At 32.1% G+C, this 57,671-nt stretch carries 58 protein-coding genes (1 of these 58 running past the window's edge); 48 read left to right on the forward strand and 10 right to left on the reverse strand.

The genetic code is table 11. The annotated features are described in order from the left end of the window. Nucleotides 1-310 precede the first annotated feature (310 nt). Nucleotides 311-454, reverse strand: coding sequence for a hypothetical protein (locus N5D03_RS06630; RefSeq protein WP_185144204.1), 144 nt, complete (start codon nt 452-454; stop codon nt 311-313). A 1,433-nt stretch (nt 455-1,887) separates the two neighbouring features. Here N5D03_RS06630 and N5D03_RS06635 point away from each other — a divergent pair. The 19 genes from N5D03_RS06635 (at nt 1,888) to N5D03_RS06725 (ending at nt 22,109) form a co-directional block, all read left to right on the forward strand. Continuing rightward, a complete protein-coding gene (locus N5D03_RS06635; protein WP_115000332.1) occupies nt 1,888-3,045 on the forward strand; it encodes a homogentisate 1,2-dioxygenase in 1,158 nt (385 codons plus the stop codon). A 213-nt stretch (nt 3,046-3,258) separates the two neighbouring features. Further along, the gene (gene hppD / locus N5D03_RS06640) at nt 3,259-4,389 is read left to right on the forward strand and encodes a 4-hydroxyphenylpyruvate dioxygenase (RefSeq protein WP_125350265.1); all 1,131 of its coding nucleotides are present in this window, start codon (nt 3,259-3,261) and stop codon (nt 4,387-4,389) included. Between the two features lie 144 nt (nt 4,390-4,533). Further along, complete coding sequence (locus N5D03_RS06645) at nt 4,534-5,322, forward strand: phosphatase PAP2 family protein (protein ID WP_260392444.1); 789 nt, start codon at nt 4,534-4,536, stop codon at nt 5,320-5,322. Nucleotides 5,323-5,624: 302 nt separating this feature from the next. Continuing rightward, nucleotides 5,625-6,884: a dihydrolipoamide acetyltransferase family protein gene (locus N5D03_RS06650; protein ID WP_115000323.1), complete on the forward strand. Its 1,260-nt coding sequence runs from the start codon at nt 5,625-5,627 to the stop codon at nt 6,882-6,884. A 5-nt stretch (nt 6,885-6,889) separates the two neighbouring features. Beyond that, nucleotides 6,890-8,944 (forward strand): alpha-ketoacid dehydrogenase subunit alpha/beta, encoded by a 2,055-nt coding sequence (locus N5D03_RS06655; protein WP_280051233.1) that lies wholly within the window; start codon nt 6,890-6,892, stop codon nt 8,942-8,944. Between the two features lie 116 nt (nt 8,945-9,060). Further along, the gene (locus N5D03_RS06660; RefSeq protein WP_221855025.1) at nt 9,061-10,398 is read left to right on the forward strand and encodes a phenylacetate--CoA ligase; all 1,338 of its coding nucleotides are present in this window, start codon (nt 9,061-9,063) and stop codon (nt 10,396-10,398) included. 4 nt (nt 10,399-10,402) lie between these two features. Beyond that, nucleotides 10,403-10,975, forward strand: coding sequence for a TetR/AcrR family transcriptional regulator (locus N5D03_RS06665; RefSeq protein ID WP_038335706.1), 573 nt, complete (start codon nt 10,403-10,405; stop codon nt 10,973-10,975). Nucleotide 10,976: 1 nt separating this feature from the next. After that, nucleotides 10,977-12,059, forward strand: a complete 1,083-nt coding sequence (gene paaE, locus N5D03_RS06670) for a 1,2-phenylacetyl-CoA epoxidase subunit PaaE (RefSeq protein ID WP_038335707.1) — start codon at nt 10,977-10,979, stop codon at nt 12,057-12,059. A gap of 22 nt (nt 12,060-12,081) precedes the next feature. Beyond that, nucleotides 12,082-13,047 carry a 1,2-phenylacetyl-CoA epoxidase subunit PaaA gene (gene paaA, locus N5D03_RS06675; RefSeq protein WP_038335708.1) on the forward strand — a complete coding sequence of 322 codons (966 nt, stop codon included), beginning with the start codon at nt 12,082-12,084 and terminating at the stop codon, nt 13,045-13,047. 4 nt (nt 13,048-13,051) lie between these two features. Further along, the gene (paaB, locus tag N5D03_RS06680; RefSeq protein ID WP_038335709.1) at nt 13,052-13,339 is read left to right on the forward strand and encodes a 1,2-phenylacetyl-CoA epoxidase subunit PaaB; all 288 of its coding nucleotides are present in this window, start codon (nt 13,052-13,054) and stop codon (nt 13,337-13,339) included. 3 nt (nt 13,340-13,342) lie between these two features. Then, nucleotides 13,343-14,119: a 1,2-phenylacetyl-CoA epoxidase subunit PaaC gene (gene paaC / locus N5D03_RS06685; protein WP_280051234.1), complete on the forward strand. Its 777-nt coding sequence runs from the start codon at nt 13,343-13,345 to the stop codon at nt 14,117-14,119. Beyond that, nucleotides 14,113-14,601 (forward strand): 1,2-phenylacetyl-CoA epoxidase subunit PaaD, encoded by a 489-nt coding sequence (gene paaD / locus N5D03_RS06690; RefSeq protein WP_180906688.1) that lies wholly within the window; start codon nt 14,113-14,115, stop codon nt 14,599-14,601. Before paaC ends, paaD begins: the two co-directional genes overlap by 7 nt. 6 nt (nt 14,602-14,607) lie before the next feature. Continuing rightward, nucleotides 14,608-15,393, forward strand: a complete 786-nt coding sequence (locus N5D03_RS06695) for an enoyl-CoA hydratase-related protein (RefSeq protein ID WP_038335712.1) — start codon at nt 14,608-14,610, stop codon at nt 15,391-15,393. 3 nt (nt 15,394-15,396) lie between these two features. Further along, nucleotides 15,397-16,554: a 3-hydroxyacyl-CoA dehydrogenase NAD-binding domain-containing protein gene (locus N5D03_RS06700; protein WP_038335714.1), complete on the forward strand. Its 1,158-nt coding sequence runs from the start codon at nt 15,397-15,399 to the stop codon at nt 16,552-16,554. A 14-nt stretch (nt 16,555-16,568) separates the two neighbouring features. Continuing rightward, nucleotides 16,569-16,982 carry a hydroxyphenylacetyl-CoA thioesterase PaaI gene (gene paaI / locus N5D03_RS06705; protein ID WP_038335715.1) on the forward strand — a complete coding sequence of 138 codons (414 nt, stop codon included), beginning with the start codon at nt 16,569-16,571 and terminating at the stop codon, nt 16,980-16,982. A gap of 78 nt (nt 16,983-17,060) precedes the next feature. Further along, complete coding sequence (gene pcaF, locus N5D03_RS06710) at nt 17,061-18,266, forward strand: 3-oxoadipyl-CoA thiolase (RefSeq protein WP_115000310.1); 1,206 nt, start codon at nt 17,061-17,063, stop codon at nt 18,264-18,266. 81 nt (nt 18,267-18,347) lie between these two features. Continuing rightward, a complete protein-coding gene (locus N5D03_RS06715) occupies nt 18,348-18,941 on the forward strand; it encodes a transferase hexapeptide repeat family protein (protein WP_280051235.1) in 594 nt (197 codons plus the stop codon). 152 nt (nt 18,942-19,093) lie between these two features. Continuing rightward, nucleotides 19,094-21,145: a phenylacetic acid degradation bifunctional protein PaaZ gene (gene paaZ / locus N5D03_RS06720; protein ID WP_280051236.1), complete on the forward strand. Its 2,052-nt coding sequence runs from the start codon at nt 19,094-19,096 to the stop codon at nt 21,143-21,145. A 208-nt stretch (nt 21,146-21,353) separates the two neighbouring features. Further along, nucleotides 21,354-22,109 carry an enoyl-CoA hydratase/isomerase family protein gene (locus N5D03_RS06725; RefSeq protein WP_280037666.1) on the forward strand — a complete coding sequence of 252 codons (756 nt, stop codon included), beginning with the start codon at nt 21,354-21,356 and terminating at the stop codon, nt 22,107-22,109. A gap of 52 nt (nt 22,110-22,161) precedes the next feature. Here the strand turns inward: N5D03_RS06725 and N5D03_RS06730 are convergent, their stop codons facing one another. Next, nucleotides 22,162-23,058, reverse strand: coding sequence for a hypothetical protein (locus N5D03_RS06730; RefSeq protein ID WP_280051237.1), 897 nt, complete (start codon nt 23,056-23,058; stop codon nt 22,162-22,164). Between the two features lie 87 nt (nt 23,059-23,145). Here N5D03_RS06730 and N5D03_RS06735 point away from each other — a divergent pair, with 87 nt between their 5' ends. Beyond that, nucleotides 23,146-23,580, forward strand: a complete 435-nt coding sequence (locus tag N5D03_RS06735; RefSeq protein WP_125350278.1) for an FKBP-type peptidyl-prolyl cis-trans isomerase — start codon at nt 23,146-23,148, stop codon at nt 23,578-23,580. Nucleotides 23,581-23,626: 46 nt separating this feature from the next. Here N5D03_RS06735 and N5D03_RS06740 read toward each other — a convergent pair whose 3' ends face one another. The 4 genes from N5D03_RS06740 to N5D03_RS06755 all read right to left on the reverse strand — a co-directional run bounded on the left by N5D03_RS06740 (nt 23,627) and on the right by N5D03_RS06755 (nt 27,594). Further along, the gene (locus tag N5D03_RS06740; RefSeq protein ID WP_257468234.1) at nt 23,627-23,758 is read right to left on the reverse strand and encodes a hypothetical protein; all 132 of its coding nucleotides are present in this window, start codon (nt 23,756-23,758) and stop codon (nt 23,627-23,629) included. Between the two features lie 84 nt (nt 23,759-23,842). Then, nucleotides 23,843-26,128 carry a GH92 family glycosyl hydrolase gene (locus tag N5D03_RS06745; protein WP_280051238.1) on the reverse strand — a complete coding sequence of 762 codons (2,286 nt, stop codon included), beginning with the start codon at nt 26,126-26,128 and terminating at the stop codon, nt 23,843-23,845. 89 nt (nt 26,129-26,217) lie between these two features. Then, nucleotides 26,218-26,874: a 3-oxoacid CoA-transferase subunit B gene (locus tag N5D03_RS06750; protein WP_038331514.1), complete on the reverse strand. Its 657-nt coding sequence runs from the start codon at nt 26,872-26,874 to the stop codon at nt 26,218-26,220. 6 nt (nt 26,875-26,880) lie between these two features. Continuing rightward, complete coding sequence (locus tag N5D03_RS06755; protein WP_038331757.1) at nt 26,881-27,594, reverse strand: CoA transferase subunit A; 714 nt, start codon at nt 27,592-27,594, stop codon at nt 26,881-26,883. A gap of 149 nt (nt 27,595-27,743) precedes the next feature. On the opposite strand from N5D03_RS06755, the gene N5D03_RS06760 reads away from it, so the two are divergent. From N5D03_RS06760 to N5D03_RS06790, 7 genes are read left to right on the forward strand one after another with little or no spacing between them, the layout of a single operon-like run. Next, nucleotides 27,744-28,379 (forward strand): hypothetical protein, encoded by a 636-nt coding sequence (locus tag N5D03_RS06760; RefSeq protein WP_125350282.1) that lies wholly within the window; start codon nt 27,744-27,746, stop codon nt 28,377-28,379. Nucleotides 28,380-28,399: 20 nt separating this feature from the next. Further along, nucleotides 28,400-29,188, forward strand: coding sequence for an intradiol ring-cleavage dioxygenase (locus N5D03_RS06765; RefSeq protein WP_084106837.1), 789 nt, complete (start codon nt 28,400-28,402; stop codon nt 29,186-29,188). Beyond that, nucleotides 29,175-29,687, forward strand: coding sequence for a hypothetical protein (locus N5D03_RS06770; protein WP_280051239.1), 513 nt, complete (start codon nt 29,175-29,177; stop codon nt 29,685-29,687). Before N5D03_RS06765 ends, N5D03_RS06770 begins: the two co-directional genes overlap by 14 nt. After that, nucleotides 29,680-30,720, forward strand: a complete 1,041-nt coding sequence (locus N5D03_RS06775) for a sensor histidine kinase (RefSeq protein WP_280051240.1) — start codon at nt 29,680-29,682, stop codon at nt 30,718-30,720. Before N5D03_RS06770 ends, N5D03_RS06775 begins: the two co-directional genes overlap by 8 nt. After that, the gene (locus tag N5D03_RS06780; RefSeq protein ID WP_280051241.1) at nt 30,713-31,399 is read left to right on the forward strand and encodes a LytTR family DNA-binding domain-containing protein; all 687 of its coding nucleotides are present in this window, start codon (nt 30,713-30,715) and stop codon (nt 31,397-31,399) included. Before N5D03_RS06775 ends, N5D03_RS06780 begins: the two co-directional genes overlap by 8 nt. Nucleotides 31,400-31,411: 12 nt before the next feature. Next, nucleotides 31,412-32,323 (forward strand): hypothetical protein, encoded by a 912-nt coding sequence (locus N5D03_RS06785; protein WP_280051242.1) that lies wholly within the window; start codon nt 31,412-31,414, stop codon nt 32,321-32,323. Further along, nucleotides 32,323-32,931 carry a class I SAM-dependent methyltransferase gene (locus N5D03_RS06790; protein WP_219035107.1) on the forward strand — a complete coding sequence of 203 codons (609 nt, stop codon included), beginning with the start codon at nt 32,323-32,325 and terminating at the stop codon, nt 32,929-32,931. The genes N5D03_RS06785 and N5D03_RS06790 overlap by 1 nt, the downstream gene beginning before the upstream one ends. A 34-nt stretch (nt 32,932-32,965) precedes the next feature. On the opposite strand, the gene N5D03_RS06795 is transcribed toward N5D03_RS06790, so the two are convergent. Then, entirely contained in the window at nt 32,966-33,793 is an 828-nt protein-coding gene (locus N5D03_RS06795) for an acyl-CoA desaturase (protein ID WP_313567136.1), read from the reverse strand. A gap of 637 nt (nt 33,794-34,430) precedes the next feature. On the opposite strand from N5D03_RS06795, the gene N5D03_RS06800 reads away from it, so the two are divergent. The 19 genes from N5D03_RS06800 (at nt 34,431) to N5D03_RS06890 (ending at nt 53,126) form a co-directional block, all read left to right on the forward strand. Then, nucleotides 34,431-35,048, forward strand: coding sequence for a TerD family protein (locus N5D03_RS06800; RefSeq protein ID WP_038331541.1), 618 nt, complete (start codon nt 34,431-34,433; stop codon nt 35,046-35,048). A 5-nt stretch (nt 35,049-35,053) separates the two neighbouring features. After that, nucleotides 35,054-35,719, forward strand: a complete 666-nt coding sequence (locus N5D03_RS06805; RefSeq protein WP_038331543.1) for a TerD family protein — start codon at nt 35,054-35,056, stop codon at nt 35,717-35,719. Nucleotides 35,720-35,733: 14 nt separating this feature from the next. After that, nucleotides 35,734-36,399: an HAD family hydrolase gene (locus N5D03_RS06810; protein WP_147280002.1), complete on the forward strand. Its 666-nt coding sequence runs from the start codon at nt 35,734-35,736 to the stop codon at nt 36,397-36,399. Nucleotides 36,400-36,401: 2 nt separating this feature from the next. Continuing rightward, nucleotides 36,402-37,277 (forward strand): phosphoribosyltransferase family protein, encoded by an 876-nt coding sequence (locus N5D03_RS06815; protein ID WP_038331769.1) that lies wholly within the window; start codon nt 36,402-36,404, stop codon nt 37,275-37,277. Next, complete coding sequence (locus N5D03_RS06820) at nt 37,211-37,765, forward strand: TerD family protein (RefSeq protein ID WP_038331544.1); 555 nt, start codon at nt 37,211-37,213, stop codon at nt 37,763-37,765. Before N5D03_RS06815 ends, N5D03_RS06820 begins: the two co-directional genes overlap by 67 nt. A 22-nt stretch (nt 37,766-37,787) precedes the next feature. Further along, entirely contained in the window at nt 37,788-38,864 is a 1,077-nt protein-coding gene (locus N5D03_RS06825) for a toxic anion resistance protein (protein WP_038331547.1), read from the forward strand. A gap of 7 nt (nt 38,865-38,871) precedes the next feature. Next, nucleotides 38,872-39,840 carry a hypothetical protein gene (locus N5D03_RS06830; RefSeq protein WP_038331551.1) on the forward strand — a complete coding sequence of 323 codons (969 nt, stop codon included), beginning with the start codon at nt 38,872-38,874 and terminating at the stop codon, nt 39,838-39,840. A 1-nt stretch (nt 39,841) separates the two neighbouring features. Then, entirely contained in the window at nt 39,842-40,453 is a 612-nt protein-coding gene (locus N5D03_RS06835) for a TerD family protein (RefSeq protein WP_038331554.1), read from the forward strand. A 29-nt stretch (nt 40,454-40,482) separates the two neighbouring features. Beyond that, complete coding sequence (locus N5D03_RS06840; protein ID WP_038331556.1) at nt 40,483-41,163, forward strand: TerD family protein; 681 nt, start codon at nt 40,483-40,485, stop codon at nt 41,161-41,163. 11 nt (nt 41,164-41,174) lie between these two features. Then, a complete protein-coding gene (locus N5D03_RS06845) occupies nt 41,175-41,813 on the forward strand; it encodes a VWA domain-containing protein (RefSeq protein ID WP_038331559.1) in 639 nt (212 codons plus the stop codon). 3 nt (nt 41,814-41,816) lie between these two features. Next, entirely contained in the window at nt 41,817-42,455 is a 639-nt protein-coding gene (locus N5D03_RS06850; protein WP_038331562.1) for a VWA domain-containing protein, read from the forward strand. Between the two features lie 12 nt (nt 42,456-42,467). Further along, nucleotides 42,468-43,010, forward strand: coding sequence for a hypothetical protein (locus N5D03_RS06855; protein WP_115000700.1), 543 nt, complete (start codon nt 42,468-42,470; stop codon nt 43,008-43,010). 15 nt (nt 43,011-43,025) lie between these two features. Beyond that, nucleotides 43,026-44,069: a TerY-C metal binding domain-containing protein gene (locus tag N5D03_RS06860; protein WP_115000698.1), complete on the forward strand. Its 1,044-nt coding sequence runs from the start codon at nt 43,026-43,028 to the stop codon at nt 44,067-44,069. Nucleotides 44,070-44,072: 3 nt separating this feature from the next. Then, the gene (locus N5D03_RS06865) at nt 44,073-45,557 is read left to right on the forward strand and encodes a PP2C family serine/threonine-protein phosphatase (RefSeq protein WP_181816312.1); all 1,485 of its coding nucleotides are present in this window, start codon (nt 44,073-44,075) and stop codon (nt 45,555-45,557) included. Between the two features lie 4 nt (nt 45,558-45,561). After that, nucleotides 45,562-47,073: a kinase gene (locus N5D03_RS06870; RefSeq protein WP_115000697.1), complete on the forward strand. Its 1,512-nt coding sequence runs from the start codon at nt 45,562-45,564 to the stop codon at nt 47,071-47,073. Between the two features lie 9 nt (nt 47,074-47,082). Then, a complete protein-coding gene (locus tag N5D03_RS06875; protein ID WP_115000695.1) occupies nt 47,083-48,114 on the forward strand; it encodes a TerC family protein in 1,032 nt (343 codons plus the stop codon). 104 nt (nt 48,115-48,218) lie between these two features. Next, a complete protein-coding gene (locus tag N5D03_RS06880) occupies nt 48,219-49,664 on the forward strand; it encodes a tellurite resistance TerB C-terminal domain-containing protein (RefSeq protein ID WP_280051243.1) in 1,446 nt (481 codons plus the stop codon). Further along, a complete protein-coding gene (locus N5D03_RS06885; RefSeq protein ID WP_280051244.1) occupies nt 49,657-50,973 on the forward strand; it encodes an ATP-binding protein in 1,317 nt (438 codons plus the stop codon). The genes N5D03_RS06880 and N5D03_RS06885 overlap by 8 nt, the downstream gene beginning before the upstream one ends. Then, a complete protein-coding gene (locus tag N5D03_RS06890) occupies nt 50,970-53,126 on the forward strand; it encodes a DEAD/DEAH box helicase (RefSeq protein ID WP_280051245.1) in 2,157 nt (718 codons plus the stop codon). Before N5D03_RS06885 ends, N5D03_RS06890 begins: the two co-directional genes overlap by 4 nt. Nucleotides 53,127-53,140: 14 nt before the next feature. Here N5D03_RS06890 and N5D03_RS06895 read toward each other — a convergent pair whose 3' ends face one another. Continuing rightward, nucleotides 53,141-54,019, reverse strand: a complete 879-nt coding sequence (locus N5D03_RS06895) for a hypothetical protein (RefSeq protein ID WP_280051246.1) — start codon at nt 54,017-54,019, stop codon at nt 53,141-53,143. A gap of 42 nt (nt 54,020-54,061) precedes the next feature. Next, a complete protein-coding gene (locus tag N5D03_RS06900) occupies nt 54,062-54,661 on the reverse strand; it encodes a hypothetical protein (RefSeq protein WP_314543407.1) in 600 nt (199 codons plus the stop codon). A 390-nt stretch (nt 54,662-55,051) separates the two neighbouring features. Here N5D03_RS06900 and N5D03_RS06905 point away from each other — a divergent pair, with 390 nt between their 5' ends. Further along, nucleotides 55,052-55,507 (forward strand): DUF4442 domain-containing protein, encoded by a 456-nt coding sequence (locus tag N5D03_RS06905; RefSeq protein WP_280051248.1) that lies wholly within the window; start codon nt 55,052-55,054, stop codon nt 55,505-55,507. A gap of 353 nt (nt 55,508-55,860) precedes the next feature. Here N5D03_RS06905 and N5D03_RS06910 read toward each other — a convergent pair whose 3' ends face one another. Next, nucleotides 55,861-57,342 (reverse strand): PLP-dependent aminotransferase family protein, encoded by a 1,482-nt coding sequence (locus tag N5D03_RS06910; protein ID WP_280051249.1) that lies wholly within the window; start codon nt 57,340-57,342, stop codon nt 55,861-55,863. Nucleotides 57,343-57,429: 87 nt separating this feature from the next. Here N5D03_RS06910 and N5D03_RS06915 point away from each other — a divergent pair, with 87 nt between their 5' ends. Then, nucleotides 57,430-57,671 carry the 5' end (the start) of a TonB-dependent receptor gene (locus tag N5D03_RS06915; RefSeq protein WP_280051250.1) on the forward strand. Its footprint extends 1,618 nt past the window's final position, so only the first 242 of its 1,860 coding nucleotides appear in the window; the start codon lies at nt 57,430-57,432; its stop codon lies beyond the right edge, outside the window.

Consider the following 57,671-nt stretch of genomic DNA (forward strand, 5'->3'; position numbering starts at 1 on the left):
TAGAAAAGTAATATTTTATGTCATAGAAAAAAAAACTATAAAAAATGATTACTTTTTCTTATTGCAAAATTTCAAGTACTTTCTTCTAAAGTTGTAATAAATATAGAAAATTCTAAAGCTACATCAGATATTAATCCTTCTTATAATGATAATAAAACAATTGATAGAGTAATTGTTCAACGATTAAAGTAAGAAGAATTATGATCAAAAATAGTCTATATTAAAAATAGTAATAAGTAGCAATTTTATATATTATAGCCCCTTATTAAGCAAAAGTTGGAAAAATAATTAACGTTATAAAAAAATATCTCTAAAGTTTATCTGTTAGATTAAGCTCCTTTTTAAGTGCTTTTGGTAGAATTCGGATAATATACTTTTCACGCCAGTTGACACCAATCACTGTTCCTACTTTTCCTGAGAATCCGCTAAGTATTCCTATTTTTATTTCGGCCATAATCTTAATTTTTTTATATTATTTAACAGTGAGTTAGTGGGGTAATATATTGGTTTTGAGGTTTTAAGATGCGATAGCTAGTATATGCCATTAATAACCGCTATTGTCCATTTTTGTCCAGTATGAAGGAGAGTAGAAAAAAGATGAAAAACATAACTTTCCTTTATTAGAGAGGGTTTGAAGCAAAAATGATAAGATTAGAAATAGTGTTTGTTCGAGTGTGCTTCGATAAAGGTTCGGAAAAATTGGGTGTTTTGTCGAATAATGGTCGAATGAATTTTGAACAAAATAGGGGTAAAGTAAAAAAAATAAATAGATTTTTATATGAAAGAGCAGTTGTTTTCTGATACTGTTGTTTTGGGATTATTTTTGTCTTTTGTGTAAAACCTTTATTTTTTTACTAGATAGCTATAGTGTATTTCAGTTTGATTTTCAAAATATGGATTTATATAAATTTTGATGTAATTATTTTACTTATTAAATAAAATAGTCATTATGAAAATCATAATAACTCATGAATAAAAAATGAATGAAATATAGTTTTGAAAAACGAGAATAATCTTTCTATCACTTTTTTATGAGCAAAAAAGTAATCAAAAAACTCTTGGCTGTAAATCTCTCTACTAAAAATGTTCTCATTTCACTAAAGATTTTAAAAACCCTACGGGCTAAAACCTTTTTTACGTTTTATTCAATCATTTTCTTAACGTGTGAGTTTTAATGCCAGTTTCTTAATTCTTTTTCAATATTCAAATTCATTTTAACAATGAATTTTAAAACCGTCATTGCTGAAGAGTCGAGCGTCAATTCGGCGTAGTGAGCGTTAACAATGATTTATGTTCGCATTTCTTATGCGAATGTTCTAAAGCATTTAGTGAGTAGTCGTTATTGACCGACTTGTAGGCACGGACTTGATTTTTTTGGTTCGCTTTGGATCAAGCCAAAATGAATATATAATCTTTTCTCACCACAATAGAAGCATAGATTTTTGCTACATTCTAAGCTTGATGTAATACGTTTTCTTATAACAGCGAATTTTAGTTAGAATAAAGGTTTTAACAACCATTCAGCATCTCAATAAATTTCTTTTCAATAGAAACATAAAATAATCTCAAAATTAATCTAGTTCAATAATGCCCTACGGGTTATATGTAGTTTTTTAAAAATATTGAAAATAATTGTTGTAAAGCATTTTTTAGTAAGGTATTTTGTACAATCAAAAAATGTTTCTATCTTTGAGATAGCCACAGAAAAGAAATGCAAACAATTAAAGAAAATATTAAACCTTTATTTGTTGGAATGAATAAGCAAACTTCTGCTTTACTTTCCAAAATTGTATTTGCTCAATATTCACACTAGAATATTGCAGATTATTTGTTGACGAATTTCGTCATCTATATCCCTTTTCATCAAAATAACAAACAAAATACGATATGCCACTTTATCATCATTTGGGAGAATTCCCACAAAAGCGACATACGGTATTCCGAAAACCAAATGGAGAATTATATGCAGAAGAATTAGTTTCTACGCATGGATTTTCGAGTACGTATTCCAATGTTTACCACTGTTATCCACCAACTTTGGTAAAAGCGATTAGCGAACCTTATTCGGTAGAACCTAAAATTGCTCGCGCAAAACATTTAAAACATACATCTTTAAAAGGTTTCAAAGTAAAACCAACGAAAGATTATTTAGAATCTCGTGTGCCAGTTTTGGTTAACAATGATTTGCATATTTCATTGGCTGCGCCACAAGAATCGATGACTGATTATTTCTACAAAAATTCGATGGCGGATGAAGTAATTTTTATCCACGAAGGTTCTGGAATTTTGAAAACTGGATATGGACAAATTGAATTTGAATATGGAGATTATTTAGTGATTCCACGCGGAATTATTTATCAGCTTCATTTTAATGATTCAAATAACCGATTGTTTATTACAGAATCATTTAGTCCAGTTGAAACGCCTCGTCGTTATCGTAACCATTTTGGACAATTAATGGAACATTCACCTTTTTGTGAGCGTGATATAAAACGTCCTCAAAATCTTGAAACCAATGATGAACATGGAGATTTCAAGATTATGATCAAAAAAGAAGGTTTGATTTATCCATATGTTTATGGAACTCATCCTTTTGATTTTGTAGGTTGGGATGGTTATCATTATCCATGGGCTTTTTCTATCCATAATTTCGAGCCAATTACAGGACGTATTCATCAACCGCCACCTGTTCATCAAACTTTTGAAGGTGCAGGTTTTGTGATTTGTAGTTTTGTTCCGCGTCTTTTCGATTATCATCCAAATGCGATTCCAGCGCCTTATAATCATAGTAATGTAGATTCTGATGAGATTTTATATTATGTTGATGGAGATTTTATGTCGAGAAAATCGGTTGAGAAAGGGCAAATTACATTACATCCGGCAGGAATTCCGCATGGTCCACATCCAGGTACAGTTGAAAAATCAATTGGAGCGAAAGAAACACACGAATTAGCGGTGATGATTGATCCTTTCAGACCATTGATGTTAACTGAACAAGCGTTAGAAATAGAAGATCCAGATTATTATAAATCTTGGCTTTATTAAAAGTTATGAGTTATGAGTTATGAGTTATGAGTTGCGCGATTTGTCATCGTGAACTTGTTTCAATATCTCATAAGTTAATTTGAAGAAAAGCTGGAATAAATTAAGCTTGGCGTAACTGTCATTCTGAGCTTGTCGAAGAATCTAAATAATTATAGTAAAACTTAATACATTTTACTTTTTACTGAATACAATAAAATAAAAAACACAATAAAAATGAGTACACAAACATTTGCTGAAAAAATAGCATTAGCACAAGACTTTCTTCCAATTAATGGAACCGATTATATCGAGTTTTATGTTGGTAATGCAAAACAATCTGCACATTATTACAAAACAGCTTTTGGATTTCAGGAAGTTGCGTATGCAGGACCAGAAACAGGAGTGAGAGATAGAGCTTCTTATGTTTTACAACAAGGGAAAATACGTTTAGTTTTAACTTCAGGTTTAAAATCAGACTCACCAATTTGTCAACATGCAATGAAACATGGTGATGGAGTTAAAATTTTAGCACTTTGGGTGGATGATGCGTACGATGCTTTTGAGCAAACAACAAAACGTGGAGGAAAACCTTATATGGAGCCAACTACTATTACAGATGAGTTTGGTGAAGTAAAAATGTCTGGAATTTACACATATGGTGAAACGATTCATATGTTTATTGAGCGTAAAAATTATGAAGGTCCTTTTATGCCAGGTTATGTAAAATCTGAATCAACATATCAACCAACAGATTGTGGTTTATTATATGTGGATCATTGCGTTGGTAATGTGGGTTGGAATCGTATGAACGAAGCGGTTGCTTGGTACCAAGATGTAATGGGATTTGTAAATATTTTATCGTTTGATGATAAACAAATCAATACGGAATATTCAGCATTAATGTCGAAAGTGATGAGTAACGGAAATGGTTATTCAAAATTCCCTATCAATGAGCCTGCAGAAGGTCAAAAGAAATCTCAAGTAGAAGAATATTTAGATTTTTACGAAGGAGAAGGAGTGCAGCATATTGCAGTTGCAACTAAGGATATTGTAAAAACTGTGACAGAGCTTAAATCTCGCGGAGTTGAGTTTTTATCTGCACCACCAGAGGCTTATTACGATATGATTCCAGAGCGTGTTGGTGAAATTGATGAGGATATTAAGAAGTTACAAGATTTAGGAATTTTGGTTGATTGTGATGAAGAAGGTTATTTGTTACAAATTTTTACAAAACCAGTCGAAGATCGTCCAACATTATTCTACGAAATTATCGAGCGTCATGGAGCGCAATCGTTTGGAGCAGGGAATTTCAAAGCATTGTTCGAAGCCTTAGAAAGAGAGCAAGAACGTCGAGGAAATTTATAAATAGATATTTTTTTAAAGCCATTGGATTATTTCTAATGGCTTTTTTCTTAATCAAATCTTAAGTTTTGTGTAAGGAGGTTTCAAATACATTTGTTCAATAAAATGAATGTGAAAATGAACCAAATTAAAACAAAAACGATATTAATGAATTGTGTATTACTTTCAATATTTTCGATAAAAGGGAATGCACAAGATACGATACAGCAAACTAAAACGGATTCTATTCAACTTGATTCTATTTCAAAACAGACATTTAATCCAGAAGATAAAGTTTATCATTTTAACGCCAAAAAGTTGATTATTCCTGCGACTTTAATTACGTACGGAAGTTTGAGTTTGGCAATTCCAGCGTTGGATAATTTGAATAAATCGACTCAAAAAGAGATTTTGGAAGATAAAACCAAAGGAAATCGATTTGATAATTATACACAATATTTGCCTGCGGTAGCGGTTTATGGATTAAACTTAGCAGGTGTTCAAGGAAAGCATAATTTACGAGATCGAACGATAATTTTAGCAACTTCTCAAATCATCAATACTGGTTTGGTGATGGGGTTAAAACACACTGTACAAGAGGAAAGACCTGATGGTACAAACAATCTTTCTTTTCCTTCAGGACATACGGCGAATGCGTTTTCTACGGCTCAATTTATGTTTCGAGAATACCAAGATTCTAATTTTTGGTTGAGTTTGGCTGGATATCCTTTGGCTGCTTTTACGGGTGTTTATCGTGTTATCAATAATCGCCATTGGGTAGGAGATGTTGTTGCTGGAGCGGGAATAGGAATTTTATCGACGGAATTGGCGTATTGGTTATTTCCTACAATTAACAATTGGTTTTCTCCCAAAAATAAAGAATCTAAAGTCGCAACAATGGTTTTTCCTGTTTATCAAAATAATCAAGCGGGAGTTGGTTTGGTGATGAGGTTTTAGTTATTTATAACCATATTTCGACCTTTTAAATAATATAAAATAGAACCTAAATATGGAATTAATACTACAACAAAAATCCATAGAAATTTTGTTTTTAAATTTCTAAACTGATGTGTAATAATATGTATTAAACACATTATTGGTAAAAAGGCCATTGTTAATGCAAAAAGAAACCATATCCCAACAAAAATATCTTCCATTGTTTAATTAATTTGCATAAAACTAATGAATATTTCAACTAACATTCATTAGTTTTTATAAAAAATCATTATCTTCAACGCTCAAAACTGCAAACAAATAAAATGAAGAATATAGAACTAACGATTCCAAAATTGGGAGAAAGTGTTGAGTCTGTACAATTGGTTCGTTTTACAAAAAACGTTGGTGATTTCATTCAAGAGGATGAGGTAATTGCCGAAGTTTCGACGGATAAAGTAGATTCTGATGTGCCTTCTACAACTGCTGGAAAAATTATTGAGTTTAGATTTAATGAAGGAGATGAAATAAAAATCGGAGAAGTTTTTGCTTTAATTGAGCCATCAGAAAATCAACAACAATTAGCTCAAAAAACTGAAAATGTTGAAGAAAAAAAGATTGAAACTGCTACAACTTCACAAACTATAAATTCAATCGATACAAATCAATTTTTATCACCTTTGGTAAAAAGTATTATTCAAAAAGAAAATCTTCAATCAACTGATATTTCACAAATAAAAGGTTCTGGTCGTGATGGGAGAATTTCGAAGAATGATGTGTTGAATTATATTAAAAATAAATCATTTACAACTAATAATTCAAGTAATGCTTTAAGTGAAAATAATGTAGTTTCAAGTTCTTCTTTTGGAGCGAAAGATGAAATCATTGAGATGGATAAAATGCGTCAATTGATTTCGAAACACATGAAAAAGAGTAAACAAACTTCGCCTCATGTGACTGCTTATGTTGAACCTGATGTGACGAATTTTGTGAAATGGCGCGAAGAAAATAAAGCTGCTTTTGAAGCAAAATACAAACAGAAATTAACGTTTACGCCGTTAATTGTAGATTGTGTTGTTCGGGCAATTAAAGATTTTCCAATGGTTAATGTATCAGTTGATGAAACTGAGACTAAAATAATCAAACACAATGAGATAAATATTGGAATTGCAACTGCTTTACCAAACAATAATTTGATTGTTCCTGTTATTCATCAAGCCAATGAATTGAATTTAGAAGGTTTAGCAAAAGGTGTAAATTCAATTGTAGATAAAGCGAGAAACAACAAACTTTCGCCAGATGATGTTCGTGGAGGAACGTTTACAATAAGTAATGTAGGAACTTTTGGTAATTTAATGGGAACGCCAATTATCAATCAACCCGAAGTGGCAATTTTGGCGACTGGTGTAATCAAGAAAAAACCAGCGGTTTTGGAAACTGAATTTGGAGATATTATTGTGGCGAGGCAATTTATGTATTTGTCACTTTCGTTTGATCATCGTGTGATAGACGGATCTTTGGGAGGCGTTTTCTTGAAACGAATTTCAGATTACATGGAGAATTGGGATGTTAACACGCAAATTTAATCAGAATGGAAACCACATTATCAACAACAACATTACTTAAACAAGCATACGAATTATTGGTTACTGCAAAATCTTTAACCGAATTATACGAAGAAAATAAAGCTGTAACAAGCAAATATGTACATGCAACAGCGCGTGGACATGAAGCAATTCAAATTGCAACAGGATTACAATTATTACCGCAAGATTATTTAAGTGCATATTACCGAGACGATGCAATGTTACTATCAATCGGAATTACTCCTTACGAATTGATGTTGCAATTATTGGCAAAACGCGACGATATTTTTTCTGGAGGAAGAACCTATTATTCTCATCCAAGTTTGCGCCGTGATAATATGCCGAAAATTCCGCATCAAAGTAGTGCAACAGGAATGCAAGCGATTCCAACAACGGGAATTGCGATGGGAATGCAGTACAAAGAATTAGAAGGTCTTTGCAATGAAGAAGTAAAACCAATTGCAGTTTGTTCGTTAGGAGATGCGTCTTGTACGGAAGGCGAGGTGGCAGAAGCTTTCCAAATGGCAGCGTTGAAACAATTACCAATTTTATATTTGGTTCAAGATAATGAATGGGATATTTCGGCTTCGGCAGATGAAATTCGTGCACAAGATATTGCCCATTATGCAAAAGGTTTCAATGGTTTGGAAGTTTTTGTGGTTGATGGAACGGATTTTTTAGCTTCTTATGAAACGATTCAACGTGCAATTGAAATTATTCGTACAGAACGTCGTCCGATTTTGGTTCATGCAAAAGTTCCTTTATTGAATCATCATACATCTGGCGTTCGCAAAGAATGGTACAGAGATGATTTGGAGGAGGCGCAATCTCGTGATCCTTATGATAAATTAAAGAATACATTATTAAATGATGGTTTCGATGAAAATGATTTAATCGAAATTGAGAATAAGATAAAAGAACAAGTTCAGGCAGAATATCAAGAAGCATTAAAAGCAGAAGATCCACGTTCTGAAGATTTATATACGCATGTTTTTGCATCAACACCGATTAACGAAGAAAAAGGAAATCGTTCTCCAGAAGGAAAAGATAAAACAGTAATGGTAGATTCTGCATTATTTGCGATTCGTGAATTAATGGCAAAACATCCAGAAGCTTTATTATATGGACAAGATGTAGGATTGCGTTTAGGTGGAGTTTTTCGTGAAGCGGCAACTTTAGCAAAACAATATGGTAAAAATCGTGTATTTAATACACCAATTCAAGAAGCGTTTATAATCGGATCTACGGTTGGAATGTCTGCAGTAGGCTTAAAACCAATTGTTGAGGTGCAATTTGCCGACTATATTTGGCCAGGATTGAATCAGTTGTTTACAGAAGTGGCACGTTCTAATTATTTATCAAACGGTAAATGGCCAGTTTCCATGATTTTACGTGTACCAATTGGTGCGTATGGAAGCGGAGGACCTTATCATTCAAGTTCTGTAGAAAGTGTTTTGACGAATATTAAAGGAATTAAAATTGCGTATCCATCTACTGGAGCGGATTTGAAAGGTTTGATGAAAGCAGCTTATTACGATCCAAATCCTGTGGTAATGCTAGAGCACAAAGGGTTGTATTGGAGTAAAATAAAAGGAACAGAAGATGCTGCGACAGTTGAGCCGGACGAAGATTATGTATTGCCTTTTGGTAAAGCACGTGAAGTTTTAACGGCTGAATCTTCTCAAAATCATAATTCTGTTTCGATTATTACATACGGAATGGGAGTGTATTGGGCAAAACAAGCTGCGAAAGATTTTCCTAATCAAGTCGAAATAATCGATTTACGAACATTAGTTCCGTTAGATGAAGAAACTATCTTTAATAGTGTAAAAAAACATAATCGTTGTATTGTTTTGACAGAAGAAGTGAAGCAAAACTCTTTTGCACAGAGCATTTCAGGCTTAATTAATGAAGAGTGTTTTGAGTATTTAGATGCACCAATTCGTGTGTTAGGAGCGCAAGATATGCCAGCAATTCCATTAAATTCGACTTTGGAAGCAGAGATGTTACCCAATGCTGAAAAATTAAAAACATTGATTAATAGTGTTTTATCTTATTAAAAAGGCAATAATTAATAAGAATTGTATTTTTTACACTAAAAAAACTAACAAACGTTAGTTTTTTTAGTTTTTTTGATTAAATTTGTTATTATCAAAAATCAAAATCTGCAAAAATTATGATATTTAATCCCGAGATAGAACAAATGCCAATTGAAAAATTGCGCGTTCTTCAAAACGAAAGACTTCAAAACATGTTACAAAAAGTGTACAACAATGTACCTTTTTACAAAGAAGCATTTGATGCGGCTGGAATAAAACCAGAAGACATCAAAGGTGTTGAAGATCTACACAAATTACCTTTCACCAAAAAAACACATTTAAGAGAGAACTATCCGTTCGGATTATTTGCAGAACCAAAGAGCAACGTAATCCGTTTACATTGTTCAAGCGGCACAACAGGAAAACCAACTGTTGTAGGTTATACCAAAAATGACATCGAATTATTTTCAGAAGTAGTAGCGCGTTCTTTAGCAGCTTCTGGATGCGAACCAGGAATGACATTACAAAATGCCTATGGTTATGGTTTGTTTACAGGAGGTTTGGGATTACATTATGGAGCAGAAAAATTAGGAATGACAGTTGTTCCTATTTCTGGTGGAAATACTGAAAAACAAATCATGTTGTTGAAAGATTTTCAGGCTGATGCGATTTGTGCAACACCATCGTATGCATTAACAGTAGCTGAGGAAATCAAGAAAAGAGGCGAATCATTAGAAAGCTTAAATCTTAAGTTTGCTATTTTAGGATCAGAACCATGGTCAGAAGCATTACGCCAAGAAGTAGAAGGAAGTTTAAACATCAAAGCTTCTAATATCTATGGATTGAGCGAAATTATCGGACCTGGTGTATCTAATGAAGATTATGAAGAGCAAGGAACAGGATCTTACATTTGGGAAGACCACTTCTTTCCAGAGATTGTAGACGAGAAAACAGGTGAGCCTGTGCCTTATGGACAACCTGGAGTTTTAGTGATTACAACGTTAACAAAAGAAGCTTTACCATTGGTGCGTTATTGGACGGGAGATATCACAACCCTTACGTACGAATATTCTAAGAAAAGAACGCATATCAAAATGGGACCAATTATTGGTCGTGCAGATGATATGATGATTATTAGAGGTGTAAATTTCTTTCACACACAAATCGCTGATTTTATTCCAGAATTTCCAGAATTATCGCCAAATTATCAAGTAGTTTTAACAAAACCTAAAAATATGGATGCTGTAGAAGTTGGATTTGAAATTAATCCTGACTATTTTGCAAGCCAAGGTTTCACTTGTGATAATTTGAACGATGAATCTAATCATGCATGTTGCAAATTAATCTCTAATATTCACAAAAAAATTAGAGACAATATTGGATTAGGAATGAATGTTAAATTGTATCAAGTTGATGAACTTCCGAAAAGTGAAGGAGGAAAATTAAACCGAATCATCGATAACAGACATTTATAAATATATGCCTAAACAAAGTAAAAAAGAACTGATTATTCAAGAAGCTGCCTTAATCTTTAAACAAAAAGGTTATTCGGCAACATCAATGCGCGAACTGGCTGAAAAGGTTGGAATGGAAGCCGCAAGTTTATACAATCACATTCGTTCGAAAGACGAAATTTTAGAAGAGATTTGTTTTAAAGTTGCTAATCAATATGTTTCTCACATTAGCTCGATCGAAGATACAAACGAATCAAATGTTCAGAAATTGAGAGATTTAATTCAATTGCATGTCAGAATGATTATTGATGAGCCAAACGAAGTTTCTGTTGCAAATAATGATTGGAAAAATCTTTCGGATACGAAAAAGGATTTGTATAAAACAATTCGAAAAGGATACGAAAAAAGAATCGCTAATCTTATCAAAGCAGGAATTGCAGCAGGCGAATTTAAAGACTTGAATGTTTCGGTTGCTTTATTTACTTTATTATCATCATTACGTTGGATAGAATTGTGGTACAAACCTGGACGAGATATCTCACCAGAGCAATTAGAAAATGACTTAATGACACTATTAATTAACGGATTTCAAAAATAATATGGCTATAAATTTTCACCAATTACGCGTTAAAAATGTAAAAAAGGAAACACCAGATTGTGTATCCGTTACATTTGAAGTGCCAGAAGAATTAAACCAAGAATTCAAATTCAAACATGGTCAATATTTAACGTTTAAGAATTTTCACAATAACGAAGAAATTAGACGTTCTTACTCAATTTGTTCAAGTCCTTTGGATAATGAATTAAGAGTTGCTGTAAAGAAAATTGAGGATGGAATTTTCTCGACATTTGTTAACGATACAATCAAAGTTGGCGATGTTCTTGATGTAATGACTCCACAAGGAAATTTCTTTACAGAAGTACACGAAGACAACAAAAAATTATATGTAGGAATTGTGGCGGGATCTGGAATTACACCAGTACTTTCTATCATCAAAACAGTTCTACAAACAGAACCTAACAGTCAATTTGTACTGTTATATGGAAACAGAAACAAAGGTTCGATTATTTTTAAAGAAGAAATCGAAGCATTAAAAAATAGATACATGGAACGCATTAGCGTTTACAATATCTTGAGTCGTGAAACGGCTGATGCTGAGATTTTGAGTGGTCGTATTGATAAAGCAAAAATTGAATATTTCTTGCAAAATATCATCGATCCAAAAGAAGTAAGCGAAGTTTTCCTTTGTGGTCCAGAAGAAATGATTTTAAGCGGTCGTGACGCTTTTGTAGAAGCAGGAGTTGATGCAAAACATTTGCATTTCGAATTATTCTATAGTGCATCTGCAGAAGCGAAAAAGGTAGAGCGTCAAAAAGCTGTAAAACAATCAGATGATACAATGAGTAAAGTAACCATCAAATTAGATGCAACAGCTTTACAGATTGATTTGGGTTACAATGGCGATACAATCTTAGATGCGGCTTTACAAAACGGAGCTGATTTACCTTATGCTTGTAAAGGTGGTGTTTGCGCAACTTGTAAGTGTAAAGTAGAGAAGGGTGAGGTAGAAATGGACATCAACTACTCACTTGAGCCAGATGAATTAGAAAGAGGATTTGTATTAGCGTGTCAAGCGCACCCTCGTTCTGCAGAAGTCGTGGTAGATTTTGATGCCAAATAATCAACTTTAAAAACGTTTAGAAATGAGTGCAAAAGAAATTGATTTTCAAGAAATCTTCGATAATAAGATTGAAAATGAAGTTCGTATCGAACCAAAAGACTGGATGCCAGATGCATACCGTAAAACATTAATCAGACAAATCTCTCAACATGCTCACTCAGAAATTGTTGGAATGTTACCAGAAGCAAACTGGATTACAAGAGCGCCTTCGTTAAATAGAAAGAAAATTTTGTTAGCGAAAGTTCAAGACGAAGCTGGTCACGGATTATATTTATACTGTGCTGCTGAAACGTTAGGTGTTTCTCGTATTCAAACATTAAATGACTTACATTCAGGTAAAGCAAAATATTCATCAATCTTCAATTATCCAACCCTTACTTGGGCAGATATCGGAATGATTGGTTGGTTGGTAGATGGAGCTGCGATTCTGAATCAAGTTCCATTATGTAGAACTTCTTACGGACCTTATGCTCGTGCAATGGTGCGTGTTTGTAAAGAAGAATCTTTCCACCAAAGACAAGGTTATGAAGCATTAGTGGTATTATCAAAAGGAACACCAGAACAAAAAGCGATGTTGCAAGATGCAATGAATCGTTGGTGGTGGCCTACATTAATGATGTTTGGACCAAAAGACGAAGAATCATCAAACTCAGAATTATCAATGAAATGGAGAATCAAACGTTTCTCGAATGACGAATTACGTCAACGTTTCGTAGATATTTCTATTCCTCAAGCCGAATATTTAGGATTAACTATTCCAGATCCAGATCTAAAATTCAACGAAGAAACAGGGCACTACGAATTCGGAGAAATTGATTGGGAAGAATTCTGGAATGTTGTGAAAGGAAACGGTAAATGTAACAAACAACGTTTGGATGCTCGCCGTAACGCACACAACGAAGGAGCTTGGGTTCGTGATGCTGCAACAGCTTACCACGAAAAAAGAAAACAAAGAGAATTAGAAAAAGAACAACGCAAAAACGCATAAAAAGATGGAAAATAGAGATTGGCCTTTATGGGAAGTATTCATTAGAAGTAAACAAGGGTTAGACCATAAACACGTTGGAAGCTTACATGCTGCTGATGCTACAATGGCACTAGAAAATGCACGTGATGTATATACACGCCGTTTAGAAGGTGTAAGTATTTGGGTGGTAGAATCTGCTAATATCCATGCTTCTAATCCTGATGAAGCGGAACAATTTTTTGATCCTGCAGAAGACAAAGTTTACCGTCATCCAACTTTTTATGATGTACCAGAAGAAATTAAAAACATGTAATTTATGACAAGTACAGTTTATCAAAACAATCAAAATTACATCGATTTTATCTTGCATTTAGCGGATACAAATCTAATTTTGGCGCAACGTTTATGCGAATGGTGTGGTCATGGTCCAATTTTAGAACAAGATATTGCAATGTCTAATATGGCGTTGGATTTATTAGGTCAAACTTCTAATTATTATGACTATGCTGCGGAAATGATCGGGAATGGAGCAACAGAAGATACGTTAGCAATGTTACGCGAAGAGCGTGAATACAAAAACTTATTGTTAGTTGAATTACCAAACGGACATTTCGGAGATACGGTTGCACGTCAGTTCTTTTACGATTCTTACCACGCGTTATTGTTAGAGCAATTCTTGAAAGTAAAAGATCTTAAATTACAAGCCATTGCTGAAAAATCATTGAAAGAGGTAAAATATCACTTAAAATGGTCATCAGAATGGATGATTCGTTTAGGAGACGGAACACAAGAATCTCACGATAAAATTCAGGAAGCTGTAAACAATATTTTACCTTATGTAAAAGAATCATTTTTATTAGCGCCTTACCAAAAAGCTTTAGTTGAAGAAGGATTAATTTCAAGTCCAGAAGAATTTCAAACAACTTGGTTCGCAAATGTAAAAGCAATTTTAGACGAAGCTACAATCGAAGCTGATGTAGAAAATGCATTTGTACAAAAAGGAGGTAAAGAAGGTGTTCATACAGAGCATTTAGGATTTATCTTAACAGATTTACAATATTTACAAAGAACTTATCCTAATTCGCAATGGTAACCGAAAAAGAAATTTGGCAATACATGGAGGAAGTCGCTGATCCAGAAATTCCTGTGATTAGTGTAATCGATCTTGGTGTTGTGCGTAAAATTGAATTAATTGACGAACAAAGTGTCAATGTTACAATTACGCCAACATATTCAGGATGTCCTGCTATGAGTGCAATTTCAATTTCTGTTCGTTTAAAATTAATCGAAAAAGGATTCAAAAATATCAATGTCATTAATCAGTTGAGCCCTTCATGGTCAACTGATTGGATGACAGAAGAAGGAAAGCAAAAAATGAAGGCTTATGGAATTGCACCGCCAACCAAAAATCCTTCGTCTGATGCGCTTTTTTCGGATGAACAAAATGTAGAATGTCCACAATGTGGCTCTACAGATACCAGACTTATCAGTCAATTTGGTTCTACGGCCTGCAAAGCTATGTATCAATGCAATAGCTGCCACGAACCGTTTGATTATTTCAAATGTCATCACTAAAAAATTATGGAAAATTCAACATCAATCCTATACACACAAGAGGGAGGAATTGCTACGATTACGTTGAATCGTCCTTCTGTTTTTAACAGTTTTAATCAGGAAATGATTAAATCTCTTCAACATCACTTGGATGTTGCAGCTCAAGATGTTTCTGTTCGTGCAGTGGTTTTAACTGGAACGGGGAAAGCATTCTGCGCTGGTCAAGATTTAGGCGAAGTTTTAGAAGAAAAAGAAATTGACTTCAATAAAATCGTTCAAGAAAATTACAATCCATTGGTTCTTAAAATTAGAAATATGGACAAACCAGTTGTTGCTGCTGTAAACGGTGTTGCTGCCGGTGCGGGAGCAAATTTAGCTTTGGCTTGTGACATTGTTGTTGCGAAAGAATCGACAAATTTCATTCAAGCTTTTTCTAAAATTGGTTTAATCCCAGATTGTGGAGGAACTTATTTCTTACCTCGTTTAATTGGACTTCAAAAAGCAACTGCTTTAATGATGCTTGCAGATAAAGTTTCGGCGGCTCAAGCAAAAGAAATCGGAATGATTTATGAGTTTTTCGCTGACGATATTTTCGATGCTGAAGTTGCAAAGATTGCTGATAAATTAGCCAATCTTCCAACAAAAGGTTTGGCTTATACAAAGAAATTATTGAATCAAACATTTAATAATTCAATCGAAGAACAATTAATTCAAGAAGGATTATTTCAAGCTAAATCAGGGAATACATCAGATTATCAAGAAGGTGTAGACGCATTTATCGAGAAAAGAAATCCTGTTTTTAAAGGCGAGTAAGAAATGAAAAAAATAGGAATTATTGGTGGAGGAGCAATGGGGTCTGGAATTGCACAAGTTTTTGCTCAATCTGGTCATCCAGTTGTTTTATATGACACAAATAAAGAAGCTTTAGATCGTTCAAAACAAAACTTAGCGAAGACATTCGAGAAGTTAGTGGCGAAAGAAAAATATACTGCTGAAAAAGCACAAGAAATTCAAAACAATATCGAATATGCAGATAGCTTAACCGCTTTTGCATCGATTGATTTAATGATTGAAGCAATTATTGAAAATTTAGATATTAAAAAATCAGTTTTCAAACAAGTGGAAGAACTCGTTTCTGACGAATGTATTTTAGCTTCAAACACTTCTTCATTATCAATCGCATCAATTGCATCTGCGTGTTCAAAACCAGAACGTGTTATTGGAATTCACTTTTTTAATCCTGCGCCTTTAATGGCTTTGGTAGAGATTATTCCAGCCGTACAAACGCGAGAAGGTTTAGCAGAAGAAGTAAAAGCCTTGATTCAATCTGTTGGTAAATTACCTGTAATTACGAAAGATACGCCAGGATTTATTGTAAATCGTGTAGCTCGTCCATTTTATAGCGAATCAATTCGTTTATTAGAAGAAGGAGTTGCAGATGCAGAAACAATAGACTTTGCGATGACTTCTGTTGGAGGTTTCCGTATGGGACCATTCGAATTAATGGATTTTATTGGTCATGATGTGAATTATCGTGTAACCGAATCGGTTTTCGAATCATTCTTTTATGATCCAAGATTTAAACCATCTTTCTCTCAAAAACGCTTATTCGAAGCTGGATATTACGGACGTAAATCTGGTCGTGGATTTTACAATTATGCAGAAGGAGTGGAGAAAAAAGTACCATCTCAAGATCAAGCTTTATTAGAAAAAATATACAAACGTGTTTTGGTGATGTTAATCAACGAAGCAGCTGATGCTTTATTTTTAAACATTGCAAACCGTGAGGATTTAGATACGGCGATGACAAAAGGTGTAAATTATCCAAAAGGATTATTGAAATGGGCGGATGAATATGGACTGGAAAATGTACAAAATGATTTAGATAAATTGTACAATTATTACCATGAAGATCGTTACCGTTTAAGTCCAATTATCAGAAATTTCGTCAAAGAAAATAAAACATTCTACTAAAAATTATCAAAAAAATGGAACCACAAAAGTTATTAAATAGAATGCTTGACCACGATAAATTTAGTGAATGGTTAGGTTTAGAAGTAATCGAAGTTAGAGAAGGATATGCAAAATTACAAGCAGCAATTCGTCCAGAAATGATGAACGGAGTAGGGTCTGTTCACGGAGGCGTAACGTTTGCGATGGCAGATTCTGCGTTTGCTTTTTCGTGCAATATGTACAATAATATTTCTGTAGCCTTAGATGTTCACATTTCGTTTACGAAAGCTGGACGCGAGGGAGATGTATTTACCATTGAATCTCAAGAAGTTTCGACAACGAAAAAAACAGGTATTTACGATATCAAAGTTACAAATCAAAACAACGAATTAATTGCTTTATTTAAAGGAACTTGTTTCAGAACAGGTAAACCTTTAATTGAAGAGTAAAATGTTATAAGTTCTACGTTATAAGTTCTAAGTTTTTTGAACGTTAAACGTAAAACGTATCACGTAAAACGTATAAAAATGAACCAAACATATATAATAGATGGAGTTAGAACTCCAATTGGTAAATTAAAAGGTGGATTATCTGCTGTTCGTCCAGACGATATGGGGGCAATGGTAATCGCCGAATTATTAAAAAGAAATCCATCAATTGATCCTGCTGCATTCTACGATGTAATTTTAGGTAATGCAAATCAAGCAGGAGAGGATAACCGTAATATAGCTCGTATGTCGGCTTTATTATCTGGATTACCTTACACAGTTCCAGGTGAAACAGTGAATCGTTTATGTGCTTCTGGCTTATCAGCTGCAATTGCAGCATCGAGAGCAATTCAGGTTGGTGATGCACAATTAATGATTTCTGGTGGAGCAGAATCGATGACACGTGCACCTTTAGTAATTTCTAAATCGGCTTCTCCATTTGGTGGTGATGCACAAATTTATGACTCAACTTTTGGTTGGCGTTTTATCAACCCTAAAATGAAAGAAATGTGGGGTGTTGATGGAATGGGAAATACAGCTGAAAACTTAGCAGAGCGTGATAATATTTCGCGTGAAGATCAAGATTTATTTGCGGTTTGGTCTCAACAAAAAACGGCTGCTGCCCAAGTGAATGGACGTTTAGCGAAAGAGATTATTCCTGTTGTTATTCCACAACGTAAAGGTGATGCAATCATTTTTGATACTGATGAATTCCCAAAGAATAATACAACAATGGAGATTTTATCAAAGTTACGCCCAGCTTTCAAAGCAGATGGAACGGTAACTGCGGGTAATGCTTCTGGACTTAATGATGGTGCGGCAGCGAATATTTTAGCTTCTGAACAAGCGATTAAAGATTTTGGTTTAACACCAATGGCACGTATTGTTTCTTCTGGTGTTGCAGGTGTTGAGCCTCGCATTATGGGAATTGGACCAGTGAATGCAACGAAAATTGCATTAGAAAAAGCTGGTTTAACAATGAATGATATTGATGTAATTGAATTAAATGAAGCTTTTGCAGCGCAATCTTTAGCATGTACGCGTGCATTAGGTTTAGTAGATAACGATTCTCGTATCAATCCAAATGGTGGAGCTATCGCTTTAGGACATCCACTTGGAATGTCAGGAGCGCGTATCTTAAATTCTGCGGCTTACGAATTACAAGCTACAGGAAAACGTTATGCATTGGTTACAATGTGTATCGGTTTAGGACAAGGTTACGCTGTAATTATTGAAAGAGCATAAAATAGTTATTCGAAATTCGAAGTTAGTTTTTCGAGTAATACTAAGTTCGAATTTCGTCAAACGAAAAACTATATTAGAAAAATGATTTACGAATTCAAAGGATATAAACCCGTTGTTCATCCAACAGCATTTATTCATCCGCAAGCTGTGGTGACAGGAAATGTGATTATTGGGAAAGATGTTTACATTGGTCCAGGTTGTGCGTTACGTGGTGATTGGGGACAAATTATTATCGAAGATAATTGCAATGTACAAGAAAATTGTACGATTCATATGTTTCCTGGAACTACGGTTCGATTAAAAGAAAAAGCGCATATTGGTCACGGAGCAATTATTCACGGAGCAACAATTGGTCGCAATTGTATGGTTGGGATGAATGCAGTTGTTATGGATAATGTTGTGGTAGAAGACGAATGTATTGTTGGTGCTTTAGCTTTTGTAAAGGCTGATACACATATTCCGACAAGAAGTGTTGTGGTTGGAAATCCTGCAAAAATCGTAAAACAAGTTTCGGATCAAATGATCGAATGGAAAGATCAAGGTACTCAACAATATATGCAATTACCAAGTGATTGTCATGATAGTTTAAAACCTTGTGAACCATTAACAGAAGTTCCAGATTATTATTACGAGTCAATGGCTTCGAATTATAAAACGTGGAATGAAAGTAAGTAAAATGTAAAAAGTATTATGTAAAATGTCATACTGAACTTGTTTCAGTATCACACTTAAATTTAATGAGATTCTGAGATGAACTCAGAATGACAAAAACTTATAACTTAATACTTACGACTTATAACTAAAAAAATACACAAACAACATAAAAAATGGCTAAACAATTAGAAAATTATGCTTTAGGACAATGGACAAAAGGTTCGTCTGAAGGGCAAATGTTATATAACGCCATCAATGGCGAAGAAATAGGAACTGCATCATCAGCTGGATTAGATTTCAGTGCGATGATGGATTATGCACGTACAGTTGGTGGACCAGTTTTACGTAAAATGACGTTCCAAGAAAGAGGTTTAATGTTGAAAAAATTAGCCTTATACTTAATGGATCGTAAAGAAGAATTTTACACGGTTTCTTGGGCAACAGGTGCGACTCGTGCAGATTCTTGGGTTGATATTGAAGGAGGAATTGGAAACTTATTTGCCAATGCATCTTTACGACGTCAATTCGGAGATCAACCATTTTATGTTGAAGGAGAAACGCATAAAATCTCTAAAAACGGAACATTCTTAGGTACACATATTTTAACACCAAAACGAGGTGTTGCAATTCATATCAATGCATTCAATTTCCCAGTTTGGGGAATGTTAGAAAAAGTTGCGGTTAATTTATTGGCTGGAGTTCCAGCTATTGTAAAACCTGCGACAATTACTTCTTTCTTAACGGAAACTGTTGTTCGTGCAATCATTGAATCTGGAATTTTACCTGACGGTGCTTTACAATTAATCACAGGTTCAGCAAACGGAATTTTAGATAATGTAGAGTCAGAAGATGTTGTAACATTTACAGGTTCTGCTTGGACAGGACAAATGTTAAAAGCACATCCAAGAATTACTTCAGAAGGTGTTCCATTCAACTTAGAAGCAGATTCTTTAAACGCTTGTGTTTTAGGAGAAGATGTACAAGTTGGCTCACCAGAATTTGATATTTTCATTAAAGAGGTTACACGTGAAATGACAACTAAAGCAGGACAAAAATGTACAGCGGTTCGTCGTGCATTGGTGCCAGCTCATTTGGTTGAGGATGTTCAAATCGCTTTAGGACAACGTTTAGCAACGACTACAATTGGAGATCCAAATGTGGAAGGTGTTCGTATGGGAGCTTTAGCGGGAGCAGCGCAAGTAAAAGAAGTTCGTGAGAAAGTAGAAGAATTAGCTAAAACACAAGAAATTATTTTTGGAAACTTAGATAATTTCGAAGTAAAAGGTGCTGATAAAAACAAAGGTTCTTTTATTTCTCCAATTTTATTCTTCAACAACGATCCATTCAATAAAACGGACGTTCACAATATCGAAGCTTTTGGACCAGTTTCTACGATTATTCCTTACAACGGAACTGCCGAAGCAATTGAGTTAGTTCGTATGGGGAAAGGATCGTTAGTTTGTTCGATTGTTACTGCGGATAATGATATCGCAACAGAATTTGTATTGAATGCAGGTTCTTTACACGGACGTATCGTTATTTTGGATGCAGAATGTATCAAAGAGTCTACAGGTCACGGATCACCACTTCCATTATTAGTACACGGAGGTCCAGGTCGTGCAGGTGGAGGAGAAGAAATGGGAGGTAAGCGTGGTGTATTACACTATATGCAACGTACAGCAATCCAGGGTTCTCCAAATAAACTAACAGCTGTTACTCAACAATACCAATATGGAGCAAATTATATCGAAGAAGATAAACATCCATTCGCGAAGCATTTCGAAGAAGTTAAAGTTGGTGATACATTAATCACAGCAAAACATACGATTCAACAATCAGATATTAATGCATTTGCAGATTTATCTGGGGATAATTTCTATGCACATGTTGACGCAACTTCTTTAGAAGGAACTATTTTTGAGCGTAATGTTGCTCACGGATACTATTTATTGTCTAAAGCGGCAGGTTTATTTGTTTTAGCGAAAAAAGGTCCAGTTTTATTAAACTATGGTTTAGATGAATGTCGTTTTGTGAAGCCTGTATATCCAGGTTCTACAATTGGAGTGCGTTTTACGTGTAAAGAAAAAATCGATCAAGAGAAAAAAGATGAAAACGATGTGGCAAAAGGAATTGTTCGTTGGTTGGTTGATATTTACGACGAAACGGGAGAAACAGTTGGTATTGCAACAATTTTAACAATGGTTAAAAAATTAAATCAAGATTAATATAATGTGAGAATGTGGTAATTTGTTAATGAGAAGATGATTTAGAATCATTTTCAAATTGAAAAATTACGTGAAATATTTGTCATGCTGAGCATGTCGAAGCATCTCAAATTATTAATTGTTTTGATTCAAACAATTAAACATATAATGAATAATTTATTAGTTAAATTTGCTCATTACCACATTAAAAAAAATTATCAAATTAGATATGGAAGCATACGTAAAATCAGATATACAAAATGGAATTGGTACAATTGAATTCTTTCACCCGCAAAGTAATTCAATGCCAGGTTCTCAATTAAGAAATTTAGCAACAGAAATTGAAAAATTAGGAAACGATGACGAAGTAAAAGTTATTGTTTTAAAAAGTGCTGGAGATAGAACATTCTGTGCTGGTGCATCTTTTGACGAATTAATTTCAATCAAAGATCGTGAAACTGGTCTAGAATTTTTCTCAGGATTTGCACATGTTATCAACGCAATTCGCAAAGCACCAAAATTTGTTTTAGCACGTATTCAAGGTAAAGCAGTCGGAGGTGGAGTTGGAATTGCTTCGGCAGCAGATTATACTTTTGCAACAGAATTTGCGTCTGTAAAGTTATCAGAATTAGCAGTTGGTATCGGACCGTTTGTAGTTGGACCTGCTGTAGAACGTAAAGTTGGAAATTCTGCTTTTACACAAATGGCGATTAATGCAACTGAATTTCAGTCGGCTGAATGGGCGAAAGAAAAAGGTTTGTATGCAGAAGTTTATGCAAATGCAGTTGAAATGGATGAAGGCATCGATATTTTAGCTAAAAAATTAGCTAATTCAAATCCAGAAGCAATGAAACATTTGAAACGTGTTTCTTGGGAAGGAACAGAAAATTGGGATGAGTTATTAATCGAGCGTGCAAAAATTTCGGGTGAATTAGTTTTATCAGAATTTACGATTAACGCGATTAACAAATTCAAAGCAAAATAAGAATACAATATAGTTTATAAAAAAATCCACTTCAAAATGAAGTGGATTTTTTTTATAATTTAAAATACTCGTCTTTATAATATTTACTTTTCTTTACATATAAAATATCTTTTTCTGGATTGAGAATTAGATTGAAACGTTTAATCAAATCGCCACCCATAATATTTTTGTGTTGAATTTTTATTGTACTATCAAAAAATGACATTGGTACATTTTTGAATGTTTGATTTGCCAATTCGAAATTAGGTAAAATTGATTTTTTGGAAAGTATTACATTACCAGCAGCATCATTTAGTTTTGATTCTCCAATAATTTCAAATTTTTCTAATAATTTATATTCTTTTACAAAATCATCTGAAATCATCAATGCACCAGAAAAACCTGTGTGAATCATAAATTCTGTTTCAATCGGTTTTTTGTCAATAAATGGAAAAGCTTTTATATACAGTGTTTCTTGAGAATATCTCGAATTTAATTTTGTATACTTTTTTAGTTTGGTAGGAGCTTTATCATAGACATATAACTTGTTTTCATCAAAATTGATTTCGAAATATTTTCCTTCAAAAAATTTCAAACCAATTTTTCCATCACTCTCATGTCCAGATTGTTTGTCAATAAAAATTGGAATTTTGCTGAACTCTTCATTACCAAATTTAATTACATTGCTTTGACTCATTTTCATATCCGAATATCCAGCCCAAGATGTCACATTGTTTAAGGTATCAGAAATCGAAATAGATTTCATTTTTTTATACGAATCTTCAATAATTGTAATATAATCAGAGCCTGTATGTAACATCAATTGCACCGTATCTTTTTGATTGATAATAACTGGTACTAAAATATTGTTGTATTTTGTTAATCGAAATGGAATCTCTTTTACGATATTCTGCCCGAAAATAGTAATTGAAATAATAGTAAAAAGTAAAGTGAAAATTGTCTTTTTCATTTAGTTGTATTGTTTTATTAAAAGTAAACTAATTTGTAGAAATCATTAATATACTATAATTAAAAATATTCCTTTTAAATTTGCGGTATGGGAGTAGCTGAATTATTACTAAAACGCAAACAAGAATTGATTGAAAAGAATAAAACTGAAGGTTTAGCTTTTCGAGAAGAATATAAATTGAAAGAAGGTGTAACCGAAACTGAAAGTGGATTATTGTACGAAATAATCACATTGGGCGAAGGAGTGAAGCCAACTTTATCCGATACCGTTTTGTGTCATTATCATGGAACAAATATCAAAGGTGAAGTTTTTGATAGCTCGGTTCAACGTAAGAAGCCAGCCGCTTTTCCTTTGGAAAATGTAATAAAAGGTTGGGCGGAAGGAGTACAATTAATGCCAGTTGGAAGTAAATTTAGATTTGTTGTAAAACCAGAAATTGGTTATAAAGATCGCGAAATTTCAAAAGAATTAGGACCATATTCTACCATGATTTTTGAAGTAGAATTGATGGGAATTTTATAAAATATTAAAAAGCAAAAACCTCCAAATTTTGGAGGTTTTTTTATGCTTAATTTTTTGCGTTATTGCGACGTTTTTTCTTTAAACGATTCGTTTGAACTAATTGTTTATGTTTTGGATCTTTTAATTTATCCACTAAAACTTGTAAATGATTTTCTTCTTTTTTTGCCTTTTTAGCCATTTTTTAGGTTTTTAATTTGATTCAAATTAATCATTATTCTTCAAGTAGTCAAACTTATTTATTTAATTATAAAATATTTAACGTTTATTTTTTAGGTTTGTCACTCATATAAAAAATGATTTTTCCACCATTCACAATATCAAAATGATTTAAATTGAACGAAGAGTAAGACTTTCCATTAAGTTCTATTTTTTGGATGTAAACATTCTTCTTCGATTGATTTTTCACTTCAATTTCAAATTGTTTTCCATTCTCTAAATTCAATATAGCATGATCTACCAAAGGACTCCCAATTGCGTAATCTGTCGATCCTTGCTGAACAGGATAAAAACCTAAAGCACTAAAAATATACCATGCACTCATTTGTCCAGTATCATCATTTCCACCCAAACCATCAGGCGTTGGCTTGTATTGCATATCCAAAATCATTCTGATTTTTTCTTGTGTTTTCCACGCTTGTCCCGCCCAATTATACAAATACGCAACGTGGTGTGCCGGCTCATTTCCATGAACATAACCTCCAATTATTCCTTCACGCGTAATGTCTTCTGTTTCCGCAAAATATTCGTCAGGCAAATGCATCGTAAATAATTTGTCCAATTTTGCTCCAAACTTCTTTTTTCCACCCATTGCTTCAATTAATCCATTTGGATTTTGAGGAACAAAAAAGCTAAAATTCCACGAATTTCCTTCAATAAAACCTTGTCCATGTGTATTCAATGGATCAAATTCTTTCTTGAAACTTCCATCCGCTAAACGAGGACGCATAAATCCAACCGAAGAATCGTAATTGTTTTTCCAATTCTCAGAACGCTTCATAAATGTTTCATATACATCCATTCGATTCAATTTTTTTGCAGCTTGCGCAATCGACCAATCATCGAAAGCATATTCTAACGTATTCGAAATTGATGTACCATTTTTCTCAGCTGGAATATAACCTTTGTCGATATAATCGCCAATTCCTTCATAATCACGTTTATTTGCCGTAACAATACACGCGTCCAAAGCAGCATTTGCATCTTCGTTATAAACACCTTTTACAATCGCATCTGCAACAACTGTAACCGAATGATAACCGCTCATACACCAGTTTTCGTTGGCATAATGCGACCAAATTGGCAACATTTTGATTGGATTTTGCTCATAATGTTTCATCATCGATTTTACCATATCATTGTTGCGTTTTGGCTGAATGATATTGAACAACGGATGCAATGCACGATAGGTATCCCAAAGCGAAAAAGTGGTGTAATTTGTAAAATCTTTGGCTTGATGAATTTCTTGATCCAAACCTTTGTACTGCCCATTCACATCCATATAAGTTGTCGGATTGATGAAGGTATGATACATCGCTGTATAGAAATTTATTTTATCATTTTCTGAAGCTTTAATCTGAATTCGATTCAATTCCTTGTTCCAATTTTCTTTTGCTTCGTTACGCACTTGTTCAAAATTCCAATGTGGAATTTCTGTTGTCAGATTTTCTAACGCATTGGTTTGACTGACTGGAGAAATCGCAAATTTGATTTTTACTTTTTCATCTTTTTCTGTATCAAAATCGAAATACATTTTGATCTTTTTTCCTTCGATTAATGGAAAATTCTGAGTTTCGTTCCATTTACGCCAAAAACCTTTGTAATCAACTTGTCCGTCTTCATTTTTCTGTCCATAATTTTTAAATGGTTTTGAAAAAGTCATCGCAAAATAAACCGTTCTATTTCTTGCCCAACCTCGTGTTTGTCTATAACCCGTAATCAATGTGTCATTCACCACGCGAACATACGTCCATGTATTTTTGTCATCATAATTATAAATTCCAGCATTCAAATCCAAAATAATATGCGAATCAATCGATTTTGGAAATGTATATTGATGAAAACCAACTCGAGTAGAAGCGGTCATTTCTGCCCAAATATTATAATCATCCAATTTGACTTTGTAATATCCAGTTTCGGCAGTTTCGTTTTGATGCGAAAATCGAGAACGATAACCGCTATCAGGATTTTGAGCAGTTCCGGGATTTAATTTTAATTTTCCAACGGTTGGCATAATTAAGAAATCACCCAAATCAGAATGTCCTGTTCCATTAAAATGTGTATGACTAAATCCTGTTATTGTTTTATCTTCAAAACGATAACCCGCACAATAATTATAAACTTTTGGATTGTATTTGTGGTTGATAGCATAAGGAATAGAATCTGTTTCTGGGCTTAATTGAACAGCGCCAAAAGGAACAGTTGCGCCAGGGAAAGTATGTCCCATTTTTTCTGTTCCAATCATGGGATTGACATATTTTACTAAATTCTGTTGCTGCGCAAAAGCAAGAGAATTGAGTGAAAGTAGAGCGATTACTAATTTTGTTTGCATCGATTTTTAAGTATTAATTTGAATAAAGTTAAACAAATCGAGCATAAAAAAAGGAAAGCTTTTTAACTTTCCTTTCGAATCTTTATTTTTTATAAAATCATTTCGGGAATTTCTCCTTCAATAATTAATTTTCCTTCAGTTGCATTTTTGATGTCTTCCACAGAAATTCCTGGTGCTCGCTCTAATAATTTGAAACCACCTTCTGGTAAAACTTCTAAAACAGCTAATTCAGTCACGATTTTTTTGACACATTTTATTCCAGTCAAAGGAAGTGTACATTCTTTCAGAAGTTTAGATTCTCCAGCTTTGTTCACATGTTGCATCGCTACAATAATATTATCAGCCGAAGCAACCAAATCCATTGCGCCTCCCATTCCTTTCACCATTTTTCCAGGAATTTTCCAGTTGGCAATATCACCATTTTCCGAAACTTCCATTGCACCAAGAATTGTTAAATTGATTTTTCGTGCGCGAATCATTCCAAAACTCATTGCCGAATCAAAGAAAACTGAACCTGGTAAAGTTGTAATCGTTTGTTTACCCGCATTGATAAAATCAGGATCCTCTTCACCTTCGATAGGGAAAGGTCCCATTCCTAACAATCCATTTTCTGATTGTAAAACAACATTTACATTTTCGGGAATATAATTGGCAACCAACGTCGGAATTCCAATCCCTAAATTCACATAAAATCCGTCTTGTACTTCTTTTGCAATACGTTTTGCAATTCCATTTTTATCTAACATTTTTTCTTATGATTTAGGTTGAACAGTTCTATTTTCGATACGTTTCTCGTATTTCGCACCTTGAATAATTCGATTGACATAAACGCCAGGCGTATGAATTTGATTTGGATCTAATTCTCCAATTTCTACCAATTCTTCCACTTCGGCAATCGTAATTTTTCCACACATAGCAGCTGGATGATTGAAATTTGCTGTTGCACCACGGAAAACTAAATTCCCCGCTGTATCACCTTTCCACGCTTTTACAATTGCAAAATCAGGCTCGAAAGCATATTCTAACAAATATTCTTTTTCGATTCCGTGAAAGGTAAATTTTCTGATTTCTTTTCCTTCAGCGACTTCAGTTCCAACTCCAGCAGGCGTAAAAATTGCAGGCATTCCATAACCAGCAGCCATTAAGCGAGTAGCTAAAGTTCCTTGCGGAATCAATTCAACCTCTAATTCACCTGAAAGCATTTGACGTTCAAATTCTGCATTTTCTCCAACATAAGAAGAAATCATTTTTTTGATTTGTCGTCCTTGTAATAATAATCCCAAACCAAAATCATCTACACCAGCATTATTACTGATACACGTAAGATTATTGATTTTTTTGTCCACTAAACCTTGAATAAGATTTTCAGGAATTCCAGAAAGTCCAAAGCCTCCAACAGCCAGCGTCATTCCGCTTTCTACACCTTGCAGTGCTTCTTCGATGCTGTTTACTTTTTTGTTTATCATTTTTATTGTGTTTGATCGTATAAATTCTATTGCTAAAGATAAATAAAATCGAATCATAATTCAATTAACCTACAAAAATCTTGGGTTAACCTCTAAAATTTAGTCGAATTAAGATGATAAATTATATTTGTTTCAAGATAATATGAAGTATGATAAAGTTGTGTAAAGCTGAGAATCGAAATTTATTTGAGAATAAATATATCAGAATTAATGCGTTAAATGATGATAATTCTATTTCTGATTTTGCTTTTATTGATGATGTTGCTGTGAATGGTCAAGGTACTTATCAAAAAGTAATCAAGGAAAGTGGTTATTTGATTTTGTTGCCTTTGATGAATAATATTCGTTTGAACATGAATGGTTTTAATTGGAAAATTGAAGTCAATCAATCGTTTATTTATTATTTAGACAAAGGAACCATTATCGATGTCGAAGGTGAATACAGCAACGATTATTCGTATTTCTATTCGTTATTTTTGGTAAAAGAAAAACAGCAAATTGCTAAAATGATTGTTCCAATTGATTTGGATAGAGAGAATCGTTTAGAGAAAATTATTCGCCATGATTTGTTTAATGTTTTTTTAGGAAAATTTGATTTGAGAAGAGAATCAGAAATACCAATGAAAAAAGTTGAAAGAAATTGGTTAATTATTTCGTTAACAGGAATTTTTGAGATTCATAATCGTTTAATCGAATCCAGAGATTTATTGGAAATTAAGTCAGATGAACACGTAGAATTTGAATCGTTGAGCGAAAATTCTTTGTTAATGGTGATTGATTACTAATACTAAAAATACATTACAAAATGGAAAGAAAAGATTTTATAAAAAATAGTTTGGGTTTATTGGGCGCAAGTTTAATTGTTCCAAAAGTGTTGATGAGTTGCAAAGACTCTAATGTTGTAAATGATTGTGAACTATGGGCCTCTGAAACAGAAGGTCCATTTCCTACAAAAAAGCCAGAAGATTTTTTATCTAAAAATATAAAAGGTGATCGAACAGGAGTAGAGGTGACAATCAAAATTAATGTAACCAATGTTGATGAAAGTTGTCAACCCTTAATAGGCGCGATTGTTGATATTTGGCATTGTGATAAAGATGGAAATTATTCACAATATGGCGGAATGCGTATGCAACCAATCGATTATAAATCGTATAAATTTTTGAGAGGTAGACAAGTAACTGATGAAAATGGAAATGTTGAATTCAATTCTATTTTCCCAGGTTGGTACGAAAGTCGTGCAACGCATATCCATGTGCACATTTACAATGCAAATGGCGTTTCGATAAAAGTAACGCAAATTGCTTTTCCAGAAGGTGAAAATTCTGTTGTAGAAATTGTAAATTCAGCCAAAAAATATGGTTATACAAAAGGTTTGACAGGTTATACGTACAATGCGAATGACAATGTCTTTTCGGATGATACAGACGGAAATCAATTGGCAAAAGTGAGCGGAAGTTTAGAAAAAGGATATACAATTGAAGCAAATATTGTAATTTCTACAGAAAATATAGAGGAAGCAAAAGAGCCAATGGGCGGAGGGCTAGGAATGCCACCACCTTTTGATAGAAAACCAAAAGATGAAAACAATTAAAAAAGTTCAGTTTGCTTATCGTTTAGTGATTGATGCTTCGACAACGTCAATTTGGGAGAAATATGTTTTTGATGCGACGTACAAAGAGTATTATTTGCAAGAACAACTTTTTCAGCAAGAAACGTATAAGGTAGAAACTTTTCGAGAATTGTTGCGTCAAAATAAAAAAGCAACGCAATTGCATTATTTGGTGGGAATGGCGGCGATCCCATATATCGAACAATTGGAAGGAAATTTGTATCAAATCACAGATAATTTGAACAAAACCTATCTTAACTTTGTAGATTTCGAGTTGGATGTTATAAATTCATCTAATCAAAATCATGCAAATCACAAGGTTGCGCTTACATTTTACACCAAACAATATTTCTATTTTGGAGAAGTGAACAATCATTATTTAATTTCTTCGGATGAAGAATTAAACGTAAATATTAAAACGTTGATGATTCCAAATAGACAGCATTTTTCTATTGTTTCAATTGAATTAGAAGATGAATAAAGTAAAAATTACAAAGAGAGAAATCGTTATTTTCAGCATAGTTTCAATCATTTTTATGTTGATTCCGTTTATAGCTGCGCCAAATTTTTCGAGTGATCAATCCATTTTCAAAACAGGTTTTTTCAAGCGAATGCTTTTTGAAAATATCTTATTGTTAGTGTTCTTTTTGGTGAATTATTTTGTGTTAATTCCAAAATTATATTTTCAGAAACGTTATTTTTTCTATATCGTTATTCTCATCATTTTCTTTTTTGTGGTGTATAAAGTTCCAGAATTTGCGTTTCATTTTAACAAAGTTCCTCCAAAAGCTCCGCCTTTTAATCGTTTTGAGCCTCGAAAACCACCTCGCGATTTTATGATGTGGAGTCCGAAAATTATTATGTTCTTGATGATGGCGATTGTTTCGCTTTTTATTCGACAAAATAAACGTTTTCAGGAAATGAAAAATGAGAAACAATTGTCGGAAATTGCTTATTTGAGAGCGCAAATTAATCCTCATTTTTTGTTCAATACGTTGAATAATATTTATGCTTTAACGCTTCAAAAATCGGATTCTGCTTCGGATGCGGTGATGAAATTATCTAAAATGATGCGATTTGTGGTTTCAGATTCTTCCAAAGATTTTGTGCCTTTGCAACAAGATTTAGATTATATCAAGAATTATATTGAGTTGCAAAAATTGAGATTAACGCACAAAGAATCTGTTATTTTTGAAGTTGAAGGAAATCCTGCCGATTTAAGAATTTCTCCATTAATTTTAATTAATTTTATCGAAAATGCATTCAAATATGGTGTGATTGATGAAGCCTCGCAACCTGTTATTATTTCGATAAAAGTTGAGCAACAAACATTGTTTTTAAACGTTGAAAATACCATTTCGAAAGAGGTGAATCCTGAAACTGAAAAAAGTGAAATTGGTTTGAAGAATACGAAAAAGAGATTAGATTTTTTTTATACAAATCATTATAAATTAACGATTAATGATGATTTATCTAAATTTATTGTTGAACTAAAAATTTTCTTGAATGATTAGAGTAATTGCGATAGATGATGAGCCGTTGGCATTGATGGTAATAGAAAATTATTGTTCTAGAAATGAAAATCTGGAGTTAGTAAAAACCTTCTCCAATTTGAAAGATGCACAGAAATATATCAATCAATTTCCAATCGATTTGATGTTTTTGGATATTCAAATTTCGCGTACAAATGGAATGGAATTTTACAAAAATATGGACAAGAAAATTCCTGTTATTTTTACCACAGCTTTTGCCGAATATGCGGTTGATGGTTTCAATGTTGCGGCGATTGATTATTTGTTGAAGCCGATAGATTACGATAGATTTGAGGAAGCGGTGAATAAAGCGGTGTTGATTTTAGTGGATAAAAAACTGAATGAAGACAAAGAATTTTTGACGATACGAGCTGATTACAAATTGAATAAAATCGCCTACGACGAAATTGATTTTATTGAAGGTTTGGACGATTATGTAAAAATTCACCTCGAAAATGGCAAAAGAATTACGGCTCGAATATCGATGAAATCTATTTTAGAAAAACTGCCCGATCAACTTTTTGTGCGTGTTCATCGATCTTATATTGTTTCGATAAAAAAAGTGAAATCAATTCAAAATAAAGTCTTATATTTGAATGAAGAAGAAATTCCGATTGGCGAAACCTATAAAAATGTCATTCTAGAGTTTTTCAAAGTTTAAGTTGTTAGGAAAATGGAAAAAAAAGTGATTAGTCGATTTATCGTAAACATTTTTTTTTCCAATTTTTTTTTAATTCTACTTTCTATTGCGCTCAATATCGAGACGAATATCAAAATTGGTTTACCATTTAATTCGATTGCGTATTATGCTTTTATTAGCACCATTACGGTATTGTTTTATTTGTACGCCTACAGAATTCCAAAAACACTAAAATCTTCCAGTAATCCCAGAACTCAGTTTTACATTACGCATCGTAAATCTGTTCATATTTACACTGCTATTTTAGCTGTAATTGCATTAATTTCTGGAATTATTTTAGCGATAAATTGTTTACCGAATTACGAAATATTAACTTGGAAATGGTTGACTGTCTTATCTTTTACAACAATTTTATCCTTTGGTTATTATGATTTCAAATTAGGTATTTCGTTGCGTAAAACGATGTTGTTAAAGCCATTTTTAATTGGCTGGACTTGGGCAATTACAACCGTTTTTTTACCTGTTTTATTTTTGATGTTGAAGAATGAAACGCATTATGTGATTGATGCAAAATTCTATTTTCTATTTTCTCAAACCTTTATGTATTGCGTTGTGAATGCGATTTTGTTTGATTTGAAAGATTATGAAGATGACAGTAATCGAAATTTAAAAACATTTGTTGTCAAATATGGTTATCATTTTACGTTAAACCGCATTATTTTACCCTTAATATTCTTAGGGTTTTTGAGTTTTGTAATTTTTGGAATATGGTATGGATTGCCGTTTCATCGCATTTTGTTCATGTTAATTCCAATTGTTTGTTTAGCTATTTTTGCATTTAAACTCAATCGTCCAAAAGCAATTTTATATTATTTAATTGCGATAGATGGAATGATTTTGTTGAAAGCAATTTGTGGAATTTTAAGCGTAATTTTATTCGAATAATGAATTACAATTTTATTGCGCCATATTATCATTCGTTGAGCCAGTTGATTTTTTTGAATCGTCAACATCAAGCTCATTTTGTGATTTTAAAACATTTGAAAGAGAATGATAAAATCTTGTGGGTTGGAGGAGGAGCGGGAAAATTTATCGCTGAAATAGAAAAGTTAAATCTAAAATTGGATATAGATTATGTTGATTTTTCTTCGAAAATGATTGATTTAGCGAAAAAAGAAAAAACGTCGAACTTAAATATAAATTTTATTGTTGCGGATATTTTTGATTTCGAAACGGATAAAAAATATGATGTTGTGATGACTACTTTTTTGTTTGATCATTTTAATCAATCCAAAGCAGAAGAATTATTTAGTCAATTAAATTCGTATTTGAAAGTAGGAGGTTTGTGGTTTTATGTTGATTTTGTACAAAATCAGAAAGGTTGGCAAAAAAGTGTAACGAATGTGATGTTGAGCTTTTTTAGAATTGTTATTGGTTTGGATATTTCTCAATTACCACAAATGAAGCAAAGTTTTATGTCGTATTTTAAAATCGTCGAACAAAAACTCTTTTTCAAGAAATATATAGAGAGTATTGTTTATCAGAAGAAATAAAAAAAGCGATTCAATTTATTGAATCGCTTTCATTTTACATATAATCGGTGTCTAATTTACCTTTTTTGAACTGAATGATATTCAGTTTATTCATTGCCCAAATGCATGGATACATTGGATCGAATTCCCATTTCTTAACTGCGAAATTAGGACGTCCACCAAATTTATGGTGATTATTATGTAAACATTCTCCCCACATTAACCAGTCAATCGGCATTAAGTTTGTCGAAGTATCTCCAACATCATAATTACGGTAACCTAATTTGTGTGAAAACCAGTTGATGATTACACCATGTAGTGGACTCATTAAAACTTGCATTGGAATGAATACAAAATACGTCCAAAGTGGAGCATCAACAGCAACATAAATTAATATGTAAATGATTACCCAAGCCATACGTACTGCATTATTTCCTGCAAATCTATCCCAAGAACGCCAAGAAGGAACGCCTTTTTTGAATTTTTCTAAAACTTGTGTTTTATCGTGGTCAATTTCGTTATAAACAATACGAGTTCTCCACATCATCGCAAAGAAATTTGGATCATATTGTGGCGAATGTGGATCTTTTTCTGTGTCTGCATACGCATGGTGATGTCTGTGCATTACCCCGTATGTGTAGGGACTTAGATAAGATGAACCTTGAAAAATCCACGCTAAAACGTGAAAGATTTTTTCCCAAGCTCTTGACATCGTAAACATTGCATGTGATGCATATCGGTGATGAAAAAAAGTTTGGAAAAATAAAGAAGCATACCAATGTATAACAAAGATAATGATTACTGCTGTCATTACTAATTTTAAATTTTTACAAATATAATCGTTAGGATTGTGAATTCCACTAATTAAAATCATAGAACTCATAAAATTATTGATTATTTATAATGAAAAAATTTAATTTTTAATAGACTTTAATCAAATAAATTATCCATTTGTTAGTAAGGTTTTTACGTGTAAATGTTTAATACTAAATGCATTGATTAAATAAATGTTAAAGTTACACACCTAAATAAGCAATTATTTCTCTTGCAATTGCTGCACCAGCTCTATTTGCACCCATTGAATGGGCAAGCCTTCTCTCACACGTTTATCTACAATTGCTACGGCTTCTTGTCCTAATTCTTCGGTGAATTTGTTATTTCTAAAATCGAATGATCTTCTTTTTACCTATGTTGTATAGGTAGCTTTTGAGATTTCGTCTAATAATTGAACGGCTTCTAATCACAACGATATCAACTTTGTAAAATAGTTCTGAATGATTCATTTTATAAAGCTAATTAAAACTATTTGTAAATTTATGTGAAGAAATGGTTTTATTTGGTTTTACAATTGTTTTTTTTAATTCAACTTAAAATTTTAAAAGTTGATAATAGAGAATATATATTTTTTCTTTAATTTAATACTGCTTTACGGTTTTACGTATTTTTCAAATAAAAGATTTATATATATTTACTTTTTTTAAAATTTAAAATAGATTTTTAATAAATAAACTAAAAAAATTATGGCAATTAATTTACAAAAGGGACAAAAGATTGATATTGGTTTAACTAGAATGACAATCGGTTTAGGATGGGATCCTAATGAAGGTACTGGTTATGATTTTGATTTAGATGCTTCTGCTATAATGATTGATTCTTCAAGACAATTAGTAAGTGATAATCATTTTATTTTTTATAATAATTATTGTAGTAATGGGCATGGTAGAGAAAATCCTTGCCCTAAAGGATGTACTGGAAAATATGGACTAATTCACACGGGTGATGATCCGGATGGAAAAAGTAGTGACGGGGATGATGATGAAGCAATTATTGTTGATTTAAGTAAAGTAGATTCTAGAGTAGAAGAAATTCTTTTTGTTGTAACTATAGAGGATTTTGTAAATAGAAAACAAAACTTTGGACAAGTTAGAAATTCTTATATACGCATTGTTGATAATGCTTCAGGTGAGGAAATTGCTAAATATGAATTAGATGAAGACTTCTCAATTGAAACAGGTGTTGAATTTGGGCGTTTATATAAAAGAAATGGAGCGTGGAAATTTGAAGCATCTGGTATTGGATATAAAGCAGATTTAGGATTTTTTCTTGAAAAATACTATAATGGTCAAATCATTAAATAAGCTGTATGGCAATTAATTTACAAAAAGTAACAATTGAGAAATCTGGTGATACACATTCGATTGACTTAACAAAAAGAGATCATTCTACTAAGGAAATTGTTATTAACTTGAATTGGTCTCAAGAGAAAAAAACGAAGAATGGAGGTTTTTTATCAGGTCTTTTTGGAGGTAATAAAGATATCGACTTAGATCTTGGTGTTTTCTATGAATTGACTGATGGAAGTAAAAATTGTATTGATGGTTTGCAATTTTCTAAAGGTCAAGGAGGTCCAAGAGATAGAAAAACAAGACAAGGTTGTTATACATATGAACCTTGGATTTGGCATACAGGTGATGATCGTGGTGCATCAGCAGGTTCTGGCGAGAATGTAATTGTAAATCCTCAGGCTTTAGATAAAATTAAACGTATTATAGTTTATTGTTTTATTTATGATGGTGTTGCAAGATGGGCGGAGACAAATGCTGTTGTAACTATAAAAGTTCCTGGGAATCCAGATATCGAAGTGCAGATGGGACAACAAAACGATCATAAAAAGTTTTGCGCTATTGCAGAAATTTTAATTTCACCAACTGCTATGCAAGTAAAGAAATTAATAAGTTTCCATAATTCACATGGAGATTGTGATAGAATGTACAATTGGGGAATGAAATGGGCGGCAGGCTCTAAGTAAAATATAATAAATAAGTGATAGAAATTGATAATTTTGAGCATTTTTCGTTTGATTTATGGATGACGGTTATTAAGTCAAACCCAAATTTTAAACCTCAAAGAACTGAATTACTCAAAGAACATTTTTCATTAAATAAAACCACATATGAAATTGATTCTGTGATTAGATATTACGATAATTTATTTAATATAATATCTGAAAAAACAGGAAATCATATCGAACGAGAAGAGGTGTTTATGTTAATTTTGGATAAACTAGGGAAGGATATCCAAAATATTTCAATTGATGATTTAAAATTGTTTTTTGAAAAATCAGATGAACTTTTTGTCGAAAATGTACCTTTTATTATTTGGGAAGATATTCATGATTTTTTAAGTGAAATTAAAGCAAAAGGAAAAACTGCAAGTATTCTTAGTAATACAGCTTTTATTCATGGCGATTCTATTCGGAAAGTCTTGAAAAAACTAGACCTTGATGCTTATTTTTCGTTTATGATTTTTTCGGATGAAGTAGGGATTTCTAAACCTAATCTTGAAATATTTGAATATCTTTACAAAAACACTCAGGAAATAAAAATTATAACCAAATCACAAATTATTCATATCGGAGATAATCCTATAGCAGATTATCAAGGAGCTAAAACATATGGGTTTGCAGCAGATTTGGTGAAATTTAATTAATGATGAATAAAAGATACAGTTTACATAAAATTCATAACGAATCATCTTGTCCATTTGATGAATCAGCATATAGTAAGTTTAAATTTGGAGATACAGAAGTTGCACATATTTTTGCAGAAGACTTATTTAATGGATTTATAAAAGAATTTGGAGAAGAAATTATAGATCAGAAAGAGATTATTCTTTTTCCAAGTCCATATCATTCTATTCCTACAGCTTCCAACTTTTTGTGCGCATATTTCAAAGAACATCTTAATTATTTTCTTTTCGAGCACGGAAAATCAGCTTGTGTAGAAGGTAAAATCCATAGAAAGCAAACATATGTCCAAGATTATGGAAATATGAGTTTCGAAGAAAGAATGACTTTGATTTCTAATGATACATACTATATCGATAAAAGTTTTGTGGATGGTAAGTTTTGCATTTTTATAGATGATATAAAAATTACAGGAAGCCATGAAAAAACGGTTGACAAAATATTGAAAGAATATGATGTAAATGGTGAATTTATATTTGTGTATTTTGCTGAATTAATGAATAATGAGATTCATCCAAAAATAGAAAATCATTATAATTACTTTAAAATAAAATCAGCTAAAGATTTGGTAGATGTAATGAATTCAGATCATTTTAGCTTTAATACAAGAATAACAAAGTATATTCTGTTGATGGAAGAACAAGATTTTGATTTTATTTATCAAAATCTTTCAAAACAAATGTTAAAACAAATGTTGCTTTTAGCAATCAGTAATAACTATCATCAAGTGGATGAGTACAAACAAAATATTATTAAATTAAAAGATAACTTACAATGGCAATTAACTTACAAAAAGGACAAAGACAAAATATTAACGCACCAAAATTCACAATCGGTTTAGGTTGGGATGCAAATAATTCTTCAACTGGAGGAGCTTTTGATTTGGACGCTTCTGTTTTTGTTTTAAACGAAAACAAAAAACTTATTTCTGACGATTTTTTCGTTTTTTATAATAATTTACAAACTCCAGATAAATCTGTTACACATACAGGTGATAATCTTACAGGAGATGGTGACGGAGATGATGAGCAAATAAAAATAGATTTGACAGGAATAGATTCTCGAGTTAAAGAAATTATTGTTGTAGTAACTATTCATGAAGCAGATTCAAGAAGCCAAAATTTTGGACAAGTTCGTAATTCATTTATCAGAGTTTTCAATACTGATACAAATGAAGAAATATTGAAATACGAATTAGATGAAGATTTTTCAATTGAAACTGCAGTTGAATTTGGTAGAATCTACGAGCGTAATGGAGAATGGAAATTCGAAGCTGTTGGAAACGGACAAAGAGAAGGACTTGCTAAATATGTAAGTTTATACCAATAATATAACATTTATATTGATTAAAATGGAATTAGAAATTACAAACAAAGCTATTGATAAAAACGGCAATGTAGACTTAGCTCAAATTAATACTTTGGATGCTCAGAAGTATGATGGAATGGTAAATTCTATTGATGAGCAGAATCCTAATTCAATCATAAACTTTGGTTCAGAACTTCAAAATTCTTTAGCTAATCAAAGTGATTCTTTCTTAAATAATGTAAGAAAATCTAATTCAGGAGAAGTTGGGGAGTTAATTAATAAGCTTCTTGTAGAGCTTAATTATGTTGATGTAGATGAATTGGAAGGGAATTCGATGAAGAAATTCTTGAAGAAAATTCCTTTTCTAAAAAACATGGTGACTTCTGTCGAAACTCTATTTGTGAAATATGATAAAATAGTCAATAATATTTCTGATATTTCCAATAAAGTAAATGCTGGGATTATAAGTTCTACAAAAGATAATGCGGTTCTTCAAACTATTTTTACAAGCAATATTGAGTCTGTAAAACAAATTGAAGATTACATTATTGCTGGAACAATAAAACATCAGAAGTCTACAGAAGAATTAGCATTGATGGAAGCTAATCCTGCAAATTATCAAGACTATCAGATTTCGGATAAGCGTGATTTTGTCAATAGATTAGATAGAAGATTAGCTGATTTAAAAGTTGTAAGGTTTATCATTTTGCAATCTTTACCTCAGATTCGTTTAATCCAGAATAATAACGTTTCTATTGCAGAAAAGGCACAAACAATTCTTACGACGACACTTCCTGTTTGGAAGAATCAGTTAACATTGGCAGTTGCCATGTACAGACAACAACAAAATATTGAAGTTCAGAAAAAAGTATCATCAACAACTGAAGAAATTCTGAGAAAGAATGCACAAAGACTTCAGCAAAATACCATTGATGTTGCCAAAGCAAACGAGCAAACCATTGTTTCTATAGATACATTAAGAGAAACGACGAGCTCATTAATCAATACTTTGAATGAAGTTAAACAAATTCAGCAGCAAGGTAGTCAATCTAGACAACAATTAGATGTTGAGTTGAAAAATCTTGAAGATACTTTGAAAAAACAAATTCAAAATTCTTAATTAAAAATTGGATCAAGATAAAGAGATATTAAAAAAAAGTAAAAAAAGAGTACAAAAATTAAAACTTCTAAGTAAATTTTTTGATAAAGTAGATCTTATCAATATTATTATTAAAACTGAACTCATTCAATCTTATTTTGATATCAATTCTCCAAATGAATTGGATATTAATAAATTAGAGTTGTTTCATCTTCAGTATACTGATAGCTTGATAGTCTTACTAGAAAAGATCAAAAAACAAAAAGAAGCAAATATTCTTGCGCTATATAAAGAAATTGAAGCGAATGAAAATTATATTGAAAGCTATTCAGTTTCAAATAAAAATGTAAAAAATTTTGCGTTAGACAAAAAATATCAAAATGCCCTTATGTCAGATTATTTGAGGGCATTTTATTATAATTTAACGGATAAAAGAGTTGATTTGAAGATAAACTCAATTCGTCAATTGGCAAATGATTACGCAATGGAATATTATAGAAAGATTTCTAAAATAGAATACTTACTTAGTCTTCCTGATACCAAGTACTATGAATATGAAAATAATGACATTGAACGAAAACTACTCGGAAAACTAAATGCAAATAATTTTAAGATAAGATTTGTTTGTGGATATAATGTAAATAATCAAATGTTTGAACTATATAAAATAGTAGACATTGAAGAAAATTTTATTTGGAACTTACAAACGAATGAATTTTACTTTTTATCATCTGATATAGCAAAACTGTTAGATACTACAGCAAATGTATCCAATAATAAAACTATAGTTGATGATCTTTTGAATCGAAATAAAGAATTAGAATCGAATATTGAAACTATTAAAACTGAACTTCCTGAAGATATTATTGATCTTTTGAAAAAATATCGAGAAACTCTTGAGAAACAGGAAATTTTAAATCAAGTAATCAACGTAGATGAAGAGATGAATATTCTCAATTCGATGTTAAATTTAAACCTAAATAACAAAATAGAATAATATGGCAATTAACTTACAAAAAGGACAAAGAATAAACCTTAAAAAGGAGAACGGAAGCACTTTACAAAATGTTTGTGTAGGTGTAAACTGGGGAGCAATCGAAAAGAAAGGATGGTTAGGAAATACAAAAAAAGAAGCGGTTGATTTAGATGCAAGTTGTATTCTGTATGATGATGCTAAAAATGCTTTGGATGTAGTGTATTTTGGACAACTAAAATCTAAAGATGGGGCTGTAAGACACAGTGGTGATGATTTGACAGGTGATATGTCTGGTGATGATGGTTTGGACAATGAAGTTATCACTTTAGATTTATCAAAATTAAGTGCTAATGTTAGTCATGTTGCATTTGTTCTTAATAGTTACAAAGGTCAGGATTTTGGAACAATTCCGTTTGCATCTATCAGAATTTATGAAGGAACACCAACTAGAGTTTCAGAAGTTTTTGCGACTTACAATATTGCAAAAGGAGATAATTTTTCTGGACATGTATCTATGGTTATGGGCGTTTTTTATAAGAGAAATGGTGAATGGAAATTCAACGCTATTGGAGAACCAACACGTGATAGAAAATTACAAGAAACTGTAGAAACAGTACGACATAATTATTTATAATAATAAACCTACTAAAAATACTATAAAAAATGGCAATTAATTTACAAAAAGGTCAAAAAATTGACTTAAGGAAAAGTACAGGAGAATCTTTAACAAATTTCTGTGTTGGAGTTAACTGGGGTGCAATTGAAACAATTAAATCAGGCTTTTTGGGTTTTGGCTCAAAAAAAGTGGTGGAAGACGTGGATTTAGATCTTAGTTGCATCATGCTTAATGCTAATGGAGATTTGATAGATTGGCTTTATTCACCAGATTATAATGCTTGGCTTTCTAAAAATAACTTTCCGTTAGGAAAATTATCTTCCAAAGATGGAGGTCTTCGTCATAGTGGTGATGATAGACAAGGAGATGTAGGAGGAGATGATGGCTTGGATAATGAAATTATCTCAGTCGATCTTAATAAAGTAAGTTCGGATGTAGATAAAATCTTTTTCTTTCTAAATATTTATCTTAATCAAGGTCAAAATTTTGATTTTGCACAAATTCCATTTGCTAAAATTAGAATGTATGAAGGAACTCCAACGCGTGTAAATAGTGTTTACTCTAATTATGATATTGTAACCGATTCTAGTTATACAGGTAAAGGAGCTCTTATTTTAGGAAAATTATATAGAAAAAATAGTGAATGGAAATTTGATGCAATTGGAGATCCAGCAGATGATAAAATTTTCGTACAAACCATCCAAAGAATTATTCAAAACTACAAATAACTTCAGAAATTATGAGAAGATTACCAGTATACTTATTATTAGACACATCAGGATCAATGACTGGAGAGCCAATTGAGGCCGTAAAAAATGGCGTACAAATGATGTTACATTCTTTACGTCAAAATCCACAAGCTATTGAAACAGCATATGTAAGCATTATCACGTTTGATGACAAAGCACAACAAATCGTTCCACTTACAGATTTGGCTTCTTTTCAAATGGTTGATATAAAAGCGCAAAGCACAACATCTTTGGGAGCTGCTCTATCTTTATTAGCCGATAGAATGGAAACCGAAATAACCAAAACAACAACTGAGCAGAAAGGAGATTGGAAACCTTTAACTTTTCTGATGACAGATGGTGTACCTACAGATGATTGGCAATCTGGCTTTAACAAATTAAAACAAGTTAATAAAGGTTTAATTGTTGGTTGTGCTGCAGGAACAGGAGCAGACGACAATATCCTAAAACAAATTACAAATTCGGTAGTACGTTTAGATAATGCTGATTCTGAAACTATTTCTAAATTTTTTCAGTGGGTGACAGCTTCAATTTCTACAACTTCAACAAAAGTAGAAGAGACAGGTATTGAGTTATCTGGTTTGGATCAACTTCCACCACCTCCGTCAGAACTGGTAATAGTATCATAAATTATGAATAGAAGATTATTAGCATATTTTCTGTTAGATACTTCTGGATCAATGCGAGGTGAACCAATTGTAGCTCTAAATAATGGCTTTAATGGCTTAATTAGTATGTTGCGATCAGATCCGCAGGCAATGGATTCATTATACATAAGTGTAATAACTTATGATAGGGAAGTTAAAAATCTTATTCCTTTAACTGATTTAGCTAGTTTTCATCCTGTTGAAATAGAATGTCCTGATAGTGGTCCCACTCATACTGGGGAAGCTTTGGAAATGGTTTATAATTTGGTAAATAGCGAAATTATTAAAGGATCAACAGAAAGAAAAGGAGATTGGAAGCCTCTTCTTTTTGTTTTTACGGATGGAAAACCATCAGATTTGCAAAAATATAGAGAGGTTATTCCAAAAATTAAATCGCTTGATTTTGGAGTAATTGTAGGTTGTGCTGCAGGGCCTAAAGCTGAGGTGAGTTTCCTACAAGATTTAACAGATAATGTTGTAAAATTAGATACAACAGATGCTACTACATTAACGACATTCTTTCAGTGGGTAAGTTCTTCTATTGAAATGGGAGGAAAGACTCAAGGAACTGGTGAAGCAATGACACTTCCACCACCTCCAAGTGAATTGAATATCATTGTATAATAAACACTAACTATGAGAAGATTACCTATTTATATTCTTATTGCCAATTCAAATGAATTAAATGAACAATCAATAGATAGTATACGTATTTGGATACAAAATGAAATTTCAAAATTCTTGAAGAATCCATTTACTTTAGAGTTTGTTGAAATATGTATAATTTCATTTAATCATGAAATAAATCTTCATGTTCCTTTAACTAATATAATAGATTTTGAATTTCCTAAAATTAATATTTATAATTCTTCTGAGTTGAACTTTAAGGAAACAATTTCTTATTTGAATAAAAAGATAGAAGGAAATAATAAAGATATAGGAATTGTATATTGGATTGTAAATGAAATTGTATTTAATAAATTATTGGAAACTAATATTAGAGAAGCTTTATTAAAATTAAAATCGATTGGTAGCATTGTATTACAAATTAATGATTTGATGAATTTTTCATTTTCTGATTTTTGCCAATGGCATGCATCAAGTTTTGTTGGAGATACTTTTCACAATTTCATTGAAGATATGTATAAGAAAAATTTGAATAATATTATTGCTGTTTAATAAGATATACTAACTATGAGAAGATTACCTATTTACTTCCTTATTGACGTATCTGAGTCAATGGTGGGAGAGCCTATTGAACAAGTTCAAGATGGTATAGCTGCAATTATAAAAGAATTAAAAACAGATCCTTATGCTTTAGAAACTGTATGGATTTCTATAATAGGATTTGCTGGCGAAAGTAAAATAATTACTCCATTACAAGACGTGATTACATTTTATCCTCCTAAAATTCCTATTGGAAGTGGGACGTCTCTTTCAAAAGGTTTGGAAGAATTAATGAACTCTATTGATAAAGATGTTGTAAAAACAACTTACGAACAAAAAGGAGATTGGAAACCAATTGTGTTCTTATTTACGGATGGTATTCCGACAGACAATACAGATAAGGCGATTGAAAGCTGGAATACAAATTATAAAGGTAAATGCAACCTGATTATTATATCAATTGGAGATAATACAAATTACAATTTACTAGGAAAACTATCAGACCAAGTTTTGTTATTTAACGATACTGATGTAAATGCTTATAAAGAATTTTTCAAATGGGTAACAGCTTCAATTAAAGCTACAAGTGAAAATATCAACAATACAAACACAGATGGCATTAATCTTAGTAAGACCAACCCAGAAATTGTAGAAAAAATTGATTTATCAAAAAAACATGAAATTCCTGATGATAATACTGTTGTTTTAAGAGGAAAATGTTCTACTTCTGAAAAGTCATATTTAATTAAATACAAAAAAGAATTTAAAAATTCTGGCTTTATGGATATATTATCTTCGTATTTCAAAATTGTTGGTGCATATAAAATTGATGAAAATTCTTATCAAGAATTTTCAGGTTCAAATAAGCCAAATATTAAAATTTCAACAGAAGATATTTATGGAAACCCTAGTTGTCCTTCTTGTGGAAATAATTATGCATTAGCAACTTGTCAGTGTGGAGGAATTCATTGTATATCTGGAGATGGTCATGCAACTTGTCCTTGGTGTGGTAATAATGGTTATTACGGTATGGCAGAAGGTGATTTTGATATTAATAGAACTTTAGGTTAAAACATGGAGAGTTTATTAAATGAAATTTTAAAAGATCATAATATTGAGAGTTCTAAAATTGTTGAAACAACAGTTTCAAAATTAAGAGATAATGCTAAGGTGTATGAAATTTCTAAATCAATTTCTGATCTAAAGTACCAAATACTTCAAATATTCAATATGTATAAAGAAAAGGAAGAGTTTATAGATAGTCAATTATCTATTCCGAATGCAAATGTTAAAAAGGAATATAATTTTTGTTTTAATCAAGACCAGTTTCCAGCAATCAGAATTACGAATATTAATAATCTAGAACAAGTAGGTTTAAAATTTGATCCTGAAAAAATATGTATTTCTGGCACACCAACCAATGCGAACCAAATCGATATTCATATTGAGTTTTTTAGTATAAATGACGACAATATGACGACGGATATTAAAGTTGTACCATTTATAGTGAATGCAGATCCAAAAGATTTATGGTTGAATAAACCAAGCCCGAAAGATAGTCGATTTGCGAAGGAAGATAATGTTACGTATAAATCAGATTTTTTAGATAAAAAGATTGTTATTTCGTCAAAAAGAGGACGTTCTCATGCACACGAAGGAACATTTCGTGATGATGATTTCGCAGTTAAAAGCCTTGCAGATGGTTGGAGTATAATTGCCGTTGCAGATGGTGCTGGTTCGGCAAGATTAGCACGTGCTGGTTCACAATTTGCAACAGAAAATATCGTTAAAAGCTTTGAAGATGAATCTTTCTTGAATACTTTATCCAAAGAAGTTCAAAATTTTTATTCAGAAGATAATGATTCAGGAAAATCAATAATCACTGAAGAAAACGACTCAACTAATTCAACTGAGAATAAAGAAGCGGAACAAGTTGTTTCTGAGGAAAATAGCACTACAAACGAATCGGCGAATGCGAAATTAAGTAGTAAAAGTTTTATTATAAATTCATTATACACAAGAGTTAAAAAACTTCATGCAGATTTGGAAGCATTTGCTACTTCTGAAGGTGCTACATTGAAAGATATACATACTACGCTCATTTTTACTTTGGTTAAAAAATTTGAGTTTGGATATGTTGTACTTTCTTTTGGCGTTGGCGATTGCCCAATTAATATTTTACTGAATGAAGATACCGATGTAAAATTGCTTAATTTTCTTGATGTTGGCGAGTTTGGTGGAGGAACACGTTTTATTACAATGCCAGAAATTTTTAGTAGACCAGATATGGTTAATCGTTTTGGAATTAATTGTTTTAAAGATTTTTCAAAATTAGTTCTAATGACAGATGGTATTTATGATCCAAAATTTGTTGTAGAAAGCAAACTTGAAAATATGGAAAGTTGGAAAAATTTTTTAAGAGATTTGAACGGCGAAAATGAAGACAGAATTCAGGTTGATTTTGCAAATGATTCAGAAATCGAAGCACAACTTTCTAATTGGATGGATTTCTGGAGCAAAGGAAATCATGATGATAGAACATTAGCGATAATATATTAATATTATGAGTGTTATAAAAGTTAATTCTGTTATCGATCCTACAAAATCCTACGAATTTGTAGATGATGGCAATCCTAAAAGAGGAGGGGTTAAAGATGTTTATTTTGCTCCTAATCGACAATATGTGGTTGCCTTTTTTAGAGATGCTTTAGATTTTAATCAAAAAGAGCGTATAAAGAGGATTGTAAAACTATATTTAGACAATATTAAGAACGGAAGTAGTTCTGATTATTTCTTGGACGAAATTTTTAGATGGCCTTATGATGCTGTTGAAAAAGATGGAAAAACAGGCGTAATTGTTCCAATTTACAATTCAAAGTTTTTCTTTAAAAAAGGATATGCTTCCAATGAAATGATAAAAGGAGGAGAAAAGGTAGGAAAGTGGTTTACCACGCCATCTTTTCGTAATAAACAATATCCTTTAGCTTTAGATAAATCGGAATTAGGTGATTGGTTAAGTTACTTCCAAATCGGAATTAACATTTCCAGAGGTGTAAAAAAGATGCACCAAATGGGATTAGCACATTCTGATCTTTCGTACAACAATGTTTTGGTAGATCCTGTTTCTAAATCTGCTGCTATTATAGATATTGACGGATTGGTTGTTCCGGGGATGTTTCCTCCGGAAGTTATTGGTACGGCAGACTTTATTGCTCCTGAAGTATTGAAAACCAAACATTTACCTCTTAACGATCCGAACAGAATTTTACCAAATCAAAAAACAGATTTGCATGCATTGGCAGTCTTAATCTATATGTATTTATTGAGAAGACATCCTTTGAGAGGCGGTAAAATTTGGGATTTAGATTCCGAGAAAGATGAGGTTTTATCTATGGGAGAAAAAGCAATTTTTGTTGAAAATCCTACAGATTCTACCAATCGTGTAAAAGTTGATCATCTAAAAAAATGGAATTTATTTTGGGGAGATCCCAATAAGATTCCTTTTTCAGCAACTGGTCCTTATTTGGAAGCTTTGTTTAAGCGTGCTTTTATTGATGGACTTCATAACCCAATGCTTCGTCCAATTGCGAATGAATGGGAAACCGCTTTATTGAAAACTGTAGATCTTATACAACCTTGTAGTAATCCTCAATGTGATGAAAAATGGTATGTTTTCGATAACACATCAAAGCCGAAATGTCCGTTCTGTGGTACGCCTCATAAAGGAACTTTACCAGTTGTGGATTTATATTACAAATTCAAAGATGATGTTTGGAAGCCTGAAAATCATCGTTTAATGGTCTATCACAATCAATATCTTTTCAAATGGCATGTTTCAAGAAAAGTAATCAGAAACGAAAGCTTAACAGATATAGATAAAAAACCAGTCGGATATTTTACATTTTATCAAAATAGATGGGTCTTGGTAAACCAAAGTCTGCCCAATATGAAAGATGTAACCGAGAATAAACTAATTCCTATCAACTCGATGGTGGAGTTAACTGATGGGAAAAAAATAATGCTTTCCGATGAAGATGGAGGGCGATTAATGTATATAACTTTAACAAATAAATAAATTTAAACTATGGATAAAAGTATTATCGATTTGCATCCCGGTTTAGTAATTGGCTTTGCTATCGTAGTAATTGTGATGCTATTATTAGACCTAGGAGTATTTAACAAAAAAGCGCATGAAGTTTCTTCTAAGGAAGCAACAATTTGGACAATTGTTTGGATTTCATTGGCAATGGTGTTTTCTGGAGTTGTCTATTGGGTATTTAACCAAGACGCAGGTGGACATGATTTAGCGATAGAAAAATTCACCCAATTCCAAGCAGCGTATTGGATTGAGAAGGCACTTTCTGTTGACAATCTCTTTGTATTTATTTTAGTATTTGGATTCTTCAAAGTTCCAAGACATTTGCATCATAAAGTTCTGTTTTGGGGAATTATTGGCGCCTTGATATTCCGCGCAATCTTCATTTTTGCTGGTGTCGGAATCATCAACCTAACCTATTTGCCAGAGTGGGTAATCTTCGGAACGCCAGTTCGTATTAATGTTGTAATGACGTTATTTGGATTGTTCTTGGTTTACGCTGGTATCAAATCTTGGGGCGGTGGAGACGACGACGATGAGGAAGATTTCAGCGAAACTGCAGGTGCACGTTTGGTAAAAAGATTCTACAAAGTTGCAGACAATTATGATGGCGATAAATTCTTTACAGTTCAAAATGGAATTAGAATGGCAACGCCGCTGTTAGTTGTTGTTGCAGTAATCGAATTTACAGATGTTTTATTTGCCGTGGATTCTATTCCTGCAATCTTTGCTATTTCGAAAGATCCATTTATCCTTTACACTTCCAATATTTTTGCAATTTTAGGGCTTAGATCGTTATATTTCTTACTATCTAACTTTATCCATATGTTCAGTAAATTACCTTATGGATTGGCAATTATTTTGAGCTTTATTGGTGTAAAAATGCTTATTTCACCATGGTTCCATATTCCATCGCCAGTATCTTTAGGTATTGTTGGTGGTATTTTGGTGTTGTCAGTTATTGCCTCTATCATGTTTCCAGATAAGGATAAAGATGATGAGGACGTAGCGAAAGCATAACAAATATCTTTATACAAAAGCATTTGCATTGTTATTTTACATTGGTAATTTATTAATGCGAATGCTTTTTTCTTCTAAAATAATGAACCCTAATTTTCTATTTAATGAATGAAAATTCTACTTCTTCAAATATGAATAATGATTCATCAATCATAGATGTTTCAGGACAAAATCCTATGCCGTTACCTCGCTTTGATGAAAATGAATTTGAAAATTCAAGCAACGATTTTTATTGGAAATTAGGTGACAAATTTTCAAAAAGATTGAATTTAGATTCCAATCAAATTGAATTATTAAATAAGATAAACTTTGCAGATAATGTTTTTAATGAAATCATTTTTTGTAGAATTCAGATTTTAAAACAATTTTTTAGAGCTTATGATTTTCTCTTAGAAAAATGTGTACCTGTTAACAAAACATATTCTAATGTTATCGATGAAATTTCAGAGATTATCATCGTTAATAAATACAACTACCGAAAAGAAAGTCTTAACTACGTTTATACCATCGAAACGATTAAAACAGAAATTCTCCAACAAATATTAAAATATTGTGAGAATACAGTAAGAGAAGTTTACGGAATTAAGCGAAAAATAAATACAAATCTTGATTATCAAAATCCAGATATTATAAGATTGCATGAAAAGAAAATTCTTTCAAAATTATCTGATTTTTTGATAGAAGATCAAGCGAAAATCTTAGATGCGGATTCCAAAACCAATATTATTTTAAATGAAACGAATACCAATAGATGGAAAATCAAATTTGATGATGTTATAAAACATTATTCAAATATTATAGGATTTAATTGGGAAATTGATCGTTTAGTTGATATTAATGAAAAGAATCCGTCTGCAAGTCATATCTATTTTGAGGCAGCAAAATTTATTGCCGATTTTGATAAAGTTGTTGCGTTAGAATTGTATTTTAAATATTTGGATAAAGATATTATTTCAGCAAAATTTGAGAACAAACAATTTCCAAAATCAACGCAGAAACAATTATTTAAAAATCAAGATGAAGTTGATAATTTTGTTCAGTTGATTAAGAGTTTTATCAATAACAGAAATTTGACAGAAGTACTTGGTAATATTTCGAAAATATTTGAGCCCAAAAGAAAGAAAATTAGTATCGATAGAAGTGCAATTGCTGATATACAAAAGCAAGATTCGTTAACTGTTGAATTGCTAGAGGAGTACCTTAGTGACGAGGAATCGATAGAAATTACTGTAACAGAGCAAACTTTAACCAAAGAATTTATTCTTCCAGAAGTTACGAATGAAGAGATTAACTCATTCAAGTTTAAGGATGATCTTCAATTATCAGATATTCAAGTCAATATTTTGGAATTGTTTGAAAAATCAAGCTATTCAATGATTCAAAATGAGCTTGAAGATTTTATTAAATCTAAAAATTTATTTCTCAATTCTACCATTGATGCTATCAACGATAAATGTTTTGAAATGCTCGATGATGTTTTGATTGAAGAAGATGATGATTATTACACTATTTACCCAGATTATTACAAAAAACTATTATTAAATGATTGACAATATTAAACCCAAAGAAGTAACCTCAATTATTAATTCTTTAATAAGTGGTGTTGTTCCTAAAATAGGCGTTCAACATATTACCGTTGGGCGTTCCGAAGAAATTAATGCCTTTATCAGTTCTTTAGAAGATGTGAAAAACGGTCATAGTCTTGCTAAATTTTGGATCGGAGATTTTGGAAGCGGAAAATCTTTTATGCTTCATTTGCTAAATACGGTGGCGTTAAAACAAAAATTTGTTGTTGCCAATGCCGATTTTACTCCAGAAAATAGAATTTATGCAAATGATGGAAAAAGTGTTTTGTTGTATGCCGCAATTATGGATAATATTGCCATCCAAACAAAGCCAGAAGGTGGTGCTTTGCCAACGCTTTTAGAAAAATGGATAGAACAAGTTATCACAAAAGTAAGTGAAGAACAAAATATTTCTCTATCAGATATTCGTAACGATCAATATTTGCCATTAGTACAAAATGCAATAATGAAAACCGTTAACGAGATTACAGAAGTCGGAGGTTTCGATTTTGCTTCGGTAATTATCAAATACTATGAAGGTTACATAAAAGGTGACGAGTATCTTCGCCGAAATGCCTTAAAATGGTTGAAAGGCGAATACAAAACCAAAACAGAAGCCCGACAAGATCTTGGAGTTCGAGAGATAATCAACGATTCCAATTATTACGATATGCTCAAAAATTTCTGCAAACTGTTTGTGAGTATGGGTTACAGCGGATTTATGATAAATCTGGACGAAGCTATCAATTTATACAAGATTACAACTTCGGCAGCGAGAGAAAAAAACTATGAAAAAATTCTTTCTATTTATAATGATTGTTTCCAAGGGAAGGTTTCTAATTTCTTTGTGAATTTTGCAGGAACTGGAGATTTTCTTGAAAATGAAAGACGAGGTTTGTTTAGTTATCAAGCTTTAAAATCTCGTTTGGAACCCAATAAATTTGAAACTTTAGAAATAAGAGATTTTGCACAACCTGTCATTAAATTAAAGCCTTTAAATCACAATGAAATTTTTGTTTTATTAACGAAACTGAAATCCATTTTTGATTTGAATTATAAAACAGAATTAAATGTTTCTGATGAAGATATTACTTCATTTATGGAAGAAATGTTTAATAAACCTGGAGCTTCCGAGTTTTTGACACCTCGTGAAGTAATTCGAGATTTTCTAAATATTCTCAACATCATTCGTCAAAATCCTGAAATTGATAAAAGAAAACTATTTGGAGAAATCGAAATTTCCGACGAGAGACCAAACGACCTTGTTGCTTTAGATTCAATCGAAGAAATATGACGACTTACGAATTACTTTCTGAGCCCATCCGAAAGTACATAAGAGATAAACGCTGGGATAGTTTTCGACCGATTCAGGAGGCTGCTATTCAGAGAATTACTTCTACGGATAACAATTACGTATTAATATCAAGAACCGCTTCTGGTAAAACGGAAGCGGCTTTTCTTCCCATTTTATCAAAAGTAAATTTTAAAGAACCTGGTGTAAAAGTTTTGTACATTTCACCATTAATAGCTTTGATTAATGACCAGTTTTTGCGAGTAGAACAACTTTGCAATTATTTGGATATTTCCGTAACAAAATGGCACGGCGAAGCTAGTAAGGGTAAAAAAGAACAGCTTCTGAAAAATCCAAATGGAATTCTTCTCATTACACCAGAGTCTATTGAAGCAATGTTTTGCAACAAACCTCATAATGTTGTTCAACTTTTTTCCTCTCTAGAATATATTGTTATTGATGAAATTCACATTTTTTTAGGTTCAGATAGAGGTTTGCAACTGCAATCTTTGTTATATAGACTACAACAAAAAAGCTCCAAAAAAGTCTCTGTAGTTGGGCTTTCTGCAACAGTAAGCGACGTTAATCAATATGAAGAACTAAAAAGTTTTTTTGGCGATCCAATCAACACCAAAATTATTAGAGATATTACGCCAAAGCCTATCAATGCAGATTTCAGATATTTCGATTGCAATTCTACGGAATTGCCTTTAGATCTTTTAAAAGATTTGTATAAGGAGACAAGAGATTGCAAAGCATTGGTCTTTCCTAACGCAAGAGGGCGAGTAGAGGAAGTTGCTGTGAAGCTTAAAAAAATATCCGAGAGAGTTGATGGTCATCAGAACTATTTTTCTCATCATTCGGCGGTAGATAAAGAAATGCGTGAATATGTAGAGTTTTTTGCAAAAAATACAAATCAACAAAATTTTACCATTTCTTGTACTTCAACGTTAGAATTAGGAATTGATATTGGCAATGTGGATAAAGTAGTTCAGATTGATGCTACGCACAGTATTGCATCGCTAATACAGCGTATTGGGAGAAGTGGAAGACGAGAAGGGAAATCCAGTAATTTGGTTCTCTATTCAACAGATTCTTGGAGCTTTTTACAATCTTTGGCGTCTTGGTTTTTGTATCAAGAACATTTTATAGAACCAGTTTTTATTACAGATAAGCCTTATGATGTTCTCTTGCATCAAATATTATCCATCGTTAAAGGTATATCTGGAATTGAAATTAATGGAATAATTGAACTATTAAAAAACAATCCTGCATTTATAAATATTGCTAGGGAAGAAGTTTTAGAGTTAATAACACACCTTATTGGTATTGATTTTCTTGAAAAAATTGGGAACGAAATTATTCTTGGTATCGATGCAGAACCTTTGGTAAACTCTAAAGATTTTTATTCACTTTTTAAAACAGAAACTTTTTTGAAAGTTGTAAATTCTGGTAATAAAATAGGGGAATTGCCTTTGTCTCCTCAATTAATTGTAAACGAAAATGTATTTCTATCAGCTCGAATTTGGAAAATAATTGACGTAGATTTTAAATCCAAAAAAGTTGAAGTTGTTCCGACAAATGATGGTAAAAAACCTCTTTTCTTCGGAAATAGTGCAGATGTAGCTTCAAAGATTAGAGAAAAAATGTTTGAAGTGCTTACATCCAAAACAGATTATGATTTTACAGATGAAAACAGCAGGTTTGCTTTATCCGAATTGCGAAAAGAATTTTCATTTTTCAAAATTGAAAATCTTCAAAAACAACGACCTGTTTTGATAAAAGAAAAATCAAAAATATTTTATACTTTTTCAAGTTCAAAAATCAACAGAACTATTTCTTTTCTCTTGACCTTAAACAAGATTGAAAATCATGTAGATGAATCATCAAGTTCGATTGAGATTATTGACGAATCTTTTTCTATTGATGATTTTACAAATATTCTAAAAAGTATTGAGAAGAAGGAAATAGAGAAGCAACTTCAAATGCTTTTAGCTTTTGAAAAAGGACAAGAAATGCTCGATTTTTCGAAATGGGCAATATATTTACCGCTTGAAATGCAGATAGATTTAATCAAAACAAAGTATTTTGATTTTGAGAATACAAAAGCTTTTGGGGAGGGGATTGGTTTTTGGGAATTTAACGTTAATATATAAAGAGTATAATAAAATCATTTAATTTTATGAAACGACTTTTTCTTCCGAATGCGATATATAAATTGCGAAACTTTACATCCCCAAAGCTTTAAGGTTTGAATTGCTTGTAAATGATTATCTTTTTCTTTTACAATTAATTGATCGGTAAACGAAGAAATAAATTGTGCCCAATAATTGTGTTTAGCATCATTCAATAAAAAGTAGAAACCAGCATCGCCAAATTGTTTTCCTCTCGAATCTAAAATTAATTCATTTTCAAGACCAACACTTGGTTTCATAATTACCGTTGCATTGCCTTTTGGTAAAGGAAAAACAGCTTTGATACAGGTTTTACCAGAAGGAAGTGTACAGGTTCCGTAAATTCCCGAATAAATGACTTTACCTGAATTTTTGAATTTTCTCAACCAAATGATATAAATAATTTCATTGTTTTGCGGATGATTTAGTGTAATAATTTCACTTACCAAATCTTCGGATTGTGCAATATTTTTGGTTGGAATATTTAATTGATTAATTCGCTGACTAAATAAACGGTTGACCAAATAGCCAAAAAATGAAAAATAAGGATTCCATTTTACATTAAATTCTAAATCATAATCTGCAGTAGTTTCATAAAAATCAATTACTTTTTTTGATAGATTACTGAGCTGATGATCAGTTAAATTTAATTCATGAATAGAACTTAATAATCCTTTTGAAGTTGAATTTCGAACGATAATTAAATTTTCTTTTTTCGCTAATTGATACATAAATTCTTCACCAATTCCGTTCAATTCACCGAAAGGAGCAATCAACCACGGATAATCGTTTGGATTAATTTTTCTTCCCCAAAGAATTACCCATTGTTGCGTAAACCAATCCTGAAATTTCTGCATTGTAAAAGCTAAATTCATCTAAATATTTTCGTTTTTAGGAAGAAAAGAATTGCAATTATTTCATTGTCCATGCTCTGATATTGGCTTAAAACGAAGTGTTGTAAATTCAAAATGAAAATCCTTTCGATTACGCTCTTTCATTGCGTTAGCATGTCTTTTTGGATCAGGCATTTTGCTATGTCCATTCACCATATCCGTCATTTCTGATTGAAATTTCCAAATAGAAAATGTCGAAATAATATTAGGATATCGAATAGAAGCTAACGAAAGTGTTGTGCCTTTGTGATCTCGAACTAATTTTTCGACAGGTCTTCCCCAGCGTAGAAAACGAGGAATCTCTGTATATTTCATTCGTACAATTGTTACCGCAACAACAGGCTCATTTTTATTATTATCGTCATTTTTTTCTGTTGGAATTTGAAAACCAGAAATACTTCCCCATTGTCTCAAAAAATCTAATCGAATATGCCATCCTTTTGCTAAAAGTTTTCCGCGAGAATTATTTTTTAGAAAGTTTTCTAAAGATTTTTCATCTTCCCATTGCACAAATACAACAATAGTTTGGTTAAAAATTCTCGTTTTCGAAAAAATAGGCGAACCTAATTTCATAGCAGACATCGTTTCGGAATGACTTAATCCAATAATCTTACTTGTTTTCATAGGAAAGAGTACCATTTTAAAGGCTTGAAAATAGCTAAGCTTTGCGATATGATAAGAGAAAACATTCATCTATGCAAAATACTATTTTAAAAATGAAAATGTTAAACTAAAACAAACTATTTTTTGGAATTGTACTATGTAAAATATAAAAAGTATTTGGTTTGAGGGGAAGATTACAGATTAATGATTTTAGATGTGAAAAGAAATGTAAGTCTAAGTCTGAGATTAAGCGATGTCTAAATCAAAAGAAAATTGAAATTCTCTGTTACGCTGAAAAAGGAGTTTGATACTATTTTCTATTTTAGATGAACATTCAACTATAATTATAGAAAATAAGTCAAATAAAACATTTACATTTATTCCTATTAACCCTTTTGATCAATTAGTAAGATGAACAAAGAACTTTTTAAAAATATATTGACCACTCAAATTCCGATTGCATGGATTGCGGGTGTTCGTTTGGAGTCGTGGGAAGAAAATAAAGTTTCGACACGAGTAAAATATGGATTCCTTAATCAAAATCCATTCAAAAGTATGTTTTGGGCAGTGCAAGGAATGGCGGCAGAATTTTCTTCTGGTTTGATGGCAAATGCTAAGATTTCGAAATCTGGAGAAGATATTTCGATGCTGGTTTTGGGAATGCAATCGAAGTATTTGAAGAAAGCTATTGGTAAAATTGTGTTTACTTGCGAAGATGGAGAAAAAATAGATGCAGCTATAAAAGAAGCGATCGAAACCAAGAAAGGTGTATCGCTAAATGTGACAAGTAGAGGCGTAGACGAGGAAGGAGATGTTGTTTCAGAATTTCAATTTACGTGGACATTCAAGTTGAGAGATAAAAAATAATGAACCCAATACTTAAAACATTTTTAATATCTGTACTATTTAGTTTTATTGTTTCTTTTGTAAGTTGTTTAGTATTATTTCTTCACGAATCTTATATAAGTTATGGTTCAATTGGTATGGTGAATTTTTCTAGTGTTATGTATTTTGTAATTCAGTATTCTTTTTTGGTTGTTTTACAATTGATTATACTTAGTTTTTTGGTTAGAATTTTTCTCAATAAATTCAAAATCAGACCATCAAAACAATTTATAATTTATGCTTTTTTAGCGTTGATTTATTTTATAGGAATTAATTATTACATTGATTTTAGATTAATTGTAATTAATCCTACATAAAAATATAAAGGCTGAAATTTATTCAGCTTTTTTTGTGATTTCTTGTTTCAAAATTGAAATTACTTCATCTATTTCTTCAAAATTTAGATGCGCAAATCCAAGGCGAATTCCAGTTTGATGTTGGGTTTGATATAAAATTGTTTGTGGAATAAACAATTCATTTTTTAAACAATTTCGTTTTAATTCCATTAAATTTATAGGTTGATTAAAATTAATCCAAACAGCTAAACCTCCATTTGGACTAGTAAAACTGATAAAATCATTTAATTCCGTTTTCAATTTCTGACAAAAATAATCGCGTCGTTCTCGATAGGTTTTACGATGTTTTTTTAGGATTCGATTTATTTCACCTTCACTAATCATTTCACCTAAAACTTGTTCGATAAATGGATCAACCTGTTGATCAAGAATTGATAAGTGTTTCTTCGCTTCAAGAATTAGATTTTTCGGTGCTACAATAAATCCAATTCGGTAACCTGGTGCAAGGTAATGACCAAATTTTCCAGTATAAAGAACCATTCCATTTTGATCCGAACTTGCCAAAGGTAAAATTGGATGATTGCTGTAATGGAAATCAAAATCGTAATCATCTTCCACAATTGCAAAACCAAATTCCTGCGAAAGTTGTAGTAATTCAACTCTTCTTTGCGAACTTAATGTAACCGTTGTAGGATAATGGTGATGCGGTGTAACGTAAACAATTCGTATCGGAAATTGCTCGCATAATCTTCTTAAATCATCGGTGTCAATTCCAAATTGATCCGTTTTTATTTGTTTGATTTTAGCAAATTGTGTCTGAAAAATCATGTTACTTTTATAGTAACTTAAATTTGCGACAGCGACAAAATCATTTTGTTTTAGTAGAATTTCAGCAATTAAAAAAAGTGAAATTTCCGAACTTCTCGTTACCAAAATATTTTCTTTCGAAATATGTAAACCTCGTGTTAAATTGAGATAATTCGCTAAATTCTTTAAAAAATAATCATTTTTGGAATGATTTACTTTTGAAATTGAAGTTTTTCGTTTTAAAATAGCTGAATATAATTTAGCAGGAAGTTTTAATTCTGCTAACCGATGATCGATTGTTCCATCCGTTAAATATAAACGTTGATTAAAACTTTCGTACGGATTATCCAAAAGTATCGATTGTTCAAATTGAAAACCCGTTTTATCAGGATACAAATTGATTGAAAATTGCTTTGGAACAATGGTTTTTTGAAACTTTTGAGAAGTTTGACTTAACACATAACTTCCTTTATTTGGAACGATTTCTATCCAACCTTGAGCTTCAAGTTCCTGAAAACTATTGACAATTGTATTGCGATGAAGTGTTAAAATCTCACTTAATTGCCTCGTTCCAAGTAATTTTGTTCCACTTGGAATATAGCCTAATTGTATAGCTTTAGCCAGTTGATTCGCTAATTGAAGATAAATCGGTGTATCCGAATTGCGTTCGATTTTGATAAAACTTTTGTATGGTATTTCAGCCGGACTATTCATTATCTGTAAACTGGTATATTATGACAGGTCGGAAAGGTACTACTTTCGCATCAGATTTAACTCAATTAATTAAATAATTAGTCAAAAATGAAGAAGATTACTATGGTATTGTGTTTAGCTGCACAAAGTATTTTTGCACAAAATGCGAATGATACCATTGCGATAGGAGAAGTTTCTATTTTAGATAACCGTCTGAATACGCCACTTTCTAAAGAGAATAGAAACATTTATGTGTTAAGTAAATCAGAAATAAACAAATTACCTGCGCGTTCTTTGCAAGATGTGTTGCAGTATGCATCTGGAATAGATTTGCGTCAACGAGGACCGTT

Origin of the sequence: Empedobacter sp. GD03861 (assembly GCF_029840885.1) — a bacterium.
GTDB lineage: Bacteria > Bacteroidota > Bacteroidia > Flavobacteriales > Weeksellaceae > Empedobacter > Empedobacter falsenii_B.

Excerpts from the sequence above, each read along its gene's own strand:
- N5D03_RS06760 (WP_125350282.1), top strand. The coding sequence starts at position 27,744 with ATGATAAAGTTGTGTAAAGCTGAGAATCGAAATTTATTTGAGAATAAA.
- N5D03_RS06665 (WP_038335706.1), top strand. The coding sequence starts at position 10,403 with ATGCCTAAACAAAGTAAAAAAGAACTGATTATTCAAGAAGCTGCCTTA.
- N5D03_RS06775 (WP_280051240.1), top strand. The coding sequence starts at position 29,680 with ATGAATAAAGTAAAAATTACAAAGAGAGAAATCGTTATTTTCAGCATA.
- N5D03_RS06745 (WP_280051238.1), bottom strand. The coding sequence starts at position 26,128 with ATGCAAACAAAATTAGTAATCGCTCTACTTTCACTCAATTCTCTTGCT.
- N5D03_RS06900 (WP_314543407.1), bottom strand. The coding sequence starts at position 54,661 with ATGAAAACAAGTAAGATTATTGGATTAAGTCATTCCGAAACGATGTCT.
- N5D03_RS06845 (WP_038331559.1), top strand. The coding sequence starts at position 41,175 with ATGAGAAGATTACCAGTATACTTATTATTAGACACATCAGGATCAATG.
- N5D03_RS06725 (WP_280037666.1), top strand. The coding sequence starts at position 21,354 with ATGGAAGCATACGTAAAATCAGATATACAAAATGGAATTGGTACAATT.
- paaE (WP_038335707.1), top strand. The coding sequence starts at position 10,977 with ATGGCTATAAATTTTCACCAATTACGCGTTAAAAATGTAAAAAAGGAA.
- N5D03_RS06910 (WP_280051249.1), bottom strand. The coding sequence starts at position 57,342 with ATGAATAGTCCGGCTGAAATACCATACAAAAGTTTTATCAAAATCGAA.
- N5D03_RS06800 (WP_038331541.1), top strand. The coding sequence starts at position 34,431 with ATGGCAATTAATTTACAAAAGGGACAAAAGATTGATATTGGTTTAACT.
- N5D03_RS06755 (WP_038331757.1), bottom strand. The coding sequence starts at position 27,594 with ATGATAAACAAAAAAGTAAACAGCATCGAAGAAGCACTGCAAGGTGTA.
- N5D03_RS06835 (WP_038331554.1), top strand. The coding sequence starts at position 39,842 with ATGGCAATTAACTTACAAAAAGGACAAAGAATAAACCTTAAAAAGGAG.
- N5D03_RS06850 (WP_038331562.1), top strand. The coding sequence starts at position 41,817 with ATGAATAGAAGATTATTAGCATATTTTCTGTTAGATACTTCTGGATCA.
- N5D03_RS06795 (WP_313567136.1), bottom strand. The coding sequence starts at position 33,793 with ATGAGTTCTATGATTTTAATTAGTGGAATTCACAATCCTAACGATTAT.
- paaD (WP_180906688.1), top strand. The coding sequence starts at position 14,113 with ATGGTAACCGAAAAAGAAATTTGGCAATACATGGAGGAAGTCGCTGAT.
- N5D03_RS06740 (WP_257468234.1), bottom strand. The coding sequence starts at position 23,758 with ATGGCTAAAAAGGCAAAAAAAGAAGAAAATCATTTACAAGTTTTAGTG.
- N5D03_RS06635 (WP_115000332.1), top strand. The coding sequence starts at position 1,888 with ATGCCACTTTATCATCATTTGGGAGAATTCCCACAAAAGCGACATACG.
- N5D03_RS06695 (WP_038335712.1), top strand. The coding sequence starts at position 14,608 with ATGGAAAATTCAACATCAATCCTATACACACAAGAGGGAGGAATTGCT.
- N5D03_RS06700 (WP_038335714.1), top strand. The coding sequence starts at position 15,397 with ATGAAAAAAATAGGAATTATTGGTGGAGGAGCAATGGGGTCTGGAATT.
- N5D03_RS06905 (WP_280051248.1), top strand. The coding sequence starts at position 55,052 with ATGAACAAAGAACTTTTTAAAAATATATTGACCACTCAAATTCCGATT.
- N5D03_RS06750 (WP_038331514.1), bottom strand. The coding sequence starts at position 26,874 with ATGTTAGATAAAAATGGAATTGCAAAACGTATTGCAAAAGAAGTACAA.
- N5D03_RS06730 (WP_280051237.1), bottom strand. The coding sequence starts at position 23,058 with ATGAAAAAGACAATTTTCACTTTACTTTTTACTATTATTTCAATTACT.
- N5D03_RS06870 (WP_115000697.1), top strand. The coding sequence starts at position 45,562 with ATGAGTGTTATAAAAGTTAATTCTGTTATCGATCCTACAAAATCCTAC.
- N5D03_RS06880 (WP_280051243.1), top strand. The coding sequence starts at position 48,219 with ATGAATGAAAATTCTACTTCTTCAAATATGAATAATGATTCATCAATC.
- N5D03_RS06855 (WP_115000700.1), top strand. The coding sequence starts at position 42,468 with ATGAGAAGATTACCTATTTATATTCTTATTGCCAATTCAAATGAATTA.
- paaA (WP_038335708.1), top strand. The coding sequence starts at position 12,082 with ATGAGTGCAAAAGAAATTGATTTTCAAGAAATCTTCGATAATAAGATT.
- N5D03_RS06890 (WP_280051245.1), top strand. The coding sequence starts at position 50,970 with ATGACGACTTACGAATTACTTTCTGAGCCCATCCGAAAGTACATAAGA.
- N5D03_RS06840 (WP_038331556.1), top strand. The coding sequence starts at position 40,483 with ATGGCAATTAATTTACAAAAAGGTCAAAAAATTGACTTAAGGAAAAGT.
- N5D03_RS06660 (WP_221855025.1), top strand. The coding sequence starts at position 9,061 with ATGATATTTAATCCCGAGATAGAACAAATGCCAATTGAAAAATTGCGC.
- N5D03_RS06815 (WP_038331769.1), top strand. The coding sequence starts at position 36,402 with ATGAATAAAAGATACAGTTTACATAAAATTCATAACGAATCATCTTGT.
- paaB (WP_038335709.1), top strand. The coding sequence starts at position 13,052 with ATGGAAAATAGAGATTGGCCTTTATGGGAAGTATTCATTAGAAGTAAA.
- paaZ (WP_280051236.1), top strand. The coding sequence starts at position 19,094 with ATGGCTAAACAATTAGAAAATTATGCTTTAGGACAATGGACAAAAGGT.
- N5D03_RS06790 (WP_219035107.1), top strand. The coding sequence starts at position 32,323 with ATGAATTACAATTTTATTGCGCCATATTATCATTCGTTGAGCCAGTTG.
- pcaF (WP_115000310.1), top strand. The coding sequence starts at position 17,061 with ATGAACCAAACATATATAATAGATGGAGTTAGAACTCCAATTGGTAAA.
- N5D03_RS06860 (WP_115000698.1), top strand. The coding sequence starts at position 43,026 with ATGAGAAGATTACCTATTTACTTCCTTATTGACGTATCTGAGTCAATG.
- N5D03_RS06735 (WP_125350278.1), top strand. The coding sequence starts at position 23,146 with ATGGGAGTAGCTGAATTATTACTAAAACGCAAACAAGAATTGATTGAA.
- N5D03_RS06765 (WP_084106837.1), top strand. The coding sequence starts at position 28,400 with ATGGAAAGAAAAGATTTTATAAAAAATAGTTTGGGTTTATTGGGCGCA.
- N5D03_RS06785 (WP_280051242.1), top strand. The coding sequence starts at position 31,412 with ATGGAAAAAAAAGTGATTAGTCGATTTATCGTAAACATTTTTTTTTCC.
- N5D03_RS06630 (WP_185144204.1), bottom strand. The coding sequence starts at position 454 with ATGGCCGAAATAAAAATAGGAATACTTAGCGGATTCTCAGGAAAAGTA.
- N5D03_RS06875 (WP_115000695.1), top strand. The coding sequence starts at position 47,083 with ATGGATAAAAGTATTATCGATTTGCATCCCGGTTTAGTAATTGGCTTT.
- hppD (WP_125350265.1), top strand. The coding sequence starts at position 3,259 with ATGAGTACACAAACATTTGCTGAAAAAATAGCATTAGCACAAGACTTT.
- N5D03_RS06770 (WP_280051239.1), top strand. The coding sequence starts at position 29,175 with ATGAAAACAATTAAAAAAGTTCAGTTTGCTTATCGTTTAGTGATTGAT.
- N5D03_RS06820 (WP_038331544.1), top strand. The coding sequence starts at position 37,211 with ATGGCAATTAACTTACAAAAAGGACAAAGACAAAATATTAACGCACCA.
- N5D03_RS06865 (WP_181816312.1), top strand. The coding sequence starts at position 44,073 with ATGGAGAGTTTATTAAATGAAATTTTAAAAGATCATAATATTGAGAGT.
- N5D03_RS06780 (WP_280051241.1), top strand. The coding sequence starts at position 30,713 with ATGATTAGAGTAATTGCGATAGATGATGAGCCGTTGGCATTGATGGTA.
- N5D03_RS06895 (WP_280051246.1), bottom strand. The coding sequence starts at position 54,019 with ATGAATTTAGCTTTTACAATGCAGAAATTTCAGGATTGGTTTACGCAA.
- N5D03_RS06825 (WP_038331547.1), top strand. The coding sequence starts at position 37,788 with ATGGAATTAGAAATTACAAACAAAGCTATTGATAAAAACGGCAATGTA.
- N5D03_RS06645 (WP_260392444.1), top strand. The coding sequence starts at position 4,534 with ATGAATTGTGTATTACTTTCAATATTTTCGATAAAAGGGAATGCACAA.
- N5D03_RS06650 (WP_115000323.1), top strand. The coding sequence starts at position 5,625 with ATGAAGAATATAGAACTAACGATTCCAAAATTGGGAGAAAGTGTTGAG.
- N5D03_RS06715 (WP_280051235.1), top strand. The coding sequence starts at position 18,348 with ATGATTTACGAATTCAAAGGATATAAACCCGTTGTTCATCCAACAGCA.
- N5D03_RS06885 (WP_280051244.1), top strand. The coding sequence starts at position 49,657 with ATGATTGACAATATTAAACCCAAAGAAGTAACCTCAATTATTAATTCT.
- N5D03_RS06805 (WP_038331543.1), top strand. The coding sequence starts at position 35,054 with ATGGCAATTAATTTACAAAAAGTAACAATTGAGAAATCTGGTGATACA.
- paaI (WP_038335715.1), top strand. The coding sequence starts at position 16,569 with ATGGAACCACAAAAGTTATTAAATAGAATGCTTGACCACGATAAATTT.
- paaC (WP_280051234.1), top strand. The coding sequence starts at position 13,343 with ATGACAAGTACAGTTTATCAAAACAATCAAAATTACATCGATTTTATC.
- N5D03_RS06655 (WP_280051233.1), top strand. The coding sequence starts at position 6,890 with ATGGAAACCACATTATCAACAACAACATTACTTAAACAAGCATACGAA.